The 55,969-nt window shown below is 53.0% G+C and carries 50 protein-coding genes and 1 pseudogene; 5 read left to right on the top strand and 46 right to left on the bottom strand.

Annotated elements, in window-relative coordinates:
- Positions 1 to 713: 713 nt before the first annotated feature.
- From ON16_RS00790 to ON16_RS00675, 24 genes are all read right to left on the bottom strand, one after another.
- Positions 714 to 1,193 (bottom strand): COG2426 family protein, encoded by a 480-nt coding sequence (locus tag ON16_RS00790; RefSeq protein WP_040658617.1) that lies wholly within the window; start codon positions 1,191 to 1,193, stop codon positions 714 to 716.
- Complete coding sequence (gene rfbB, locus ON16_RS00785) at positions 1,190 to 2,254, bottom strand: dTDP-glucose 4,6-dehydratase (protein WP_040658615.1); 1,065 nt, start codon at positions 2,252 to 2,254, stop codon at positions 1,190 to 1,192. Before rfbB ends, ON16_RS00790 begins: the two co-directional genes overlap by 4 nt.
- A complete protein-coding gene (gene rfbA / locus ON16_RS00780) occupies positions 2,251 to 3,132 on the bottom strand; it encodes a glucose-1-phosphate thymidylyltransferase RfbA (RefSeq protein ID WP_040658613.1) in 882 nt (293 codons plus the stop codon). Before rfbA ends, rfbB begins: the two co-directional genes overlap by 4 nt.
- A complete protein-coding gene (locus ON16_RS00775; protein ID WP_051131445.1) occupies positions 3,129 to 3,533 on the bottom strand; it encodes a GtrA family protein in 405 nt (134 codons plus the stop codon). Before ON16_RS00775 ends, rfbA begins: the two co-directional genes overlap by 4 nt.
- Positions 3,523 to 4,704, bottom strand: coding sequence for a UDP-galactopyranose mutase (gene glf, locus ON16_RS00770; protein WP_040658611.1), 1,182 nt, complete (start codon positions 4,702 to 4,704; stop codon positions 3,523 to 3,525). Before glf ends, ON16_RS00775 begins: the two co-directional genes overlap by 11 nt.
- 1 nt (position 4,705) lies before the next feature.
- Positions 4,706 to 5,632 (bottom strand): NAD-dependent epimerase/dehydratase family protein, encoded by a 927-nt coding sequence (locus tag ON16_RS00765; RefSeq protein WP_040658609.1) that lies wholly within the window; start codon positions 5,630 to 5,632, stop codon positions 4,706 to 4,708.
- 2 nt (positions 5,633 to 5,634) lie between these two features.
- On the bottom strand, positions 5,635 to 6,195 hold the full coding sequence (rfbC, locus tag ON16_RS00760; RefSeq protein WP_040658607.1) for a dTDP-4-dehydrorhamnose 3,5-epimerase: 561 nt from the start codon (positions 6,193 to 6,195) through the stop codon (positions 5,635 to 5,637).
- Positions 6,196 to 6,233: 38 nt separating this feature from the next.
- On the bottom strand, positions 6,234 to 7,193 hold the full coding sequence (locus tag ON16_RS00755; protein WP_040658605.1) for a glycosyltransferase family 2 protein: 960 nt from the start codon (positions 7,191 to 7,193) through the stop codon (positions 6,234 to 6,236).
- 25 nt (positions 7,194 to 7,218) lie between these two features.
- Positions 7,219 to 8,187, bottom strand: a complete 969-nt coding sequence (locus ON16_RS00750; RefSeq protein WP_040658603.1) for a Gfo/Idh/MocA family protein — start codon at positions 8,185 to 8,187, stop codon at positions 7,219 to 7,221.
- A gap of 1 nt (position 8,188) precedes the next feature.
- Entirely contained in the window at positions 8,189 to 9,556 is a 1,368-nt protein-coding gene (locus tag ON16_RS00745; RefSeq protein WP_040658601.1) for an NDP-hexose 2,3-dehydratase family protein, read from the bottom strand.
- A 24-nt stretch (positions 9,557 to 9,580) separates the two neighbouring features.
- Positions 9,581 to 11,368, bottom strand: a complete 1,788-nt coding sequence (locus ON16_RS00740) for a hypothetical protein (RefSeq protein ID WP_040658600.1) — start codon at positions 11,366 to 11,368, stop codon at positions 9,581 to 9,583.
- A 23-nt stretch (positions 11,369 to 11,391) separates the two neighbouring features.
- Positions 11,392 to 12,210, bottom strand: a complete 819-nt coding sequence (locus ON16_RS00735) for a glycosyltransferase family 2 protein (RefSeq protein WP_040658598.1) — start codon at positions 12,208 to 12,210, stop codon at positions 11,392 to 11,394.
- Between the two features lie 3 nt (positions 12,211 to 12,213).
- On the bottom strand, positions 12,214 to 13,362 hold the full coding sequence (locus ON16_RS00730; RefSeq protein ID WP_040658596.1) for a glycosyltransferase family 9 protein: 1,149 nt from the start codon (positions 13,360 to 13,362) through the stop codon (positions 12,214 to 12,216).
- A complete protein-coding gene (locus ON16_RS00725; protein WP_040658595.1) occupies positions 13,359 to 14,957 on the bottom strand; it encodes a glycosyltransferase family 9 protein in 1,599 nt (532 codons plus the stop codon). Before ON16_RS00725 ends, ON16_RS00730 begins: the two co-directional genes overlap by 4 nt.
- 62 nt (positions 14,958 to 15,019) lie before the next feature.
- Positions 15,020 to 15,472, bottom strand: coding sequence for a hypothetical protein (locus ON16_RS00720; RefSeq protein ID WP_040658593.1), 453 nt, complete (start codon positions 15,470 to 15,472; stop codon positions 15,020 to 15,022).
- A 1-nt stretch (position 15,473) separates the two neighbouring features.
- Positions 15,474 to 16,277 carry a hypothetical protein gene (locus ON16_RS00715; RefSeq protein WP_040658591.1) on the bottom strand — a complete coding sequence of 268 codons (804 nt, stop codon included), beginning with the start codon at positions 16,275 to 16,277 and terminating at the stop codon, positions 15,474 to 15,476.
- A gap of 12 nt (positions 16,278 to 16,289) precedes the next feature.
- Positions 16,290 to 16,949 carry a hypothetical protein gene (locus ON16_RS00710; RefSeq protein WP_040658590.1) on the bottom strand — a complete coding sequence of 220 codons (660 nt, stop codon included), beginning with the start codon at positions 16,947 to 16,949 and terminating at the stop codon, positions 16,290 to 16,292.
- Positions 16,946 to 17,176: a hypothetical protein gene (locus ON16_RS00705; protein ID WP_040658589.1), complete on the bottom strand. Its 231-nt coding sequence runs from the start codon at positions 17,174 to 17,176 to the stop codon at positions 16,946 to 16,948. Before ON16_RS00705 ends, ON16_RS00710 begins: the two co-directional genes overlap by 4 nt.
- A 41-nt stretch (positions 17,177 to 17,217) precedes the next feature.
- Positions 17,218 to 18,186, bottom strand: coding sequence for an ADP-glyceromanno-heptose 6-epimerase (gene rfaD, locus ON16_RS00700; RefSeq protein WP_040658588.1), 969 nt, complete (start codon positions 18,184 to 18,186; stop codon positions 17,218 to 17,220).
- Between the two features lie 64 nt (positions 18,187 to 18,250).
- Positions 18,251 to 18,982 (bottom strand): ABC transporter ATP-binding protein, encoded by a 732-nt coding sequence (locus ON16_RS00695; protein ID WP_040658587.1) that lies wholly within the window; start codon positions 18,980 to 18,982, stop codon positions 18,251 to 18,253.
- 12 nt (positions 18,983 to 18,994) lie between these two features.
- Complete coding sequence (locus ON16_RS00690) at positions 18,995 to 19,771, bottom strand: ABC transporter permease (protein ID WP_040658585.1); 777 nt, start codon at positions 19,769 to 19,771, stop codon at positions 18,995 to 18,997.
- Positions 19,768 to 20,334 (bottom strand): D-glycero-alpha-D-manno-heptose-1,7-bisphosphate 7-phosphatase, encoded by a 567-nt coding sequence (locus tag ON16_RS00685; protein WP_040658584.1) that lies wholly within the window; start codon positions 20,332 to 20,334, stop codon positions 19,768 to 19,770. The genes ON16_RS00690 and ON16_RS00685 overlap by 4 nt, the downstream gene beginning before the upstream one ends.
- On the bottom strand, positions 20,331 to 21,806 hold the full coding sequence (gene rfaE2 / locus ON16_RS00680) for a D-glycero-beta-D-manno-heptose 1-phosphate adenylyltransferase (protein WP_051131444.1): 1,476 nt from the start codon (positions 21,804 to 21,806) through the stop codon (positions 20,331 to 20,333). Before rfaE2 ends, ON16_RS00685 begins: the two co-directional genes overlap by 4 nt.
- Positions 21,807 to 21,819: 13 nt before the next feature.
- Positions 21,820 to 22,479: a D-sedoheptulose-7-phosphate isomerase gene (locus ON16_RS00675; RefSeq protein WP_040658582.1), complete on the bottom strand. Its 660-nt coding sequence runs from the start codon at positions 22,477 to 22,479 to the stop codon at positions 21,820 to 21,822.
- A gap of 652 nt (positions 22,480 to 23,131) precedes the next feature.
- Here ON16_RS00675 and ON16_RS00670 point away from each other — a divergent pair.
- Complete coding sequence (locus ON16_RS00670; RefSeq protein WP_040658580.1) at positions 23,132 to 24,250, top strand: amidoligase family protein; 1,119 nt, start codon at positions 23,132 to 23,134, stop codon at positions 24,248 to 24,250.
- 50 nt (positions 24,251 to 24,300) lie between these two features.
- Here the strand turns inward: ON16_RS00670 and ON16_RS00665 are convergent, their stop codons facing one another.
- Positions 24,301 to 25,656, bottom strand: a complete 1,356-nt coding sequence (locus ON16_RS00665; RefSeq protein WP_158441596.1) for a GGDEF domain-containing protein — start codon at positions 25,654 to 25,656, stop codon at positions 24,301 to 24,303.
- Positions 25,657 to 26,283: 627 nt separating this feature from the next.
- Positions 26,284 to 27,207, bottom strand: coding sequence for a LysR family transcriptional regulator (locus ON16_RS00660; RefSeq protein WP_040658577.1), 924 nt, complete (start codon positions 27,205 to 27,207; stop codon positions 26,284 to 26,286).
- 327 nt (positions 27,208 to 27,534) lie between these two features.
- Here ON16_RS00660 and glsA point away from each other — a divergent pair, with 327 nt between their 5' ends.
- Positions 27,535 to 28,464, top strand: a complete 930-nt coding sequence (gene glsA / locus ON16_RS00655; RefSeq protein WP_439645728.1) for a glutaminase A — start codon at positions 27,535 to 27,537, stop codon at positions 28,462 to 28,464.
- 171 nt (positions 28,465 to 28,635) lie between these two features.
- A complete protein-coding gene (locus ON16_RS00650; protein ID WP_040658572.1) occupies positions 28,636 to 30,042 on the top strand; it encodes an alanine/glycine:cation symporter family protein in 1,407 nt (468 codons plus the stop codon).
- Between the two features lie 592 nt (positions 30,043 to 30,634).
- Here the strand turns inward: ON16_RS00650 and megL are convergent.
- The 8 genes from megL to ON16_RS00610 form a co-directional block, all read right to left on the bottom strand.
- The gene (gene megL, locus ON16_RS00645; RefSeq protein ID WP_040659769.1) at positions 30,635 to 31,834 is read right to left on the bottom strand and encodes a methionine gamma-lyase; all 1,200 of its coding nucleotides are present in this window, start codon (positions 31,832 to 31,834) and stop codon (positions 30,635 to 30,637) included.
- A 33-nt stretch (positions 31,835 to 31,867) separates the two neighbouring features.
- Positions 31,868 to 33,058: an iron-containing alcohol dehydrogenase gene (locus ON16_RS00640; protein ID WP_040658570.1), complete on the bottom strand. Its 1,191-nt coding sequence runs from the start codon at positions 33,056 to 33,058 to the stop codon at positions 31,868 to 31,870.
- 12 nt (positions 33,059 to 33,070) lie between these two features.
- The gene (locus tag ON16_RS00635; protein ID WP_040658569.1) at positions 33,071 to 33,736 is read right to left on the bottom strand and encodes an L-fuculose-phosphate aldolase; all 666 of its coding nucleotides are present in this window, start codon (positions 33,734 to 33,736) and stop codon (positions 33,071 to 33,073) included.
- 35 nt (positions 33,737 to 33,771) lie between these two features.
- Positions 33,772 to 35,211 (bottom strand): FGGY-family carbohydrate kinase, encoded by a 1,440-nt coding sequence (locus ON16_RS00630; protein ID WP_040658567.1) that lies wholly within the window; start codon positions 35,209 to 35,211, stop codon positions 33,772 to 33,774.
- A 22-nt stretch (positions 35,212 to 35,233) separates the two neighbouring features.
- On the bottom strand, positions 35,234 to 36,223 hold the full coding sequence (locus ON16_RS00625; RefSeq protein ID WP_040658566.1) for a 2-hydroxyacid dehydrogenase: 990 nt from the start codon (positions 36,221 to 36,223) through the stop codon (positions 35,234 to 35,236).
- 22 nt (positions 36,224 to 36,245) lie between these two features.
- A complete protein-coding gene (locus ON16_RS00620) occupies positions 36,246 to 37,298 on the bottom strand; it encodes an S-methyl-5-thioribose-1-phosphate isomerase (protein WP_040658564.1) in 1,053 nt (350 codons plus the stop codon).
- A 13-nt stretch (positions 37,299 to 37,311) separates the two neighbouring features.
- Positions 37,312 to 38,529, bottom strand: coding sequence for an S-methyl-5-thioribose kinase (gene mtnK / locus ON16_RS00615; RefSeq protein WP_040658562.1), 1,218 nt, complete (start codon positions 38,527 to 38,529; stop codon positions 37,312 to 37,314).
- A 131-nt stretch (positions 38,530 to 38,660) separates the two neighbouring features.
- On the bottom strand, positions 38,661 to 40,007 hold the full coding sequence (locus tag ON16_RS00610; protein ID WP_040659768.1) for a Na+/H+ antiporter NhaC family protein: 1,347 nt from the start codon (positions 40,005 to 40,007) through the stop codon (positions 38,661 to 38,663).
- A gap of 347 nt (positions 40,008 to 40,354) precedes the next feature.
- On the opposite strand from ON16_RS00610, the gene ON16_RS00605 reads away from it, so the two are divergent.
- Positions 40,355 to 41,149 (top strand): DeoR/GlpR family DNA-binding transcription regulator, encoded by a 795-nt coding sequence (locus ON16_RS00605; RefSeq protein ID WP_040658560.1) that lies wholly within the window; start codon positions 40,355 to 40,357, stop codon positions 41,147 to 41,149.
- A 658-nt stretch (positions 41,150 to 41,807) separates the two neighbouring features.
- On the opposite strand, the gene ON16_RS00600 is transcribed toward ON16_RS00605, so the two are convergent.
- The 12 genes and pseudogenes from ON16_RS00600 to ON16_RS00545 all read right to left on the bottom strand — a co-directional run bounded on the left by ON16_RS00600 (position 41,808) and on the right by ON16_RS00545 (position 55,116).
- Entirely contained in the window at positions 41,808 to 42,962 is a 1,155-nt protein-coding gene (locus ON16_RS00600) for an ABC transporter ATP-binding protein (RefSeq protein WP_040658559.1), read from the bottom strand.
- Between the two features lie 17 nt (positions 42,963 to 42,979).
- Positions 42,980 to 43,816 carry a carbohydrate ABC transporter permease gene (locus ON16_RS00595; RefSeq protein ID WP_040658558.1) on the bottom strand — a complete coding sequence of 279 codons (837 nt, stop codon included), beginning with the start codon at positions 43,814 to 43,816 and terminating at the stop codon, positions 42,980 to 42,982.
- Positions 43,806 to 44,678, bottom strand: coding sequence for a carbohydrate ABC transporter permease (locus tag ON16_RS00590; RefSeq protein ID WP_369384154.1), 873 nt, complete (start codon positions 44,676 to 44,678; stop codon positions 43,806 to 43,808). Before ON16_RS00590 ends, ON16_RS00595 begins: the two co-directional genes overlap by 11 nt.
- A 226-nt stretch (positions 44,679 to 44,904) precedes the next feature.
- Positions 44,905 to 46,233, bottom strand: a complete 1,329-nt coding sequence (locus tag ON16_RS00585) for an ABC transporter substrate-binding protein (RefSeq protein WP_051131443.1) — start codon at positions 46,231 to 46,233, stop codon at positions 44,905 to 44,907.
- Between the two features lie 38 nt (positions 46,234 to 46,271).
- Positions 46,272 to 47,066, bottom strand: a complete 795-nt coding sequence (locus ON16_RS00580; RefSeq protein WP_040658557.1) for a metallophosphoesterase family protein — start codon at positions 47,064 to 47,066, stop codon at positions 46,272 to 46,274.
- 755 nt (positions 47,067 to 47,821) lie between these two features.
- Positions 47,822 to 48,196: a desulfoferrodoxin family protein gene (locus ON16_RS00575; protein WP_040658555.1), complete on the bottom strand. Its 375-nt coding sequence runs from the start codon at positions 48,194 to 48,196 to the stop codon at positions 47,822 to 47,824.
- Between the two features lie 437 nt (positions 48,197 to 48,633).
- Entirely contained in the window at positions 48,634 to 49,842 is a 1,209-nt protein-coding gene (nspC, locus tag ON16_RS00570) for a carboxynorspermidine decarboxylase (protein WP_040658553.1), read from the bottom strand.
- Positions 49,842 to 51,101, bottom strand: coding sequence for a saccharopine dehydrogenase family protein (locus ON16_RS00565; RefSeq protein ID WP_040658551.1), 1,260 nt, complete (start codon positions 51,099 to 51,101; stop codon positions 49,842 to 49,844). The genes nspC and ON16_RS00565 overlap by 1 nt, the downstream gene beginning before the upstream one ends.
- A gap of 102 nt (positions 51,102 to 51,203) precedes the next feature.
- Positions 51,204 to 51,932, bottom strand: a pseudogene (locus tag ON16_RS00560) (aspartate kinase); the annotation flags it as partial.
- A 12-nt stretch (positions 51,933 to 51,944) separates the two neighbouring features.
- Positions 51,945 to 52,808 (bottom strand): agmatinase, encoded by an 864-nt coding sequence (gene speB, locus ON16_RS00555; RefSeq protein ID WP_202949442.1) that lies wholly within the window; start codon positions 52,806 to 52,808, stop codon positions 51,945 to 51,947.
- Positions 52,805 to 53,665, bottom strand: a complete 861-nt coding sequence (gene speE, locus ON16_RS00550; protein ID WP_040658549.1) for a polyamine aminopropyltransferase — start codon at positions 53,663 to 53,665, stop codon at positions 52,805 to 52,807. The genes speB and speE overlap by 4 nt, the downstream gene beginning before the upstream one ends.
- Positions 53,665 to 55,116, bottom strand: coding sequence for an aminotransferase class I/II-fold pyridoxal phosphate-dependent enzyme (locus tag ON16_RS00545; RefSeq protein ID WP_243441736.1), 1,452 nt, complete (start codon positions 55,114 to 55,116; stop codon positions 53,665 to 53,667). The genes speE and ON16_RS00545 overlap by 1 nt, the downstream gene beginning before the upstream one ends.
- Positions 55,117 to 55,805: 689 nt before the next feature.
- Between ON16_RS00545 and scfA the strand changes: the two genes are divergently transcribed.
- On the top strand, positions 55,806 to 55,952 hold the full coding sequence (scfA, locus tag ON16_RS00540) for a six-cysteine ranthipeptide SCIFF (RefSeq protein ID WP_040658547.1): 147 nt from the start codon (positions 55,806 to 55,808) through the stop codon (positions 55,950 to 55,952).
- Positions 55,953 to 55,969: the final 17 nt, after the last annotated feature.

Below are 55,969 nucleotides of genomic sequence, written 5' to 3'. Positions count from 1 at the left end.
GTAAGCAGGCGGGATTTGTCAACAGGTCCTATATTATACGTTATCTTTTCCTGCTGCTTTGCATACGAGAACCCTTCTCAAAATAAAAAACAGGAATCACGTCATCGGAATTTTCCCTAAAATGACATGATCCCTGTTCTATTTTTGAGAAAGTAACTAATTTGCAGCTTCTAATAGTTAAATTTTACTGAATTTTTTACTTTTTATTCGGCGTCACGGGAACAGCAATCGTCGCGCTAGCATCGACCATGGAGTTGTTGCCCATGCCCGGCCAGCGCTTTTATGGTTTTTACAGGTTCAAAATATTGCTTATTTTCCTTGTTTTCAGGCAGTTTTTTGCACAAATTGTTCTCAAATAACTCCTGCAGTTCCAGAGGATTTCTCTGCCGCGGTAAACAAAATGGAGACAAATGGCTACACACCCTCGAGCAAATCATGCTGGCAATTTGTGCCGGATTTTGGCTCGGGGTATGCAGAGCATCAATCCCAAGGCAATGCCGCTAGCGTACCGCCGCGCAAAAACAGACTCATTCCACAAAGTGCCCACTGTTGATCAGCAGGAACTCGCTGGTCTCATAATTCCTCAATGGGCTCGTCAAATGCAGCACGAAAGAAGAATATCTAGGTCACAGAGAAGCAGCATGTTGAGGGGAAAATAGGCTTGAGAGAGTTGGAACACCGCCTGACGCTTCGCAACACTAAGTGACTCAAAATTATAAAATATGAATAATACCAGTTGTCACAGCGGTCATAATTCCCGCTGCAATGCAAACACCTAAAAAGATAGATGGAATGGCGTTTTTTAGCCGCATATCCAAAAGCGCTGCTACCAGTGCTCCCGTCCATGCGCCTGTTCCCGGCAACGGAATCGCCACTAAAATGCAAAGGCCAATTGCGCTGTATTTATGTACAATTCGGCCTTTTAGATGGGCCTTTTTTTCCAGCCTGGCAATCTTTTCATCCCACCAGCTACTGCGTTTACGAAGCCACGCAAAAATGTGACGAATATACACGATAATGAATGGAACAGGCACCATATTTCCAAGGATGGCCGCCATCAGTGCCAACGGATAATCCAGCCCCTGTGCAATCCCGTAGGGTAGCCCACCACGGAGCTCGATAATGGGAGCCATAGAGATAAGAAAGGTGCACAAAAATTTTCCTACCGATGTGGCTGTAAAGCTAAAAATCATAGGATGGTTTTCGCCCTTTCATACATCTCTCGGTAATAATTCTGATAGCCCCCAGTTGTAATATGCTCCATCCAGTCTTTGTGCTCTAAATACCACTGAATGGTTTCAGCCATACCCATCTCGAAAGTATAGGCAGGCTTCCAGCCCAATTCGGTGGTAATTTTTGTGTTGTCGATGGCGTATCTGCGGTCGTGGCCGGGACGATCCTGCACGTACTGAATGAGTTCCTCCCCCTTGCCCAAGGTCTTGATAATCAACTTCACAATTTCAATATTTGCCTTTTCATTGTTGCCGCCAATGTTATATACCTCCCCTACCTTACCCTTGTGGAGGACGGTATCAATTGCGCTGCAATGGTCGGAAACATGGAGCCAGTCACGAATTTGCATTCCGTCTCCGTAGACTGGCAAGGGCTTGTCGCAGTTGCAGTTGTTGATCATCAGTGGAATGAGCTTCTCGGGGAATTGATAGGGGCCATAGTTGTTGGAGCAGCGAGTGATATTTACCGGCAGACCAAAGGTCTCATGATAGGCACGGACAAACAAGTCCGCACTGGTTTTGGAGGCGGAATAGGGGCTGTTGGGCGAAAGGGGGGTGATTTCGGTGAACATCCCGGTCTTTCCCAGAGCACCGTACACCTCATCGGTGGAGACCTGTAAATACTTGACACCCTCACGATAGTCCCGGCAATGCTTATTGTCCGGCTCAAGACTCCAGTGGCGTTTTGCCGCCTCCAACAGCACCTGCGTGCCGCGGACGTTGGTATTCAGAAAGATTTCCGGGTGGGTAATGCTGCGATCCACATGGCTCTCGGCGGCAAAGTTTACCACCGTGTCAAAATCATACTCGGCAAACAGCTTGGACACCAAGGCTTCATCGCAGATGTCGCCCTTGATGAAAATGTGGTTGGGGTTGCCCTCCACGCCGCTGAGATTTTCCATATTCCCGGCGTAAGTAAGGGCATCCAGATTCACCAGCTTGTAGTTGTGGTGCACCAGCATATAGTGGACAAAGTTGCTGCCGATAAAGCCGGCGCCTCCGGTAACCAACAGATTTTTCATTGCTTCTCCTCCGCAATCCGCAGGATGTATTTGCCATAGTCCGTTTTCAGCATGGGCTCCGCCAGAGAGAGCAGCTGCGCCTTCCCAATGAAGCCCTTCCGGTAAGCAATTTCCTCGATGCAGGAGACGTACATCCCCGTTCGTTTTTGCACGATGGAAACGAAGTCGGCAGCCTCCAGCAGATTTTCGTGGGTACCGGTATCCAGCCAAGCCATGCCGCGGCCAAACAGCTGGACCTTCAGCTTGCTTCTTCGGAGGTACTCGTTGTTGACGGCCGTGATCTCTAGCTCTCCCCGGGCGGAGGGCTGCACGTTTTTGGCGATCTCCACCACGCTGTTGTCATAGAAATAGAGGCCCGGAACGGCATAGCTGGACTTGGGCTGCTCCGGTTTTTCCTCCAGAGACAGTACGTTCCAGTCCTTGTCAAATTCCACCACGCCAAAGGACTTTGGATTCGACACCTGATAGCCGAAAATGACTGCGCCCCCCGCGGAAGAGATGCGCTCCCGGGCATTTTGAAGCATCTCTGAAAAGCCTCTGGCGTAGAAGATATTGTCTCCCAAGACCAGCGCCACCTGCTCGTTCCCGATAAACGCTTCGCCAATCAAAAACGCCTCGGCCAGACCGTTGGGCTGCTCCTGCACTGCGTAGGCGAACGTTAAACCATAGTCCGAGCCATCGCCCAGCAATTCCTGAAACATGGGCAAATCCCGGGGTGTAGAAATGATAAGGATCTCCTGAATCCCCGCCAGCATCAGCGTGGAGAGCGGATAATAGATCATGGGCTTGTCGTAAATGGGCAGCATCTGCTTGGAAACGCTTCGCGTGATGGGGTACAGCCGTGTGCCGGAGCCGCCCGCCAGAATGATACCTTTCATCTCTCTATCTCCTTTTTATAGATGAAGAATTTGCTGAAGATATAGTTTAAAACGATGACCAGTACATTGACCGCACATTTTGCCGCCAGTTTATTTATACCAAAAGCCAACAAGAGCCACATGCCGCCATTGTCAATGAAAATGGTGCCGATGCGCATGCTCCAAAACTGTAAAAAATTGCGTTTGGTGAACTTGGCCTTGAAAACAAATTTGGTATTTGTCATGTAGGCAAACTGTACCGCCAGAAAAAAGGCAAGGGTGTTGGCGGCCAGTTCATTTTTTAAAAGCCCGTCAAACGCCAAAAAGAGCACCGTGTTTACCACCACGGTCAATGCGCCGAAGAAGAGATAGTCCACCGTTTCCCGGTGCTTTTTGACGAGGTCCAGCAGCTTACGCATCATGCTCTAAATAGTCCCTCACTTTTTCAAAATACGCAAGCGCGTGTTCAATGCAAATGTCCATGTTGTAATACTTGAACTCTGCCAAGCGCCCGCACAGGAAAATGTTTTGGTACTCGTGCACTGCGGAGAGATACCGCTGGTACAGCACGTCGCTCTCCGCCGTATTCACCGGATAATAGCGGATGTTCCCCACGGTTGCGTCCTTGTCAAACGTCAACGGATACTCCGTTGCCACCACTGTGCCTTGCACGGCTGCGTCATCCTGCATGATCTGGCGGTATTCCGTGCTTCTGGTATAGCCCTCTGCCTGGGGATAAGAAATAATTTCGCAAGGCTGGACCCGCTTTTTGTCGGGGTGATATTCATACCGGATGTCCAAAGAGCGATAAGGCAATGCACCGAAGCGATAACCAAGCAGCTCGTCAATGGCACCGGTAAAAATCAAGCAAGAGACCGAAACGCCATCGTAGCATACGGTCTTAGAAGTCTCGTCCAGTGTAATGTGGGACATCGCGTCTGTGTTGAGCCGCAGCTCAATGTTGGGATGATCCAGCATTTGGTCAAAAATTTCGTGAAACCCGTTGACGGGAAGATACTGAAAATCCTTGTTCAAATACCGCTCATCATAGTTCATGGCCATGGGTACGCGGTCCAGCACGTATTTGTCGATCTTTTCCGGCGGTAAGCCCCACATTTTAGAAGTATAGGTCCGATAGGCCTTCTCAAACAGCAGTCCGCCGTATTCCCGTACCTGCGGGTCCGGGTGGTCTACCAGCTCTAAAATTGGCACACGATCCCGACCGGCGAAGCTTTCCCGCATCTTTGCAAGGAGGGGCTCCGCTTTTTCCGGACCCAACAACTCCTGCATTGTCTGAAAATTAAAGGGCAGGCGGACATAGTTGCCGTCAATGAAGCTCAACAGCTTGGCGCAGTGGGGAAAAAGCGGGGCATATTGCATTAAAAATTGGATGGTGCTGAAGTGGTTGGTATTGAGGAAATGCGGACCGTATTTCTGCACCAGGATACCGTGTTCATCCACCTCGTCATAGGCATTTCCGCCGATATGAGAGCGGCTTTCCACCACCAAAACCTTGCGGTCCAGTTCCTGCGCAATGCGGCGGGCCAGAATGCTGCCGGAAAAGCCGCTTCCGATTACGATGATGTCGCGCATGTTAGTTTTTCTCCGTTTCTTTTAGCCATCGGGCGGTTTTGAGAATGCTCTCTTTGAAATCAGCGTGGCACTCAAAGCCAGTGTCGCGGAAGAGTGCATCGAGGTCGATGAGGGAGTAGTCCAATTCGGGTGCATCGGGATACGCTCCAAAATTCAAATCACTTTTAGGCGCAACCGTATCACGTATTGTTTCCATAAGCTCTCGAAATGTTCTTAGAGACCTGTGTCCGACATAGTATGATTTTAAAGGATGCCCCGCGCTGGCCATCGCAATAAAAGCATCCACAACATCGTCGATATAGACCAAATCATATAAATTGTTTCCCATAATTAACTGTGGTATGATACCGGAATTCAACTGCTTCATGACAACATTCGGCAAGCTGCTTGCATAATTTTGCTCACCATAAGGCATTGCAATCAATCCTGAAATAAAATCAATACCAGAGTGAACCGCTATCGTCTTTCCAATGATCTCCGTTGCGAGTTTTCCAGCAGAATAGATGCAAGTAAAACGTGGGGCTACAAATCCATTATTTAAATAGCCAAGAGACTCCAACTCGTTTACGGTACTGGCAAAAATAAACTTTTTCACCTTGAGGTGCGCGGCGATCTCGACAGAAGTACAGGTGTATTTTGCATTGTCCAACTGCAAGTTGTAGTCTCGTAACTTTTCGCTGCCAAAGCCGCCTTGGAATGCGAAGTGAAACCACACATCAACGGGTTCATGAATTTTTTCAAGTAGAAGCGAATACTGTTCAAAAGCAGCTTGAATGCATATAAATTGAGGATTCTCCATTAAGTCTGATACGCTCTCAATCTTCGTGCAGACACCAAACACCTGAATGCCCTGGCCTAACAACTTCTTTGCGACAGCCTTTCCGATAAAGCCGCTGACACCAGTGACAATGGCAGTCTTAATTTCCATTCCTAATTTTCTCCTACAGTAAGATTTACATCGCTGTTACACAGGAACGGGGCGGATTCGTCATTGGGGGACAAGACGGGGGCTTCTATACCCCAGGGAATACCGATCTCCGGATCGTTCCAGCGAATGGCGCGCACTAACTCTCTGTCGTAGTAATCATCAAATTTATAGAGGACAACAGTATTTGGCTGGCGGGTTATATAAGCGTGGCCATATCCGCTGGGTAAATAGAGCTGTTTGCGGTTTTCGTAGGAAAGTACCTGAGTAATCCACTGCTTATAAGTTGGTGAATTCTTGCGCAAATCCACAATGAAATCCAACACCTCTCCTTGGAGAACGCGCACCAACTTCGCCTGCGGATGAGGATTGTTTTGAAAATGAATACCGCGAACAGTGTTTTCTTTTTCGTTGTTGCAAATGTAGTCAACAATAAAACGATCGTTGATCCCATACTCTCGCAATGTTCTGTCGTTGTATGCCTCTGCACTATAACCCCGGTTGTCATCAAAATAGGTTGGAATAATAAGTTTTACTCCAGGCAGCTCTAAATTTGTTACCTGCACGGGGATTCCTCCTGTCTTTTGTGTGATGATAGCATTGATTATTGTAAATCTCCTGTTTGTGTGCTTTCAAAATTGATCTTCTCCCCCACCACGACCCGGGGCCGTCGCATACTGCGGGTATTGATGCTCAATATATACTCGCCCAAAATGCCTACAAAGAAGAGCTGGACCGCGCCAATAAAGAACACGCCAATTAAAATGGACGCCGTGCCGTACGGATAGGCATTCCAGTTTAGCAGCTTGGTAATCAGCACGAATATTGCCAGACAAACACTGAAAATCCCCAAAATTGCGCCGATGAAGGTTGCGATTCGCATCAGAACCTTGGTGTAAGAGGTAATTCCAAGCATGGCAACGTCATAATACTTGAAAAAGTTAAAGCCGGACTTCCCCCGCAGACTGGCAGCCTGCTCATATTGGATAACGCTGAGATTCATACCAAACTCGGACACAATGCCTTTTAGGTATGGAATGGGATCGTCGATCTGCCGCATCACATCAATGAAGGCCCGATCATACAGGCCAAAGCCGTTAAAGTGCTGGATTTGCCTGGAATCCGACATTTTTTCAATAATTTTATAATACACAGAGCGGCAAAAATACATGAGCGGGTTTTCTCTGCTGGATGTCTTCTGCCCTACCACCACCTTGTGGCCGGCTTCCCACTCCGCCACAAACTTCGGCAGCATCTCCGGTGGGTCCTGCAAATCGCCAAAGAGCATGAAGGTAGCATCCCCGTTGCCATAGGTCAGCGTTTCAAATACATTCCGGGTAAATCCAAAGTTCCGCGCGTTGAACACGCCCTTTACCCGCTTATCCTCCTCGCAGAGCTTGCGCACCTCGTCCTGGGTGTGATCCGGCGAGCAATCGTCCACAAAGATAATCTCGTACTCATATTGAGGAAGCTGCTCCCGAAACACCTTTGTCAAGCGCTCATACATCTGCCGGACGCTCTTTTCCTCCGCCCAACACGGAATTGTCACACTGATTTTTTTCATTCCCGCTCGTTTCCTCTCGTTTCTCTTATCCTCGGCCAAGTGCCGCCAGATGCTGTGTCAAAACCGCTTCCCGTTCAATCGCAGCCAGTTGCTCTGCCCGAAGTTCAGGCGACTTAATTGCCTGCTCAAAGACCTGGATGGAGTTTAAGAAGCTGTCGTCTGTCGGGAGAGTGAATTGCTCCACACCCTGGGCTGTGCGCAGGGTGATCACCGGGGCGAAGCCTGCTGGAGCGGTAAAGACGCGGTCTGCCGTCAGACAGCCCTCGCTCCCCCACAGCTCCAGCTCGCATTTATAGCTGTTATCCATGCCAAAGGAAATTTGCGCCACCTGACCAGACTCATTTTCCAAGGTAGCGCTGCCGTAGAGATCCACGTCATACCCCGCGGGCTGATTCAGCCGCGCGGCCGTCACACGGGCGGTCTCTCCCAGCAGCCGGGCCGCCAGCCGCACCGGATAGCCCCCGCAGTCCAGCAGCGCGCCGCCGCCCAGCGCTTTGCTATAGCGAAAATCGGTCTGCGCGCGCTTGGGAAAGCCAAAGGCTGCGCGGATGAGTCGAAGCTCTCCGATTTCCCCGTCCGCTACCAGCTTTTCAATGGCGTCAAGCTGGGCGTGATACAAAAACATATAGTTCTCGTGTACGGCAAGGCGCTTTTCTTCCGCAAGTTTCAAAAGCTCCTGTGTGTCCGCCGCATCGGTGGTAAACGGCTTTTCCATGAGGAGGTGCTTCCCTGCTTCCAGCGCCTTTTTCCCCCACTCATAATGCAATGCCGGGGGGAGAGGCAGATACACTGCGGCAATGCTATCCTCCGCCAGCAGGGCCTCATAGCCTTCATAAATTACGCCGCCGTAAGCATCTGCAAAGGGCTTTCCCTTTTCAGGCGTGCGGGAGGCAACGCCCGCATATTCAAAGGCCGGACACTGCGCCAGCGCCGGGAGGAACCGCCGGAATGCGATTTCCGAGGTGCCTAAAATGCCGATTCGAATTTTTTCCATCTCACGCCTCCAGTACGGACAGCAGATTACGCAGCTGAATATTGACCGTATTGTTGATTTGAATCAGGTGGTTGAGGGTTTTAAAATCCACAAGGAAGCAATCCGGCGGCAGCGTACCCATCTCCTCTCGGGAGACCCGGATGAGTACATTGCGGTTTTGCTCGTGATAGAATCGCCCGCCCTCCTCGGAGAGCAGCACATCAAAGAGTACGTCTGCCTTCCGTGACAGCTTGTCTGCAAACAGCCGGCTGACGGCATCGTCAGCCAGGGCTTCCCCTGCCTCGCACTGTACAGTAGGCCCAAGCTCGATGCTGTCAAAGCAGCCCGGCTCCGCATGGGGGCGCACCACAAATTTTAACACGCCGTCTACCTCGCACAGAAGGAGGCCGAAGGTTGCGATCCCCACCGCCTCAAAAAGAGGCTGGGTCCAGCGCTTGACCTCCCGCCCCTCAATGGCGATGTCACAAAACACCACCTTAAAGGGCCAAGGTCGGTCACAGACGAATTCGCCGTGGTGCATCCGCCAGTGCTGTAAGTCCATCAGGGGGGTAAACTGATACTGGGTCTCATCAAACATCTTGTAGTTGTTGATGCAGCGATAAAGCTCGGGAAGGTGGTTCCTGCCGTCTCCGTAAAATATCGAACGGAACAGCGCTTTGTCGGTGAATTGTGCTTCCAGCGCCGCCAGGGTCGGCGCATCCGGCGTCATCTGGCAGAAGGGGATGCAGGAGAGTACCGTTCTGGTGTCCATGTTCACCAGATTGTCATAGCGCATCAGCGCTTTTATTTGCCCCAGGGTCATCCAGCGGTGGGAAGGCAGAACCTCCACCTCCTCCTCCACACAGACAATGATATTTCGGTTGCGCTTTTTCCAAAAGCGGGAGGATTGCTCGGACTGGATTTGATCCACCAATATCTCATGCTGCTCGGCATTGAGAAAATAGTCCAGATAAGGAGGCTTGGTTCCGCCGTGGCGCTGGGTAAAGTTGCTTTTGGTGGCCTGTATGGTGGGAGAGATCTGAACACAATTTACATTGCCCGGTTCTATTTTTGCTTGCATCAAAAAGTATAACACATTGTCGAATTCTTTGCAAAGGATACCAAGATAGCCGATCTCATTTTGAAGCAGGACGGGCTGTTCCCAGTCCTCCCCGGTCTTTTTCAGGCCCGCGATGGAAAAGAAGCTGCCGCTGGGATTGTGAATGGTGCCGGTGGCTTCGTCATAGCGCCAGAGTGTCTCCTGCTCATAGGGGATTTTGCGAATGTCCACCTGAACCGCCTGGTTGCGCTGATTGATCCAGGAGAGGATATGGTCGAACGTATCAAGCGGTTGGCCAATATTCCCCCATGAGTTGAATAAGCTCAGCATGGTTTTTCCTCTCTTTTTATTTTTCTATCGAAGCAGTACGTTAAAAAAGCTGTAAAGGCTGCCGCTGGTTGCACCGCCTGCCAAGACAGTCAGCAACAGATATACAACGCACAGAGCGGGCAATGTGTGTTTTCCGTATTTTTGCAAAACGCTTCCCCACACTGCATCTGTCGCAGCTTGAACGTTTTTGGGGTCGATACTCCAGAGTGTGACAAATGAAAAATATACGCCCACGCCATACATAACAAAGAGTCGTCCCCAATCACACATGGCAATCATATTGATCCCCAGCGCGCCAACCGTGCAGGGAAACAGCAAAACAATCAATCGGCCAAACAAATCCTTCTGCCGTGACCAGTACGCCTTGATCCAACACACGGTAAGGACAATAATCGGAAGCAAAACGATTCCAGTTAAAAACATTGCGGGGATTTCCTTTGCTGATAAAAGGGTTCCCCATCCATCTTTAATGACTGAGGCAGAGTTGACATAGTAGTTTACTTGTAACGGGAAATCCCACGCAAGGCCAGCTACATCTAAAGCCTGAATATATGCCCATGCTTGCTCAAAGTTGGTTTGCGTTTTACTAATAAAGCTGAGGTAGCCCCCCACGCCTACGCTGACAACAGATGTTGTGATTAGGCAGATCAAGTCCTTTTTCTGTTGGGATACATACCACTTGTAAAGCAGTAAAATGAAAAGGAATGGCGTAAATGCGGAAAGATACATTTCATGTATTAGGATCGCAATCATCGATAACAGCGGGATAGCGATCAAGCCGCGCCCCTTTATCACTGCAATGCAGGACAGTAAAAAGCAGATAATCAGCATTTGATCAAATCGTGCAAAGAAATGATAGCCAAAAAACGACAGGAAGGAAAACGGCAGACACAAAAACAGCCAAAAGCTCTTTTCGAGTTTCCCGCGATAGGCGAGATTGTGCTTGTTATACACAAAATAAAGCTCCACGCCCATCATCAGGACAATTGTCAAAAGTCCGAACAACACATACGTGTTTAAATCCAAATCAATGTGGAATAGCTGCAATATCGTGCCTACAAAAGAGCGTCGCACAATCCCTAGATTTTGCCAGCTAAACAGATGCTGTACACTCACGTGTGGATTAATGGTACGTATACCATCCCAATTTGCCAGCAGCATGCCACCAAAAGCCAGCGCACTGGCAAAGACCAATGGATACTTTCGAAACAAAAGTGGTAGCTTTGGAAGCGCCATCATTAAAAAGAAGGCCAGCACAAAAAGAAATGCAAAACAGCTGGGCAGTTTTTCAAAATCCAGGACTTTATAGGCCACAACCAATCTTCCGTTTGGAATTTCCACGTGATCCTTCTGCAAAGCCAGCTCGGGATGCGGCTGAACTGTGTTGGTGGTAATTAGAAAGGCCAGCTTATTGGATTCACTGAGGTTTTCTGCTTCCAGTGTCAAAAGGGCTGTGCCGGAATATCCCATATCCTCCACACTGATTTTCAGGGCTGTCCAAGCATGGTTCGACAATTCAGCAAGAGGGATGAAACCCGTGCGGGTCGCCTCTTCTGTTTGCAGCGTATAACGGACGCCGCAATCAGGCTCAGGCGCTTGATACGTCGGAAGGACAGAAACATGTATGTTTGGCGTATGATTCAGCCACAACTCTTGCGCATAGACCTGTCCATCCAAAAAAGAATCTGTGTACTCCTCTTCTGAGGCTGTTCGCACCGTCTGCATCTGTATGTCCATTGTCAAATACGCCATACACCCCAAAAGTGCAAAAACTATAGAAATCAAGATATTCCGAAAAATAGTGCGTTTCATTTTTTCCTCCAACCCTCTATCAACTATATACAAGAAGTCCCGCTTTCGTTCTTTTGCCACATCTTCTGAAGTCTGTTCCGCAGCTTCACCGGCAGCAAGCCCACAAGCAGCGGCTTTACCACGTAGGGCAAGCTCCGCAGCAGCATTTTGTTTGCCCGAAAGCCTGCGGCGCGAACCACCGCCTCATTGACTCGATAGCGGTATTTCCGCTTACACAGATTGCCGCTCCCCTCGTAATAAAAGAACAGCTTCTCCTGCAAATTCGCGCCGTGATGCCCCATGGCATAGAGCCGCAGCCACAAATCGTAGTCCTCGCAGCGCACGCGGCTCTCCCCCTCGTCGTATCCCCGTGCGGCCTCCAGCGCTTCCCGTCGGAACAGTACCGTGGGATGGATAAAGCAGGCGTTCCACCGCAGGTCCTTCACGCTGGGAAAGGCAGGATAGCAAAACTCGCCGTACACGCCGGTTTCGTCAAACTTTTCGGCGCAGCAGCCAACAAAGGACACGTCCTCATGGGTTTGTAAAAACGCCACCTGTCGCTCCAGCCGCTCCGGCGCAGAAACGTCGTCCGCGTCCATCCGGGCAATATACGCCCCCGTAGCTGCCGCCAAACAGCGGTTTAGCGTGGGCGCGAGGCCGCGGTTATGCTCATTTTCCAGCAGCACCAGCCGCGGCCCGTACTTCTGCTGACAGGCGCACAGAACCGCGCTGCTGTCATCGGTTGAGCCGTCGTCGCACACAATGCACTCAAAGTCCTGAAAGGTCTGCTGAAAAATGGAGGAAATGGCGCGCTCCACCGTGTCGGCGCCGTTATACACGCCCATTAAAACAGATACCTTCATTGTTTACCCCTTCTCCCCTTCCGTCATACAGGCCAGCGCCGCTTCCAGAACCGCCTCCTGCCGCACCGCCGCGACGCAGGGGGCACAAGCGCCGCCGGAGCAGAGCGGCTTGCTCTGCCCGCAGGGGACGCACGGCGGCAGTGCCTCCGCCAAGACCGACCGACAATCCGGCGGCAGAGTCGGATTCGGATAAAAACGCCCATATTCCCAGCCACCGCAGACAATGACCGTGGGGACGCCGTGGGCAATGGACAAATGCGCGCTGCCGGAGTCGTTGGTCAGCGACAGGCAGCAGCCGTTCAGCCTCTGCGCCAGCTCTGCCAGCGTAGTTTGTCCGGAAAAATCCTGGGCAATTTCCGGCAAAAGAGCTGCCAGCGCTGCGCACAGGGAACGCTCCCCCGCAGTGCCGAAAATCAAGATCCGGCAGCCCGTCTTCCGGGCCAACTGTTGAGCCACCCAGGCAAAGCGCTCCGGCGGCCAGCATTTGAAAATGCCGCCGCCAGCACCCGGGAAAATCGCCACATAGGGAGGCTCCGTCTTCTGCCGGGTCCTGTTTTCCTTACGGAATACAAAGGGTGCCAGCGGCCCGCTCGCCAGTCCTAGTGGCTCCAAATACTGGGCGTATCGCCCCAGCTCGTTTTGCACCGTCACGGGAACCAGCTCCACCTGACGATCCACCCTCTTTTTCAGCCCGAGGTGCGCGCAGCCCGCAACCGTATCCGGCAAAACCCGCCGCTGGGCAGGAATCGCCAGTGCATACAGGTCGGAGAGGATGTGCCGTTGCACCGGAGCAACCACCACCAGCTCCACCGAAAGCCTGCCCAGCCGCCGCAGGTTGGCGATGCGGCTTCGGAAAGCATGGGGCAGCGCGATGACCGCCTCAAAAAGTCCGGTTTCTGCGGCAAACTCCGCAATCCCCGTACCCTCCCGGCAAATCAGGGTGAGGCGTAGTCCCTCCGCGCTCATTTGCTGTGCAGCAGGGCAAAAGGTGATCAAGTCGCCCAACGCCGCAAGGCAGACCACCGCCACCTCGCGGGGCGGGGAGGACTTTTCTGTGGTTTGCTTTCGTGGAAACGGGAAAACCGTCAGCAAGCTACCATAGATCAGTGTTCCTATCATCTGTTTGAACCGTTGCTTGAAGCTGCTGTTCATATGCTCTCCGCGCCGTACCAGACGATCTGTCCATCGACTGCCGCCAGCCGGGCGCATTCCTTCTGGGCAAAGTCACGCAGCTCTGCCCCGATTCCCGCAGCACGGCAAAGCACGCAATCGAAAGAACCGGTGGCCGCCGCCGTGTTGAATGCGTCGCCGTACTCCACCCGAATGCCCTGCTTTTTTAACACGCTGCGCATTTGACAAATTTCAGAGTCCAAGTGGAGTGGGAGATAGACGCTGACAATGCAGCCCTTTTTCCGCAATGCCTGCGCTGCGGCAGATGTTTCAGTACCCAGCGGAGCGAGTAAGCAGACCCGCTGGCCTGCCCGTACGTCCTGCACCGCAGCACGCAGCGTCATTTGAACGGGTTCCAGGCCTTGTGTGGGTAGTGATTTCTTCAGGATCTTTTCCGCCCGCTCCAAAAGCATTTGGGGCGTAATTGCCGCCATGCACGCCGCCCGTTGCAGACCCCGGGGACAGACCTTGCTCCACTGTCCGATGACGGACATGCACTCCCCACACACCGGCGAAACGATGTTCTCATTGCGCGGATAGCCGTAATAATAGGACGGCGTGGGGCCAAAGCTCACCACACAGGGGGTGGAAAGTTGGGACGCCAAATGGACCAGACCGCCCTCACAGTCCACGTGCAGGAGGGAGTTCTTGAGCAAGATTGCCGTTTCCTCCAGCCTGCAGTCAAAGGCATACCGATCCGCTCCATCAAGCTCCAGACTATTTTTCACGCCGGTCTGCACCACCAGAAGGTCTGGGTTCGCTACCTTGAATGCCGCGATAAATTCCGTCAGGGTGGACACCGGCAGCAGCTTTGTCTGCGCGGTGCCTCCCATGTTTTTATCCGCGCCAAAGTTCACGGTGATGTAGCGCCGTCCCGTCAGGGCATGCCGTTCCAGCACCGGCAGCCACCGCATATCCAGCAGGATGTTTGAATACATTCCGCCCATGTCCACCGCGCCGCCGCAGGAGAGCAGCGACCACTTGGTATCCCCAGCAAATTTTGCCCGGCGGAGAATTACACTCTCGCGCTGGTGCTGATCGGAAATGTGGAGTTCATTTCTAAGCAGAGCTTCTTCAATCTTGCAGGCTGTATGGTAAAAATCCGGTGCCTTTGCGCGGATTGCCCCTAAATTTATGTGTTTCAATGTTGCGCCGTGGTCTACATGGAGGGCAAGGTCATAGTGCGCCGTCGATGAGACAAACAAATTGTTGTAAATGTCATGTACAATGGTTACATTCTGTCTGCCGCCATAGATAAATTCGCCAAACTCAATGCGGTCCAAAAAGAGATCCAAGTCGCAGTCGCAAACCGCGCTCAGCTCATCCACCAGCCGTAGATAAACAATATAATCCCCTAATGCTCCGCCAAGATAGATTGAAATTCGCAGTCGGGAGAGGTCCGGAAGCATGCCTTCTACCTGCTGCTCCTGAAACCGCTCGTTAAAGTAGCACTGATGGCACAGATTGTCATATTCTCCGCCAATCTCCTTGTTGACAACATTCTGGAGAATTTCAGCTTTTTTTAATACATAGAGGCTTGCCTTGAGTTTGCTGAGTAGCTTTTTTAAAAAACCCATCTCTTTTCTCCCACCATACGCTTTGTTCTTATTTGCCGGGTGCCACGGTCCTGCTGTGTGGCTTAGTTCAGGCCCTTCAATTTAATTCGCACATTTCCTGTTTTTTTCCATTTTTCAGCTATGTCATTTTCTTTGCCTTCGATGGATTTTGCACGAACAATCAATTCATCGGTTCTTCCCTCGATGGATATCGCGCGATTTGTGACGCCGTCTATCTTGTTCTCGATAGACACCGCGCGATTTGTGACGCCGTCTATCTTGTTCTCAATAGACACCGCGCGGTCTGTGATGCCGTCTATCTTGTTCTCAATAGACACCGCGCGGTCTGTGATGCCGTCTATCTTGTTTTCAGCATGAATGATTCTTTCCTTCAGCTCCGAGAAGGCCGCCGCATTGGCATCCTGCATCAGCAACAGCGTATCCATTAATTCCTTCTGCTGCTGCTGAACCGTTTGAAGCTGCTCGTTGCATTCGCGGAGTTGACGAAAGGCCTGACGAATTTTTTCAGTAAACATACTACACTTCTCTCTCCACCACCGCTGCCACACCGCTATATCCGGTATCCTTCAGCAGTGAATGGATATCAATCTCAATTTCATTTCCTTTGACTGTAAAGGACGGCTCTCCTGCCAGACGGAGGCTCTCCTGCTTCGATTGCTCCGCCTCGCTATACATTCCGCCTCTGAAAAAGAGACGCCGGACAGGAACCTGATAGTCGCCGCCATACAGCATATACAAAATACCTGCCCGGTGTCCCCCGTCTCGAATCAGGTTGGAATGGTTGAACAGCAGTATGCGCTCCTCCGAATCAGGGTATCCTTGCGTTTTGATCTTCTGCAAATTATACGCCAGTCGTTCCGCATTGGTTTGACACCGAACATCGTGCGCATTGTAATAATTGACCTGCTCCCGACGATCGTTCTCGTGAGTATTGCCCCGCAGCGCCGCAACAATTCTAGATCGCTCAAGGCCGCAGCAAACAGATTGACCGGTTTCGTCCGCAGATTCAACCAGTAACTCCTTTAGTGCAATCCGATCCTCCTCAATCCTTACCAAATCCGGCAGCATTCGAGCCAGACCCACTAAATTGACCTTGTCAAATTGATTGCAGGAAAAGCCCGCAACAGGCACAAGCGCTTCAATGACCTGCTCCATGCTTCCTGCCAACGCTACAAACTCTTTAATTGTCAAATCAAGTCGAAAATCTCTATAATGGATATGGATGGCCTCTCCTATATTGTCTTCAATTTCAAACCGATAAGGAAAATCCTCCACGGTATCAGCCAGAGATGCAAGCTTTATGACACCAGGATTACTCATGGGGTCCTCCTATCAATATTCGTCAAACGCAAGGTAATCCGAAAAGATTTCATAATATCTCTTTTCCCGCATCAACGCCAGAAGGCGCGGCGTGTACGCAAAAAACACCGTCTGCAGCTTTCGAATCACTGCCTCCTCTTGAAACAGCGCCTCGCGCTTTTCAATTTCCGCAATGTATTCTTTTTTAAAAGTGTGCTTATCAAATACGCATCGAATCAATAGATATGCGGCGAGATTCTCCTCGTCCATACACCACCATTGATTTTTCTTGTCAAACACCCGATTGCGCCAGATAGAGTCATTGACAAAAGTATCAATGGGAATCCACATCTTCGGGCTCAGACTCTTGCAGGCCAGCTTTTCAAAAGCATCGATGTAAAAATGCTGTGCCGTCTCCTGTTGGCTCCAAAACTGATACTCCCTAAGCTTGTAGCCAAAGCTCCATCCAGCCTGTACCCCCAGTGGAGGCGGCACACGTTGAAAGTCCATTTCCTGCATGACGCGCACAAAGGCAGGGTCGCTATCCGGATGGACCAGAATGTCGATATCCTTTCCATCTTTCAACCGATCCGGCAGCTCCGCTCCAATATTTTTAATCAATACATATTGAATGTTTGCGGCGTTCAACCCGGAAAAAAATTCATCGATCAGAGTTCGCTCAATATACATCATTCTTGCCCGCCATACCGCTTGTTTTTTAAGAGCTCCAACTGCCGTTTTGCCAGCAAAACGCTTGTGGCAAGCTGTAAAAATTCCGTTTCCGGCATTGCCAGACGTAGCTTCTGATTCTGGATATGGATCTCCCTGTACCCGCTGGAATCGGTGCCGTGGTTCAATTCCACATCCAGCACCGTCTCTCCAAGTTTAATCTGTGTCAGAACCTTGATCTTTTCGCCCATATGCATCTCCTATATCTGTCTTTTGCCAGCCCATGATTGAATCAATAAATCAAAAAGTCCTTTGCCAGATAGTTCTGCACGTAGTCCTTCACGCCGTCCTCCAGCGAGTAAAAAGGCTCGCGATAGCCCTCTGCAGCCAGCTTGTCCATGGTGGCCTCGGTAAAATACTGATATTTGGGCCGCAGGCTCTCCGGCATTTCTACAAACTCAATATTCGGCTCCTGCTCCAGCGCACGGAACACGGCGCAGCCCAGATCGTGGAATGTCCGTGCCTTGCCGGTACCCAGATTAAACAAACCGCTGACCTGCGGGTTTTCCATCATGAAGCGAATCACCTTGCAAATATCCTTGACATATACAAAGTCCCGGGTTTGGCCGCCATCTTCATAGCCCTGCCGATAGGATTTGAACAGCTTAATCTTTCCGGTCTCCTGTACAGAGCAGAATCCATGCAAGATCACGCTAGCCATGCTCCCCTTAAAGTATTCATTGGGGCCGTAAACATTAAAGAACTTGAACCCTACATGCTGGGGCGGCGCACACGTCTGCTTTTGCGCCCACAGGTCAAACATCTGCTTGGAATAGCCATAGCCGTTCAGGGGCATCAGACGGCGGATATCGTCCCTGTCGTCAAAGCCGAACTCGCCGCCGCCATAGGTCGCGGCGCTGCTGGCATAGATAAATCCGGCATGATTCTGCGCGCAAAAGTTCCAGAGCGTTTTCGTGTAGTTAAAGTTGTTCCGATTGAGATAGTCAAAATCCAGCTCTGTGGTGGAACTGCACGCGCCCATGTGGATCACATACTGCACATCGCCTGCCAGTTTAGCCAGCTCCGCCAGAAAATCCGAACGGTTATAGTATTGCAGATACTTCTTGTTGCGCAGATTTCTCCATTTCTCGGTGCTGGCAATGTTGTCAACAATGATGATGTCCTCTCGGCCCATATCGTTCAGCATACGAACAATACAGCTCCCAATAAAGCCTGCGCCGCCTGTTACGATAATACTCATAGTTTCTCACCTTTCCATTTGTCACAGCGCGGGCAGCCCTCCGCCCGGAGGCTGCCGCCTGCATTTATGCCTGTAAATAAGCGTCGCAGACCTCGTCGGCCGACCCCAGCATCCGCGCCCTTCCGTGATCCAGCCATAGCGCTCTGCGGCACAGCTGTTTCACTTTTTCCTCGGAATGCGAAACGAACAGCAGAGTGGCCCCGCGAGAGAGCATCTCGCTCATCTTGTTTTCGCATTTAACTTGAAAATCGTGGTCGCCCACCGCGAGAATTTCATCCACGATCAAAATTTCAGGTGTAATAATAGTCGCGATGGAAAAACCCAGCCGGGCGGCCATGCCGGTGGAAAAATTTTTAACAGGCACATCCACAAAATCCCACAGCTCTGCAAAATCAATGATCTCGTCATATTTTTCCCGCATGAACTTCTTGTCGTACCCCAGCACTGCGCCGTTTAAAAACACGTTCTCACGCGCAGTCAAATCCTGGTCAAATCCCGCGCCCAACTCAATCAGAGGCGCGATGCTGCCGTTCACGGTCACTGACCCCGCCGTGGGCCGAATAATACCAGAGATCACCTTCAGCAGTGTGCTTTTACCGCTGCCGTTCTTCCCAATGATTGCCAGCGAGTCTCCCTTTTCCAGCGTAAAGGATATATCTCGCAAGGCGCAAAATTTCTCATAGTTCAGTTGGCGCTTAATTTTGCGAATCACATATTCCTTGAGATTATCTACATTCTCCTTGGCGAGATTAAACTGCATCGTCACGCCATCGACTGAGAGGGCTGTACTTTCCATCGGTTCACTTCCTTATAGATACAGGATAAACTGATCCTGATTTTTCTTAAACGTCAGCATCCCAACACACAATGCAATGATGGAAAACCCCATACACACTAGATTCGCTTTTAAACTTGGCACAGTTCTATACATCACCACGCAGCGGAACATCTCAAGAATATGGAAAATCGGATTAAAGCTGACGATCTGTCTGGCTGCGTCCGGCAAAATCGTGATTGGGTAGAAAATCGGAGTCAAGTACATCAGCGCAGTAAGCACTACGCCGTACAGATGCACAATATCCCGGAACCGCACCGCCAGCGCGGACAAAAAAAGGCCCACGCCGGTGGAAATCAGCAACAAATACAGCAACGGTAGCGGCAACAGCAGAATTGCCCAGCTAATTGAGGTTTTGGTGAGGGCCAATACCACCACCAGCGCGATCAGGGAGAGCACAAAATTGACGAAGGCGGCGCCAGCCTTGGAGACGGGCAAAATATATTTCGGGAAATACACCTTTTTGATCAACGCAGAATTGCTGATGACCGAGGACATGGCTGTATTGGTTGCCTCGGAAAACGCGTTAAAAATAAGCTGCCCTGTGAGAAAATAGACAGGGAAATTAGGAATGTCGTTTCGAAAAACGGTTGAAAACACCACCGTCAGGATCATCATCATCATCAGTGGATTTAAAACGCTCCACAGATAGCCCAGCATTGAGCGTCGGTATTTTGTCTTGATGTCCTTGCTGACCAGCTGAGACAAAAGGCCCCTGTATTGGATAAATTTTTTTAAATATGCGCTCATGGGTTCTCCCTATCTTTTCTCAAAATATCTGCTGCCGCCTCGGTCAACCCAGCAACCGCCACGTAGTCTCCAGCATCTGCCTCGGTGCCGTGGCCCGTGCGTACCAGATAGCTTTCCCGTGCGCCGAAATTTCTGCCAAAGCTGACGTCGGCAGGCTTGTCCCCAATCATATAGCTTGCGGACAGATCCAAATTCCAGTCTTTTGCCGCTGCCAGTGCCATGCCCGGCTTGGGCTTGCGGCAGACGCAGGAAACCGCATATTCCGGCACGATCCCCTGCTCATGGTGCGGGCAGACATACACCGCGTCCAGGCGAACGCCTTCCCGCTCCAGCAGCTTCTCCACCCGCCCGTTGACCCGTGCCACATCGTCCATGGTGAAAAAGCCTCGCGCCACTCCCGACTGGTTTGTAACCATCACCAGCAGGAAGCCTGCGTCGGACAGCTGTTTCAACGCCTGCGGAACGCCCTCCAGTAGCGCAACCCCCGCTGGGTCGCCCAAATAGTTCCGCTCCACAATCAGGGTTCCGTCCCTATCGAGAAACACTGCTTTTCGTCGGCTCATATGCTCTCTCCATAGGCGCGCAACACCTGTTCAATGATCTGCGTGGTGGACAGTCCCTGCTCCAGCTCAATAAATTCCACGCGGCCGCCGTGTGCGCGAACGAACTCGCCCCCGGCCACGCTCTTGCCCTCCCAGTCCTTGCCCTTGACCATCACATCGGGACAGAGCTGCTCGATAAGCGTTTGGGGCGTGTCCTCGTCAAACAGCACCAGATAATCCACCATATCCAGCGCCTCCAGCAGCGCCAGCCGGGCCTGCTGCCCCACGATGGGCCGCCGGGGACCCTTAATCCGGCGAATGGAGTCGTCGCTGTTGACGCCTACGATCAGCACATCGCCAAACGCCTTCGCTTGACGGAATGAGGAAATGTGTCCGGCGTGCACCAAATCAAAGCAGCCGTTGGTGAACACCACCCGTTTGCCTGCTTCATGCAGCTGCTTCACCACGGTGCGCAGTGCATCCGCAGTCCGTATTTTGCAGCGCTCGTGCCCCATGTCCTCCAGCACGGCGCAAATCTCTTCGCGGGTGGCGGTTGCTGCACCGGTCTTGGACACCACGATGGACGCCGCCACGTTGGCCAGCTTGCAACACAGCTCTAGCGGGAAGCCTGCGCCATAGCACAGGGTAAAGGCAGCAATCACAGTATCCCCCGCGCCAGTCACGTCAATGACCTCCTTGGAGACCACCGGAAAATCCTGCTTTTGCGCCGCGCCCTTACGCTGCAGGGACATGCCCTTTTCCGAGCGGGTCGTGAGCATATATTCGATGTTGTTTTGCCGGCAGAGCGTCTCCGCCGCCTGATAGATAGCGTCCTCCGTCTCCAGACGATCCGCGCCCACCGCCTCGATCAGTTCCTTGAGGTTGGGCGTACAGACCGTTGCCCCGGCATATTTGGAATAGTCTGTGCCCTTAGGGTCCACCGTTACGCCGATCCCCCGGCTGGTTGCTTCGTTAATCAAAAAAGCCGTCATCTCCGAGGTGAGCGCTCCTTTTCCGTAGTCCGACAACAGCACCATATCTATGCCTGAAAACAACGAATCCGCTTGCAGACGTAGGGCTTCGACCCACTCAGATGAAACCGGACGGATATCCTCTTCGTCAAAGCGAAGCAACTGCTGGTTTTGCGCCAGCACCCGCGTTTTGACGCTGGTACACACCTGCGGCGTCTGCCGGGCGTAGGTCAGATCCGCCCCCAGTTGCGCCAGTTCTCCTATAAGCATCGCGCCGTTGGCATCGTCCCCCACCTCCAGCACGACACGGAGCTTTGCACCCAACGCCGCCAGATTGCGCACCACGTTGCCGGCGCCGCCCAGCCGGAAAAAGGTTTTTTTGATGTGCACCACCGGCACCGGCGCCTCCGGCGATATCCGCGTACTGGTGCCGCTGAGATACTGGTCGATCATAAAGTCGCCTGCCACCAGCACCGTCAGGCGGTCAAACTGGGCAAGCCGTTCTTCAATTCGTATGGTCATTTCCTGTTCTCACTCACTTTTCTTCAAAAAAATCTGCTTCCAACATGGCGCACATGGCGTGGTAAATGGGGAGATGGTATTCCTGAATGGCAAAGGTCTGGGAACTAGGAACGCAGATGCACACATCGCAAAGCGCCTTTGCCTTACCGCCCCCTTCCCCCGTCAGGACCACGGTGAAGATCCCCTTGGCCTTGGCAGCCATGAGCGCATATAAAATATTTTGAGAATTGCCCGAGGTGGTGATACCCAAAAACACATCGTCCTTACTTCCGTACCCATTCAACATTTGAGCAAATCCAACCGCGGCATCCACATCGTTAGAAAAGGCAGAGGACAGCGCCGGCATAGACGTTAGAGGGATGGCAGCAAGTGCCCCCTCCATCTTATCCGCCAACGACTGCCCGTCCGCCCCAAATAGTCTATGAAGTTCTGTTTCAAAAGAAGGGTCGATCCTGCGGTTGAATAGAAACGACTTCATCAGCTCTCCCACAATATGCTCGCTATCGGCAGCGCTGCCGCCATTGCCCGCGACCAGCAGCTTTCCGCCCCTGCGATAGCTTTCCGCCATGTGGTCATATGCACCCTGAATATCACGGCGACACACATTAAGCACAGGGTAACGGAGAAATAAATTGTCAAATATTTCTTCGGTAGAATACTCTTTCTTTTTCATAAAAGCTCTCTTTCTCAAATAATAAACTCCGGCCTGTAAAGCCCTGCAGACAAAAATATCAGGTAATCCGAAATCGAATGTATAGAACAGCTCACATGAATTGAACTTATTTATCACGACCAAATAGCATACAATTGTAAATACATAAATTGATTTTATTATACAACAAGTCCCTTTCAATGTAAAGCAGCTGATCATAAACCCCAAATCACAGCAACTGACTATGGTTTTATCTGATAATCTATTCTTCACCCCATCAAATATCTCTTATACACCTTCTCGCTTTTGTTGAATTGATTCTCAGCCGTTGCCCCGCCTGCCAACCACAATGTTTTGGTAGTATAATTTAAATCTCCACATCTCCAGCAAGAGGATACGCAGATAGGGCTCCACAGCAGAAGAAAAAGCAATACACCCTTCATCCACCATGGTCAGCGGCGATTTTGTAAGGTTGGCGAGTCGGATGTAGCACTTATCCGCCCTCCACGCATTCGTAAAATTGCAGCGTTTCCTCCCCTCTCCTCAGCACCCATCCACCCTCAACTTGCCCGCGCTGGAATCCGAATTGCCTGCTCTTCGAGATATATTATAAATGCAGAGGCCCCGGGATAGCTTCCCAAGGCCTCATTTTGTAATTATGGAGGAAGTTGAAATGATGGAGACCTCTACCTGTGACCACTGCGGCGCGGAATTTTCCATTGGAGAGCAGACTCTTTTCGACGAACAAATGCTGTGCGAGACCTGCCTTGCAGAGCTGACCGCCGTCTGCGACCGCTGTGGGGAGCGGATCTGGTTCGACGACAGCGAGGGCGATTCCAACACCACGCTCTGTCAGGACTGCTACGACGAGTACTACCACCGCTGCTCTGACTGCGGCCGCCTGATTCACAACGACCATACGTACTACGTGGACGACAGCGACGTTCCCTACTGCTGCAATTGCATCGACAGCCACCGCAGGGGAATCCAGTCCTACTACAAGCCCACTCCCATTTTCTACGGCGAAGGTACCCGCTATCTGGGCGTGGAGCTGGAGATTGACAACGGCGGGGAACAGGACTCCGTGGCAAAAAAACTGATGGACATTGGAAACCGAGACGCGGAGCACATTTACATCAAGCACGACGGCTCCCTGAACGAGGGAATGGAAATCGTGACCCACCCCATGACGCTGGACTATCACAAGGCACAGATGCCCCGGGCCGCCGTAATGGAGGCGGCATTGGCAGAGGGCTATTCCAGCCACCGCGCGGAGACTTGTGGTCTGCACGTCCACGTCAACCGCAACAGCTTTGGCAAAACCGAGGAGGCACAGGAAGCCGCCATCGCCCGCATCCTCTTCTTCGTAGAAAACCACCGGAACGAGTTACTACGGTTTTCTCGCCGCACCAAGCGGCAGTTGGAGAAAGGGGCGGCTCGCTATGGACGGAAGGACAGTCCCAAGGAGGTTCCGGACAGCGCGAAAACTTCCTGTGCCGAGCGCTACGCCTGCGTCAATCTCACCAATGACTGCACCATTGCGTTTCGCATCTTTCGCGGAACCCTGAAATACAACCCACTGATCGCCACGCTGGAGCTCGTTGACGAGCTTTGCAGCGCGGCGATTCCCTATTCCGACGAGGAGATGTCGGAGTTGATTTGGACGGAGTTTGTATCCCATTTGTTGCCCCAGCGGTATCCGGAACTAATTCAATATTTGAAGGAACGGCGGCTGTACGTCAATGAGCCGCTCTCCGCGGCGGAAGAGTATCAGCTTCAAATAAACGACTGATGTGCATGATTTCAATCCGTCCGCACCCCACAGCAGCCATTCCCGCCCTTCTAATCCATGTCAAGCAGGCGGCTTTCCACCGCATTTTGCGCCGCATATTCGCCACTGTAAATCATATATCCGTTTCTGCCGTTGCTTTTTACATGGTAGAGCGCGGCATCGGCGTGGGCATACAACTGGGTAAAATTGTTCCCATGCTCGGGACTAAGCGCGATGCCGATACTTGTGCTCACCCGGCACTCAGAGTCGTTTGCAGAACAGACCTTCGCCACGGCTCCGCAAATTTCCTTCGCCTTGGTTTCCACATTGGTTTTTCCCTGAACGCCCTGCATCAGCACAAAGAATTCATCTCCGCCAAGGCGGCCTACAACGTCGGCCTCGCGAAATGATTTGCGGAGAACGTCCGCTATGCTCTTCAAGATAGAATCCCCCTGCTGATGCCCAAGCGTATCGTTGACCCGCTTAAAATTGTCAATATCCAGAATCAAAAGCGCCCGTTTTGCGGCTTCACTCTCCGATTGAAGAATACTGCCGATCAGCTTTTCCGCAAAGGCACGGTTCGCAAGGCCGGTCAGCGGATCGGTTTCCGCCTGCCGGCGGAGCATCTTTTCATTTTTCTTTGCACTGATGATGGTGATTGTCAAAAAAGCGGTCAGCAAGGCAATCACACCCGCGATATAGAGCCAGACCAAACCCGCATGCTCCCGAAAAAAGTCAGGCAGACTCTGCACATTCGTGCTACTACCGACCCATTTTTTCTGTAAGCGGCTGATCTCGCCGCCGTCGGACAAGCTCACCAGCTCGGAGTTGATTCTGTCCAGCAGTTCCGGCTCATCCTCCCGCACACCGAAGCAAAAATAGTTCTGCATGATAACAACGCCCGTGCTTTTGATATCGTTGACCTGCAGCCTTTTCAGAATTTGTGAACCCACAGAATAGTTGGACACCGCATAGTCGTTTTCACCAGACTCCACCGACTCGAACACCTCTGTATACGTTGCATAGGCGGTGCAGTAGGGATCCAGCATATAGGATTTCAGAAGCGCCTTTGCGCCATTGCTCTCAATCACGGCAATCTTTTTCCCATACAGCTCGCCCACCGACTCGATGCTTTCCTTTCCGAATACGGTCATGGTATCGCTGGTCAGCGGAATGGTCATCAACATTCCGGCCCCCGAATCGTCCGCAATGACATCTGCCCCCATTACAACATCTGCCTGCCCGGTTTTCACGGCGTTGATCGCATCGTCCCAGGTCGTCAGCCGAAGGTCGAGGTTCACTCTCATGTTGTTTGCGATCTCGCTGATCAACTCCACATCGTGCCCCGTTGGCGAGCCGTCGTCTCCAAGATAGGAATAGGGCGCATAGTCTACATCCGCGACTACATGGATTGTTTCTCGATACATATTTCTCGGGAATATCTCCACCTCGGGTGTTTCTTTTGTGCTCTCCCCGCTCAGATAAACCGGCGAAAGGAAAAACGAGGTGCTGATTAAAATAAAAAAAATCACCAGCAGGAGAAGATTTTTCTTTTGGTTCATACTACCCTCGTTTTTCTCAGCGCGTTTACCTTATCCCGCGCCAGTCGATATCTGGATGGTTTAATAGAACATGTCCGGCTTCGCAGGCTTGGGAATGGCCCCGTTCATCCCGACATTTCCGCGCATCTCCCGGCTTTTCCGCGTCAATTGAGTCGTCTAATTTTTTGGTTATGGGAATTTTTTCTTTGAGCAGAGTCCCGATTCCCGGCAAAATATCATGCACCGCAGCCAAAAGACTTCTTTGGTTCTATGATATTTCTTTTGATAAATTATGTCAATAAATATATGAAAACAACACAATCAAAGCAAGAAAGAAACGTATTAAATTGTGTAAAATGCAACGCTTTCTCTCAGATAAGCTAAGCGGCAGATGTGGTCTAAAATCCGAATGATCTCCATTGCGCATGGTCCTTGGTAGACGCAACGACAAAAGCAGCCGCCCCGGCAGTAAAATTCCTGCGCGGAGACGGCTGCATACAATTCAGGAGCGCATTAAAGCGCCCGATAGCGTGCGGTGACATTTTCCACAAATTCTTTTTCTGCATCGGACAAAGCGGCGTCCCGCCGCGTGACAAGGCCGAACTCCAACTGTTCTTTGCAGTGTTTGATGGGAATCGAGGCGCATTGGTACAAAGAGTCCTGCGTAGAAAACCCCTGAATGCCGATGGTATAAAAATTACTCACCGCGATCAGATGCATCAGGGCCGCGCGGCCGTATACGTAGATGATCCGGGAGGAGTTGTTCAGATCCGTTTGATGATCCTCCGTGGAAATGTTATAGATGAAATCCTCATACTGACCAATATAGCGCACAAAGCCGTAATCCCGCAGATTCTTGAGCGTAACAGGCCTTTTTTGGCGCAGAAGCTCATGATTTTTCGAGATAACGATATGGGGCGGCATGGTAGCCAGCGGCGTCAGAATCAGTCCCTTGTCCGCCAGCAAATTGTGGAGCCGCTGCGATTCATGGCTGGCAAAATGAATACATCCCACATCGGAAATGCGTTCCTCCACATCGGAGACTACATCCAGCGTTGCTCCTTCATTAAGCAGATAAGTGAACCGGGGAAGATGCTGGCGCCCAATGCAGACCTCATTGAAGCTCTCCATCGTGTGTGTAAATTTGGTCATGGAAATAAGCAGACGGTCGCCCTCCGGTTCCGTGCGGCAGGAAACCTGCTTTAAGGTTTCCATTTCCTTGAGGATCACCTTGGCATGCTCCAGAAAATTCTGCCCCTCATGGGTCAGGGTGACGCCTTGCTTTGTGCGCTGAAACAGAGGTACGCCCACATCGGCCTCCATATCCCGGATAATGTGGCTGAGATGCGGCTGAGAAATATACAGCTCCTGTGCGGCCTTGTTGATCGACCCGTAATGGGCCACCGTACAGAAAAATTCCAGATGCTTGATATCCATTGCGCACACTCTCTTTCCTAAAACACAATCCCGGGAAAATGCCTTCGATATGTGGACAGCAGGCATGTTGCATAATAACCGATTTTTATTATATCGCATTTCAACGTCTTGTGGGGCAGAGAAGCAATATGCAAAATAAACAAAATTTATAGATAAAAAAGGGTGAATTTGTTATATACGTTGTTTGATAACCCTATCGGAGATCCCTATTATCTTTTTAAGAAAAAGTATGTTAAGATATTATCAAAATCAAGCGATCTGCCAACGGCAAATGGCGCGGGTAGACCGGAACGGAGTTGAACGGAGATTATGGCGCGCAATGTGCTGATTGAGCGTACCCTGAACGATGCGATGGATTACGCAAGAACCTTTCTGCATACAGGAAAGGTTGCCACATATATACCCGAGCTGGCCAAGGGAGACTCAGAGCAGCTGGGTGCCTGCCTCATCACAACGGACGGCGAAGTGTATCGCTCTGGCGATTGGCAGCAGGAATTTACGATTCAAAGCATTTCCAAGACAATCACGCTGATTATGGCCTTGCAGGTGGCGGGGTACGAAAAAGTATTCAGCAAGGTGGGCGTGGAGCCGACCGGAGACGCCTTCAACTCTCTGGTGCGGCTGGAGACGAAGACTGCCCACCCACTCAACCCCATGATCAACGCAGGAGCAATCGCCACCGCCAGCTGCTGTATGGACGTGAAGGATCCCTTTGGAGAGTTTCTGGAGCTGACACGGCGGCTCTGCCGCCGGGACACGATCCATCTAAATGAAGCGGTGTTTCAGTCGGAGAAAAAGGCGGGTATGCGAAATCGCTCCATGGCATATTTGATGGAAGACGACAATATTTTGGAGTATGACGCGGAAGATGTGGTCGATCTTTATTTCCGGATGTGCTCTTTAAGCGTCAACGCGGAGGATCTGGCCAACTATGCGTTGGTGTTGGCCCACAATGGGGTGGACCCCCGCAGCGGCGAGCATCTGTTAGACGATTGGATCGTTCGCATCGTCAAGACGCTGATGGTGACCTGCGGTATGTACGATGCCTCCGGCGAGTTTGCCATGAAGGTGGGGATTCCCGCCAAGAGCGGCGTGGGCGGCGGTATTATGGGCACTGTGGAGCGGAAAATGGGACTGGCGGTGTTTAATCCCGCATTGGATCCAAAGGGAAATAGTGTGGGAGCCTATCGCGTGATGGAATATCTTTCTCATTATTTGGGGCTTCACTATTTTTCCGGCTCCAATTCTATGATATAACTAAAGAAACTGCGCGGCGGCAGCTGCAAGATACCGCTGCGTAAGATTTGGCAATGGCAAGGGGAGGGATGCTTTGTCGATGGGTTCGTTTGCCCGCACACTTTCATGAGTGAATGCGGCAAAACGTTAAAGTTTCCGGTTGAATAAAAAAGGGAAGAGAGAGTAAAAAACATGGTAATGACGATTTTAGATGGACTGGACAGCTTTTTGTACTACCCGGTGCTGATTGTTCTCCTGCTGGCGGCCGGCCTGTACTTCTCTGTCCGCACGGGCTTTGTGCAGCTTCGCATGTTCCCGGAGACGATCCGCGTGGTCATGGAAAAGCCCTCCAACGAGGGCAAGATCTCCTCATTCCAGGCGCTGATGGTTTCCACAGCCTCCCGCGTGGGCACCGGCAACATCGTGGGCGTGTCCACCGCGGTATGTTTGGGCGGCTATGGCGCGGTGTTCTGGATGTGGCTGATCGCCATTATCGGCGGCGCCTCCGCGTTTGTGGAAAGCACGCTGGCTCAAATCTACAAGCGCCGCGACAAGAACGGCGACAGCTACGGCGGCCCCGCCTACTACATCGAAACAGCTCTGCACAACCGGGGTCTGGCGGTGCTGTTTGCCGTGTGCCTGATCTTTACCTATGCGGTAGGCTTCAACATGCTGGCGTCCTATAACCTGCAATCCACTTTCGCGGTGTACAGCTTCTATGATCCCGCTATCTCCCCTTGGATCATCGGCGCGGTCCTCGCTGTTTTGGTAGGTTGGTGCATTCTGGGCGGCGGCCGCCGCGTGGTTGCGGCCACCACGGCCATCGTTCCCGTGATGGGCATTTTGTACATTGTGGTTTCCCTAGTTGTGCTGGTTTCCCATGCAAGCCTCATTCCTGCCGTGTTCAGTGAGATTTTCCGCGACGCCTTCAATTTTCAGGCGATTTTCTCCGGCATTGCCGGTTCCTGCATGATGTACGGCATCAAGCGCGGCCTGTACTCCAACGAGGCGGGCGTCGGCTCCGCCCCCAACGCGGCAGCTGCGGCAGACGTCTCTCACCCTGTGAAGCAGGGACTGGTGCAGGTGCTCTCCGTGTTCATCGACACGATCCTCATTTGCAGCGCTACCGCGCTGATGTGCCTGTGCTCCGGCGTGGAGCCCACTGCCGAAATTGCCGGCGCGCCCTATGTGCAGAAGTCCGTGGAAACCATTATGGGCGGCTTTGGCCCCGTGTTCGTCACGGTGGCTATGGTGCTCTTTGCGTTCACCACGCTGCTGGGCAACCTGTTCTATGTGGATAACTGCCTGACCTTTATCCATCGCAAAACTCCCAGCAAGCGCTTTATGCTCGGCTTCCGTCTGCTGTGCGCGGTGGTGATTCTGGTGGGCGCGGCGCTGCCGATGGCCGCCGCGTGGGACATCGCGGATATTATGATGGCGGTCATGTGCATGATTAACCTCCCTGCGTGCGTGGTTCTGAGCAACGTGGTGGTGAAAGCCTGCCGCGATTATTGCGAGCAGAAGAAGGCAGGCCAAAACCCGGTCTTCCACGCCGCCGATATCGGCATGGATGCGGACCAGCTGGATTACTGGAAGTAAGCGCTGCTCCAACTGAAAATTTTCCGTTTTGTAAAAAAGCCGTGTCTTTCTCCGGACAACCCGGGGAAAGACGCGGCTTTTGTCCTCACAATTCGTCCATGCTTTGGCGTGGCTGCAAGCGTGCTTTTGTGTCTCATGCAGAAGAATCCTCCGTCCGCCTTTCTCGGGCCTTTATATCGCGGCTATGCGGACATTTCAGCGGAGTCTCCATATAATACATCCCTCGGAGGCAATAAAAACACTTGATACACAGGTTTCGGTATACGCGGATAGGGATAAAATCAGCGCCGCCCTTCGCGCGTGGAAATCCAAAGAATCAACAAAGCATCGGCGGAAAGATCGTCTGGCGCACTTATTTTTCTTCTTGTCCCCATTTACGGCTCAAACCCGGCTTGCTCTCAACTTGCAAGCCGGGTTTGTTTACGCTCAGAGGGGCGGGATAAAATCCCGCCCCTCGTTCGTATTGGAAAAATTCTATATAGTTGAGCAGCCGCAAAACAAGTCCTCTTTTTGCGCTTTTTATACGGAAATGAGATTCATTTTGAGCGCGTATGCTCATCGGATGTCTCAGGTTCTGCGGCCTCCCTGCATTTTAGGAGACGAGGGTATCAAGAACCCTCTTGAGGTCGGCGATGATATCGTCGGGGTCTTCCAATCCAACGGAGATGCGGACCAGCCCCTCGGAGATCCCAGCGGCCGCCAGCTCCTCCGGCGTATATGTGGAGTGGGTCATGGTTGCGGCGTGCTCCACCAGCGTCTCGGCGTCACCCAGAGACACCGCAATGGTACACAGCTGCAGCTTGTTGAGGGCATTGGCGACCTCCTCCCGGCTGGCCTTAAGCTCGATGGACAGCATGCCGCCAAAATCCTTCATCTGCTTCTTGGCAACCTCGTAGCCCTCAAAATCAGGAAGACCGGGATAGTAGACCTTGTCCACCGCGGGGTGACTGTGCAAAAATTTCGCTACCTTGCGGGCGTTGGCGCAGTGGCGCTCCATGCGGATATCCAGCGTTTTAAGACCGCGGGCAATCAAAAACGCGTCAAACGGACTCATTACCGCCCCGGTCATGTCCTTCAGACCAACGGTTCTGCACTGACCGATGAACTCCACCGTGCCGACGATGAAGCCCGCAATCACGTCGCCATGGCCGTTGATGTACTTGGTGGCGCTGTGAACCACCACATCCGCGCCCAGCTCCAGCGGGCGCTGCAAATAGGGCGAGCAGAAGGTATTGTCCACCATGACGCGGATGGCGGGATTGTACTGGTGGGCAGCCTCGGCAATGGCCTGAATGTCCAAAATCTTCAGCGTCGGGTTGCAGGGCGTCTCAAAATAGACGACCTTGGTCTTGGGCGTGAGATGCTTCTTGAGATTCTCAATGTCCACCATGTCGATAAACTTCGTATCCACGCCGAACTTGGTCATTCCATGGCAGAGCAAGGAGAACGTGCAGCCGTACAGCGTGTCGCTGGCCAAAATCTCATCGCCCGCAACCACACTCGTCCACAATGCGGCGGAGATGGCGCCCATGCCGGAGGCGGCGGCCAGCGCGGCTTCGCCGTTTTCCAAGGATGCCAGCTTTTCCTCCGCCTGCGTCAGGGAGGGATTGGAAAGGCGGGAATAGATGTAGCCCGGCTCCTCACCGGCAAAGCGGGCGCCGCCCTGCTGGACGGTTTCAAATTCAAACGTGGACGTCTGATAGATCGGTGTACACAGAGCGCCGGATGCGTCTTTGATTTTCCCAACATGAATCTGGCGGGTCGCAAAACCCAGCTTTTGTTCGTTTTCCATCATTCGATTCCCTTCTAATGTCCGCCGAAGCGGTTATTTGCTTCCTTTTTTCCGGCCTGCCGCCAGCTCGTAAATGTCATAATGTGCCTGCTTGTCCAGCGCCACAAAGCCGCCCGTCTTCCCGTCGCCAATGCGATTCATCTCCACCAATTCCGGAATGCTCTCTGGGTCTGCGCCGATCTCCGCAAAGGTGAGCGGCATCCCGATGGATTTGAGGAAAATTTTGAACGCCTCGATGCCTTCCAACGCGGTGTTCAGCGGATTTTCATAATCCATCTGGCAGCCGAAGATGCGGGTCGCCATCTGCGCAAAGCGGGCAGGATCATGGTGGCGGGCGCAGTAGGTCATCCAAGCGGGCATGACGACCGCAAGGCCCGCGCCGTGCGCGCAGTCGTACTTGGCAGAGAGCACATGCTCCAGATGGTGGCTGTTCCAATCCTGCTGGCGGCCAACGCCCAGCACGTCGTTGTGGCAGACCATGCCGGCCCACATGATGTTGGCGCGGGCTTCATAGTTGCGGGGGTCGGCCATCACGCGTCTGCTCTCATGAAGCATGGTCAGCACCACACCCTCCAGCAGACGGTCGGTGATTTCCACATCCTTTGTGTTGGTGAAATACCGCTCAAATACGTGGGCAATGATGTCCGTCACACCGCAGGCCGTCTGAAAGGGCGGCAAACTCTCTGTCAGAGCGGGATTCAGCACGGAGAACTTCGGCCGCAGACAATTCGCCTCCGCCGCGTTCTTCTCCAGCGTCTTTTCATTGGTAATCACGGAATCGGGAGAACCCTCGGAGCCGGAGGCCGCAATCGTCAGCACGGTGCCGACAGGCAGGGCGTTTTCGGGGGTCTTTCCGGTAAAGAACTCCCAAAAGTTGCCTTCGTAGACAGCGCCCATGGCGATGGCCTTGGCGGTGTCGATCACGCTGCCGCCGCCCACCGCCAGCAGAAAATCAACCTTCTGTCTCCGGCACAGCTCGATCCCTTCATAGACAAGGCCGTCTCGGGGATTGGGGCGCACGCCCCCCAACTCCTCCACGCACACGCCTGCCTCTTCCAGCGAATCCTTCACCCGATCCAGAAGGCCCGACCGCTTTGCGGACTGTCCGCCGTAAACCACCAGACAGCGGCTGCCGCCAAACTTCTTCACATAGGCGCCCACTTCCTTTTCCCGTTCCTTGCCGAAGATAAAGTAGGTGGGGCTGTAAAAATCAAATGAATTCACACAAAACGCTCCTTAATATCCGGTTTTCTTTCCCGGCGTCTGGCCGTAGGTCTTGAATTTTTCCAGCACCTTGTCCATCTCCTCCTTGTCGAGGACATTGGGCGTACCGATGCACATGGCGCGGTATTGCAGCTCGGCAATATACTCCATGTTGCAGGCGAGAGAATAGGCACTCTGGATGCTGCCGCCGCAGACCACCAGACCGTGGTTACCCAGCAAAACGGCGTTGCTGTCTCCGCAGACCTTGATGGCAGCCTCCGCCAGTTCCACAGTACCGAACGTCTGATAGGGTGCGCAGGGCACGGTGTCCGTATTCGCGTCGCCAATCACATAGTGGACCGCGCGGACGGGCTGACCCAGAACGGCAAAGGTCGTGCAGTACACGGAATGGGTGTGGACCACAGAGCGCGCCTCCGGCTTGTTCTTGTAAAAAATGGTGTGCAGCGCCCATTCGCTGGAGGGCTTGCGCGCGCCGTCTACCACATGGGCGTCCAGATCGGTGATGACCACATCCTCCGGCTGGGTGGAAAAATAGTCCATACCGGAAGGGCTGATGGCCATGAGCCCCTTCTCGGCATTATAGATACTGATATTTCCGCTGGTGCCGGTACTCAAACGCGCCGCGCTCATCTTTTTTCCGTACTCGACAACCAGTTCTCTTTCTTCCTGCATGATCATGGGGATTTCCTCCTGCTTGTTCTTAATATCATAAATTATGCTTGGTTTGCCTTGTTTCGATTCTCCAGCCACTCCGGGTAATACCGATGGATCAGCTGATCCTTACGGGGACGGTAAACGATTTGCCGCTGCTCTGTCAAAACATTCGCTTCTCCCAGACATTCGTTGCAGACCTGCGCCAGACCCTGCACGGTGGCCTGATCGAAGCCGAGGCGCAGATGCAGCTCACAGCCGGTCAAGTCACTGAGCATTTGGCACAGCGTCCGGGACTGGAAGCCCCCGCCGCAGCCCAATACATGGTCTGAGCGGTTGCCTGTCAGCGTGCGGAGATTGGCAGACTGCTCATAGATGGAGCAGGCGATGTCGCCCAGCACCGACCAGAGAAAATCGGTTCGATCCACCGCTGCGTCCAGCGGGGAGCGCATGAAAAACCCGCCGCGGCGCAAGGCTCTGCGCTCATAGAACAGCAGGGAGGAGAAGGAGGCGGTGCAATGGAAGGCCGTCTTCTTGGAATAAGCCTCCTCCAGCGCGTCATAACTCAAGTCCCCCGCCAGCATGGAGCGGATACGTTGATAATTCAGCCCGGTAACGCCGGGGTTCATCTCGATCTGATAGGTCTGCCCGCCCAGATTCGCGTCCGTCCAGACGCGCTGACGGGGGTCATAGAATTTCTCCTTCATCAGCGTGACCGCCGGGGAGGTGGTGCCGGAGACGACGGCGATGTCCCCCACGCCGATGCCCGTCTGGCGAAGGGCGATCTGCGTGTCGGCGCCGCCGACCACAAAAACCGCGTCCTCCGTCATGCCCAGCAGTCTGCGGTACTCCGTCAGCACCGGGCCCACCGCCGTCCCGGCGGGGCACAGCTCCGGCAGGATCGCCATGTCGATGCCGTAGCAACCGCACACCTTTTCCGACCACACGCGCGCTCCAATATCATACAGCTGCGTTTCGCAGGCCTGAGACGGCTCGATCACGACGCGTCCGGTAAAGATCTGCCCAATCCACTCGCTGAGGCTGGTGATTTTGTGGATTCGCGCATACTGCTGGGGATAGAGCTTTCGGAAGCCCAGCAGCTTTGCCGCGTCAAAGTCCTCTGTCACCCATTTGCCGGAAATGCGGTAAATCTCCTCCTGATCGGGTATCTCGGTCATATAGGCTCTGCCCCGATTGTCGATGTTGGGCAGCCCGTAAAACGCCTTGCCTTCCCGATCCAGCAGCACAATGCTCTGCCTTGCCCCCGCCGAGGAAATGGCGCTGACACGGATTTCGGGGTGCACACCGCAAAGCTCCCGGCATCCGCGAAGAATGGTTTCCGCCCACTCCTCGGGCAGGAAATACTGCGCATCCTCGTACCGCTCGTCCCGGTAGTAGGGATTTGTGAACGAGCGCATATCCAAGATGGTTCCATCCGAGGAGACAATCGCCACACGAGAGTTTCCGGTTCCCATGTCCACCGCCAGATAATATCTGCTCATGATGCTCCTCCGTATCCAGCGGTCATTGTTTCAATACGTCTCGGTTGTAAACGACCGTCTCCAACTGCTCCCCGGCCATCCACTTGCGGATACCGTCCACCAGAATGTCGGACTGGTGATCCGTCACCTCGTAGGTAGCTCCGCAGATGTGGGGCGTGAGCAGCACATTGGGCAATCTTCCAATGGACACATCCTCCGGCGTGGGCGGCTCGCTGTCCAGCACGTCCAGAATCGCGCCGCGAATCCTCTGCTCCTCCAAAACGCCGCGAAGTGCTTTGTAATCCACCAGCGCGGAGCGGGCCGCGTTGACAAACAGCGCGTCCTTTTTCATAGACCGCAGCAGCGGCTCGGTAATCATGCCGCGGGTGGTGTCCAGCACCGGCAGATGCAGCGTCACAATGTCGCTTTCGGAGAATATCTCCTCCAGCGTGCGCTTGTGATAATGGCCCTGATCGCCGGGGATGAACGGATCGTAAAAAGAGATGTCGCACTCAAAGCCGTCGAGAATTTTGGCAACGACCCGGCTGATGCGGCCAAACCCCACAAACCCGATCTTTTTTCCTTGCAGCTCGTTGCCCATCCAGAGATAATAAGGTGTTGTCCCGGCAACCCACTTGCCATCCTCCACCCATTGCACGGAGGGGAGAATCTTGCGGTAAAACGCCAGAATCAGTCCGACCACCATCTCGGCGACCGCCTGCGTGTTGCGGCCCGGCGTGCACAGGATCGGCACGCTGGCGGCGGTGCAGGCGTCCACTTGGATGTTGGCGGGGGTTCCGCGGCAGTCCCCGATGAACTGCAGTCGGTCATAGCCCTTGAGAACCTTTTCCGTCACGCGGTCCAGCTCCGTAATCAGCGCATCGGGCTGTTCCTTTAAAAGATGCTCCAGCATTTCGTCCTCATAGTAGCGCTCGCCGGTTACGGTCCACGGCTCGTAGATCACCGTGTCGAACAGCTTGCGCAATTCTTCCAGACACTTGTCGGAAAACGGCGCTCTTACATACAATTTCATGTTTCAGACTTCCTTTGCCAGATTAATAAAACGCCTTGACCTGCCGGTCAAAGTAGTGATTGAGCACATAGGGCGCGTAGACGCCCTGATCGGTGACGACGCCGGAGATAAGGTGGGGCGGAACCACATCAAAGGATGGGTATATCGCCTTGACCTCCGGCACGGTATTGGGAATTCCCCGATAGCTCAAAACCTGCGCGGGGTCCCGCATCTCGATCACGATGTCCTGCCTGCTCATCTTGTCCTGATCGGGAATCCCCGTGACGAAATACGGAACCCCAAAGTACTTGGCCAGAATGGCAATCTGGAACGTGCCGATCTTGTTGGCGATATGTCCGTCCCGGGCGATGGTGTCCGCCGCGGAGGTAAAGAGGTCGATGCCCTCATGCTGCATGGCATAGGCCACCATATTGTCGGTGATGACGGTGGTATCGAACCCCATCTGGGCAAAGCAGCTGGAGGTCAGCCGCGCGCCCTGCAAATACGGCCGGGTCTCCGCGCAGAAAACGCGGAAGGTCTTATTCTGCTTCCTAGCGGCGCGCATCACCGTTCCGATGATCGTCTCGCCGAAGCACTGGGTCAGAATTGTGCCGCCGGACGGAATCAAATCCGCCAGATAGTCGCCCACGGTCTGCATAGTGGAATAGCGGCGGTTCAGGGATTCCACCGTGGCCTCCACAATTTTATCAATGGGGTCTTCCCCATTTTCCAGCGCCTGCGCGGCAACGTCCGCGCAGTGGTTTGTAATGATGCCGTAGCGGTTTGCAGTCGTGGGTCGGGCGTGAGCCAGATCATAGGCTGCCTGCTTCAAAAAGGCCGCCTGCTCCGCCTTGCCCTTGTCACGGCACTCGTAGGCAGCCAGCGCCATGCCCATGCCCACCGCGGTATAGGGCCCAGCGCTCTGGGTCACCATGTCCGCAATGGCCCGCACCACCTCGTGGTAGGTGACGCACTCCACAAAGCGGACCTCGGTGGGATAAATGCGCCGATCCAAAATCCGTACCCTGCCGTTTTCGTACCATGCCACATGTTCGTATTGCAGCAAAAACGGCATGTTATCATCACAGCGATGCATGATGAACACCTCCTTATGCCAGAATCAGGCGAAACTGCTCGGTCAGCTCCGCGCCGGCGTGGAAAACCGCCCGGTTTTTAATCAGGGCGATGCCCTGTTTGATGAGCGCCCGCTCCATGGGAATCCGGACGACGGGATCGGTGACGCTTGTCACCTCCATCACCTTGGAATCCCCCACAACCCGGCGGATGATCTCCGTTCCGGCATAGCCGACGGCATCTGCCATGACGCTGTCAAGATACTGCTTTTGAAAGCTGGCGATGCGGTAGAACGGGAAGCTCACCAGCTCGTCGTACTTGGCCTCCAGCTTTTGGCGGGTCTTGTCGTACAGCTCGGCAATGGTGGTTTCCAGCGCTGCCAGCGCTTTCTTTTCCCCGGGCATGGTAAACGCCTTGTTCGCCCACGAGAAAAAGAGATTGCCGATCATATTGCCGATATCATAGCCCATCGGGCCATAAAACGCAAACTCCGGGTCAATGACCTTCACGCCTGTTTCATTGGCAAAGATGGAGCCGGTGTGCAGATCGCCGTGAATCAAAGCCTGCGCATTGTTCATGAAATTGTTGCGGAGCAGGGCAACCTCGGCCTTCAAGTTCTCATCCGCAAAAAGGAACTCATGGACAAAGGCCTCGTTGCCGGGAGTGATGATGTTTTTGTTGCGGGGATTATAGTAAGGTTCGTAGTAGGGCTCCGTCAAAACCAGATCCTCTGTGATGTCGCACAGCTCCGGATTGATAAAGAACTTGACCTGCTTTTTCTTCTCCTGCCGGTCCATGACAAGGTCGGTAGTGGGCAGCAGCACATCGGCTAAAAAGGTGGAGAGGTTTTCGCTCAGATGGGAATAGACGTGATTTTCCATCAGCTCCTTGCGGAGATTGCCATAGGCGGAGATATCCTCCATGGACAGCGCCGCCATGGTTTCGTCATAGTAAAAGACCTCCGGGATGTAGTCGGGCGCCAACCTGCCCTCCAGCATCAAAATCTGAGCCTCAATCTTGTTGCGGTAGATGTCCAGCGGACGCCCGGAGGAACGAAGCAGCTTGTCCGCCTGCTTGACGATGACCGATCTCCCGTCCTTTTCCGTCCAGACCCGGAACACATAGTTGATATTTCCATCGCCGATCTCAACGCACCGAATGTCATCGCCCGGCTGAAAATAATGCAGGACGTCAACGGTATAGCGCTTGACATCATCCACCTTCATTAAGAAAAACTGATCAAACTCAGACATGTGATACATCCTTCCTCTTCTATTACGGTGGAAAGGATAGGGGTCGATTCGATCCCAAATCCCCCTATCCTCTCCGCGCCGGATCAGAAATTATGATCTGCTCTTAGAGCGCTTTGTCTATTCATTTTATATCACTTTGCCGCTTTTTCCGCATCTTTTTTGACGCTGTTGGACGAAAGCCCCTTGGGCCAGCCGATCAGAATAAAGAAAATGCCGAAAACGAACATCAGGATGCTGTACCAGCAAAACGGCACGATGGACAGCGTGGAAACCCCGGCCAGACCTGCGGCGGCCAAAATCTGTCCCGCCCACGGGCACACACCGTTTCCGGCGGAAGAGAACAGGTCCAGAATGCTGGCGGTACGCACGCGGGAAACGCCAAACTCATCGGAGATATCCTTGGCAATGGGGCCGGCGGTGATGATGGAGATGGTGTTGTTGGTGGTCGCCAAATCCAGCAAGGTAACCAGCGCCGCAATGGACAGCTCCGCGCCGCGGCTGCTCTTGACCCGCTTGGTCAGCTTGTTCAGCAGCCAGTCGATACCGCCCAGATAGCTCATCAGCGCCACCAGACCGCCCACCATAACGGCAATTGCGGCGGTATCCTCCATGCACTTGATGCCATCGCCGACGGTGGAGAGCGCCGTGACCAGTGTGAAGCTGCCCTGCGCAACTCCGATCACAAGACCCGCCACAATGGCGGCGCCCATGGCCAGAATCACATGCACGCCCATGAGCGACAGCACGATGACCAGCACATAGGGAATCAGCTGCATCAGATCCCATGTCAAGGTGCTCTTATCCAGCGCCGCGGCGCTGGATTGGAAGATGCACAAAACAAAGGTCACAAGCACAGCGGGCAGAACCATCAGGAAGTTGGCCTTGAACTTATCCTTCATCTGCACCTCCTGCGTCCGGGTGGCGGCAATCGTCGTATCGGAGATGAAAGAGAGGTTGTCGCCAAACATGGCCCCGGAAACGACAATTCCACAGACCAGCGGCAGACTCATACCGGTCTTTGTGGCAATGTCGATGCCGATGGGCATCAGGGCGGTGACCGTGCCCATGGAGGTACCCATGGAAAAGCTCAGTACACAGCCGATCAGGAACAGGCCGGGCAGAACCATGTTTGCCGGCAGCAGCTTCAAGCCCAGATTGGAAGCAGAAGCGACCGCACCCATACCACCGGCCACGCAGTAGAAAATACCAGCCTCCAGGAAAATGAAAAACATCAGGATCAGCGTGTCGTCGCCGCCGCCTTTGCAAAAACTCGTGACCATGTCGTCAAATTTCAGGCCGTCAGCCTTGCGTTTTTTGCGGCAGAAAATGAATGCAAAAATAATTGCAATGAGAATACCAACGTTCAGAGGCATCGTTCCGGCGTCGCCGGTAATCGCGGTGGAAATGATGTACAGCGCGACAAAAATGATCAGAGGCAGAAGACCGATAAAGTTTCCCTTCTTATTTCCGTTGTCCATGATTTTCCCCTTTCGTTTTGCGTTTTCAACAATCCGACGTCTGCAAGGCGGGCCGATTGGATATGCGCAGTGGTGCTTCTCCTTTGTTGTGGTTTTTTGACAGCCAAAGCGAGCGACCATCGCCCTCCTTTCACCTCGCTCTTCCATAGCAAAATAATACAACAAAAATTAACACAAATCAACATATCATTTTACAATTTGCACATTTTCTTTCAACGTGCATGAATTGTTATGGGTAAAATTTTGCAATATCAACATATTGTTGTTGATATTTGTTGATATCAAGCACAATTATCTTGCAATTTCCAAAAATATCTACTATACTTGTGAGAACTGGAGGAATGTCTGTGCTGAAAATTGATCGTCAGACCGCCATTGAGCAGGAACTGACAAAGAACGGAAGCGTGTTGATTCCAAATTTGAGTAAGCAGCTGCAATGCAGTGAAGAGACCATCCGCCGCGATCTAAAAGAGCTGGAATCCATTGGCAAACTGACCCGGACACACGGCGGCGCCTATCTGATGGACAAATACGACAAGAGCTATCCGACCAAACTTCGCAAGGTGTATTACCCGGATTTGAAATCCCGGCTGGCTCGTCAGGCGCTGCGTTATGTGCGGGAAAACGACGTGATTATGCTGGACTCCAGCACCACCTGTCTTACGCTGGCGGAGCTGCTGCTGAGCAAAAAACTCAACATTACAATTATTACGAACTCTCTTTTAATCTGCGACCTGTGCAACGATCAGGTTTCCAATATCAATTTGATCTGTTTGGGAGGTTCGTTCCGCAGCAGGACTTCTTCTTTTGTCGGGTATCACACCACGGACACGCTCTCCGGTTACTTTGCAGACCGCTCCTTTATCAGCTGTCCAAAGGTCACGCTGGGGCAGGGCATGTCGGACAATCACCTCGACGAATCAAAGGTCCGGGCCAATATGCTGCTCCACTCGCAGCAGAAGATTCTTCTGCTGGACCACACCAAGTTCGACGCCAGCGCCAACCTTCTGTTTGGCGACTTGAAATCCGTTGACGTCATCATCACCGATGAGTGTCTGCCAACCCAGTGGACAGAGTTCTGCCGGGAAAATCAAATTCTTCTCGATTATGCGCTTAATGCCGACGGCGACACATCCATTTGACGCAGGATTCCGCTTGAAATTTACCATCTCCAAACTGCAATCGGCTGCCTCCGGGAAACATATCACCTTAAAATGCGGTTCGTTCTCTCGTCAGCCGGGAAGCTGTTCGCCCTTGTGAAAAATTGCGAACAGGCACATCACCACGGATCGCGCCGTAGAGAAAATCAAACGCAGCTATGAACTGCAAATCTATCTGCTGCCGGGATTTCAGCGTTCTCCGCCGATGTATCTCCCATAAATAAAGGAAAGCTCCCACGGCAAACGCAGAGATGCGTTCACCGTGGGAGCTATTTTCTGGTTTAGTGCAGCGCGACACATTTCCCCGCAATGAAAGAGTCCCCGCGAGGTGGTTTGATCGCGGCGTTCAAGCCCCGTCAATTCCCACCACAACTAGCAAAGAGGACTGGTTCCATACTGCGGAACCAGTCCTCTTTTGTCAGAAGTATTTCCACCGGAGCCAATGGCAGCAGCAAGCGGCTTGCCCTATCAGGTTCCTCTTGCGCTGGCGAATCACTCTTTTGGTTTTTAAGTCCCAAGCAAAAACTGTCTGCCATCCCCTTGTTGCAGCGTTTAATTTGAGCAGGTTGGGCCACTCCTATCTGCTTTTGGGCTGTCCTGCATCTGAGCAGGCCGCCTGCACCCCCTCTGTCTCAGAAAATCAGGCAGGAACACTGTCGTGCCGTTCCAGAATCAAAGGCTGCAGCACTTGGTCATCCGAAACCTCCTCGGGATATCCCAAAGACTTTTCCGTACTGCGGCTGAACAGATGGATGTGGTCGCTATCCAGATAAAACGATACCGTTTCACCCGCTCCACAGGGTGGACAGTCACAAATGCAGACGACCTCCGTATCGCCGACCGCCACGTAAACACCGCGCTTGCTTCCGTAATCTTCAATATAGCGGATTTGCCCGCACAACGCGTTTTCGCAAACGCCTGCCTGCAGACGAATATGCTCTGGGCGAATGCCAAGATAGACCGCTTCTTCGCCGTTTCTGGCAATCAGCCGACTCCAGCAGTCGGGGAGGGATGTCTTCTGCCCCAGAATATACAGCGCCCGTCCGTCCCACTGCGCATCCAGAATGTTGGTGGCGGGAGAGCCGATGAATCGCGCAGTAAACACGTTTGCCGGTCTGTTATAAATGCGGTAGGGCGTATCAACCATCTGCAGATCTCCCTGGTTTATCAGAGCAATCCGCTGTCCAACCGTCATAGCCTCCACCTGATCGTGCGTCACATAAATGAATGTCTGATGGTACAGCTCGTGGATTTTGACCAATTCCTTGCGGGCCTGACCGCGCAGCTGCGCATCCAGATTGGAGAGCGGTTCATCCAGCAGCAGATAAGGGGACTGCTTTACAAGTGCCCGGGCCAAGGCAACGCGCTGGCGCTGGCCGCCGGACAGTTCTCGGGGCTTGCGCTTCACATACGGCTTCAGATTGAGAATTTCCAGCGCCGTCTCCAGCCGCCGCTGCATTTCCTCCCGGTTCATTTTGTGGACGCGTAGTGCGTAAACGATATTTTCCTCCACGCTCATATGGGGGTAAAGCGCATAGTTCTGAAAAACCATAGCGATATTCCGTTCGCCGGATGGAATTTCGTTGACCCGCCTGCCGCCTATCCGGAGTTCGCCGCCTGTCACTTCTTCCAACCCGGCGATCATGCGCAGTGTCGTGGATTTGCCGCAGCCGGATGGCCCGAGAAGAATCAGGCGTTCGCCTGCCGGAATGGTCAGATTCAGATCGGGTATGACGGTGTTGTTCTGATATGATTTTTCTACGTGATCAAATTTAATGGTGTATTTATCTACCATAGATAATCCTTTCTCGATTAGCCCTTAATTCCGGAAGAGGCAAAGGTACTCATGATATAGCGCTGGAAGATCAGGTACAATACTACCGGAATCAGCATCGAAATGACGGCCATTGCCATAATGGAGGTAAACTCTGTGCCGGCCTCCGAACTGCTGAACAGCTGCATTGCCAAGGAGAGCGTATAATGCTCCTTTTTCCGCAGAATCAGGGTTGGCCAGACATACTCATTCCAGGAGTTGATGAAAAAGATAATGCCGGTGGCGACAATGGACGGCCTGCAAATGGGCAGAATAATGTCCCTTAAAGAACGCATCCGCCCAATGTTATCCATCTCCGCAATTTCCAACAGAGATTTTGGGATGGACCGCATTGTCTGCCGCAGCAAGAAAATACCACTGGCGTCTGCCAGCTGGGGCAGGGCAATGCCCACAATATTATCAAACAGGCTCAGTTTGGAAATGGTGATGTAGTTTGGAATCATCGTCACAGTAAACGGAATAAAGATCGTACTGATCATGACAAAGTAAAGTACCGTCTTTCCCCGAAAGCGCATAAAGGCAAAAGCATATGCCGCCAGAATGCTGGTTAGCAACTTGAACACCGTGACCAGAACGGCGACCGCTACCGTATTCAGGGTAATTTGTAAAATAGGGAGCTGCTGCGCAATCTTGCGGTAGTTTTCCAGCGTAAATCCGCTGGTCAGCAGGTTGGAGTTTCCGAAAATGCTCTGCAGCGGCTTGAAGGAATAGAGCAGCGCAAAGACAATGGGCACAATTGCGGCTGCCGCCAGAAGTATGAGAGGGATGTACCATCCGAACTGACGGCTCGTTGCGGGCCGATGTTTAGTTTTCATAGTACACGCCCTTTTCCACATACTTAAACTCAAGAAACAGCAGAAATGCGAACAGAATCATTATGAGAATTGCATAGGCAGAGGCCGTTCCAGTTTTAAAGAAGCCAAACGCTTGATCGTATACGGCGTAAACCAGATTGGTGCTGGCATTATCCGGCCCGCCCCGTGTCACCATGTTGATGGGAGTGAAGACCTGCTGCATTCCCGTGACGATGGATAGAATCAACACATAGATTCCCGTGGAGCTGCTCATGGGAACCACAATGTTCCAGAAAATCCGCCAGGTCGGGATTTTGTCGACCCGGGCGGCCTCCACAACCTCCAGCGGGACGCTGGAAACACCAGCCAGCACTACAATAAAGTTATAGCCAAAGATTTTCCAGCTGGTAATGACGGAGATTACAACAATAACCAGTCCCTGCGTATTACTCCAGATGGGAACAGACAGCCCCAGAGCCTTTGCCAGAGATGCAGCCGGCCCGGAGAGCGGATTTAGCAGCCAGACGAAAATCATGGTTCCGACAACCAAGGAAATGACACTGGGCAGGAAAATTGCGCTCTTAAAAAAGCTCTTCCCCTTTTTTACAACGAAAGATAACACAAAGGAGAAAATATACGGAGCAACAAAATTCATGACCAGCAGGAGAACGATGTACAGGAGCGTGTTTCCCATGATTTTTCCAAAACTCTGGTCGGTAAAAATGGAGATGTAATTTGCAAGCCCCACAAATTTTTTGACTGGTCTGGTCATATTCCAGTCAAAGAAACTGAGATAGACGGTGTATGCCAGCGGATAGAACATAAACACCGTGAAGATAGCGGCAGCCGGCGCCAGCAGCAAATAGGCCCGAAGCTCTCGCACCCTCAGGCGGAATCCCTGCTCAAGACGCCTCGGCTGTCCAAGGGGGCCCCTTTTCAAGCCGCTGTACCCAGACGTCTTTTGTAGTTTCGTTGAATGATCCAATGTACTCTCCTACTACAATAAATTTGGACAGGAAAGCCGGGCAGCCAGTCCGGCTTCCTTTCTGTCTTTTGTCAGTGTCCCTGCGTTTCCGCTGAGACATTGACGCCTTTGTCTTGTGTTCCAATTACCCTTCAATCAGGCTTTGAACCTTTGTCTGGCACTCATCCATGGCGGTGTTGACGTCTTTCGTTCCGCCCAAAATCTGATCCCGCATATCAATCAGCGCCCGCTGCGCCTCCAGCGCCGAGCCGGGCCATGCCGTCCACTGGACTGCGTTTGACCGCTGATTCATGGCTGCCTGCATGAGGGGGTTCCTCCCCAAATAATCCTTCAGAATCTGAGAGTTTTCCGCACCCTTGGTGGCCGGGACATAGCCGGTGCCGGCCACCCACTTTGCAGAGTTGTCATCGTTGCAGAGGAACTTGATAAATTCCCACGCGGCCTTCTGCTCCTCGGTGTCCTGAGCGGTAATTGCCAGATAGCAGCCACCGGCGGGCACCGCGCGCTGTTCGCCGGAAAATTCAGGGAATGTAGTGGAGCGAACATCAAAGTTGGCCGAGTTGATGATATTGGTGGCCTTGGCGATAGAGGAAATGCACATTGCAACTTCCCCGTCGTTAAATGCCTTTAAGCCATCGTCGTTGGATGTCAGGTGAACAGCGGACCCGTCGGTCAAAACCATGTCGGCATAGGACTGCATGGCCGCCTTCCCCTTGTCAGACGCGAACGTGGCGGTGGGGGCGCCGCCCTCATAGGTCAGCATGGAAGCGCCGCCGGATTCCAGAATGGCCTGCAGCACCCAAGTATCCCCCTCTTGCAGATAGGCACCGAACTTACCGGTCTGTTCCTTGACGGCCTTCGCAAATGCCACGAACTCATCCCAGCTCTGAGGGCCGTTCTCGGAGAGCCCGACCGCTTTTAGCAGATCTGCATTGTAGTAGAGAACCGGGTTGGAAACGGAATACGGCACACCGGCCAGAATCCCATCATTGTTCTTAGCCAGATTCAGGATACTGTCCTCAAAGGTGCTGCTGAGAAAGTTGGAATCTTCGGGGTAGTAGCTGCTGACAATTTCATTTGGGCTGACATAGGCAAAGTTGGCGGGGAAATACTCGATATTGGACCAAGACACCTGCACGATGGCGGGGGCGTTTCCGGCGGCGGTATCCGCCTGCAGATTTTTCAGCAGCTCGTCGTAACCGTTGTTGTAGCGGCCCTCCACCTCAATGCGGTCCTGACTGGCATTGAACCCGTCGATAAATTCCTGTACGGCGGCGCCGCCCTGATTTTCGCCGTTGATGTGCCAGTACTGGATCTTGACTTTTTCACCGCTGCCAGTTGCCGCCGCAGAGCCTGAACCGGAGGATACGGCGGGGTTGCCGCATCCGGCCAAAGCGCCCACCAGCAGAGCGGAGGACAGCAGCAGGGTCAAAATTTTCTTTTTGATGTTCACGTTTAATCTCCTTGTCCTAATTTTTCAATCTTTTTTCCTTAAAATGCAAATTTACAAATTTGCGGATGTACAGGAAACATCTGATGCTGGTGGACAATGATCTCCCGATTTTCAAGCCAGCAGGTGTTGTAACCGCGGGTGTGCGTATAGATAACGTCGGTATCACTGACTGTTTCCACGCCAAATGCGCAGGACTCGGCGGTGATCTGGCGAATGCCGCAAATCGTGCGATCCTCTGCATAGTGGGCGTGCCCACAGAGATAGGCGATTACATCGCTTTTTTCCAGAATATCGCCAAGCCGTGCGTCATAGTCCGTATGAAACCATGCCTGTCGACTTTGGAGGGGGTGATGCCCCAGCAGAATCGTACCGTTTTCCGAAGCGTGAGACAGTTCCTGTTCCAGCCAGTCAATCTGCTCGGAGGAAATGTCGCCGCAGCCATTTCGCTCGACTGCAGTGTCTATAACCAAAAAGCGATATCCGTTTTGTTCATTCTTGTAATAGTAGCGCCCCGTCCGGTCTTCATTCAAATAGCCCCGGTAAAAGCTCTGTTTCAGATCGTGATTGCCTAAAACGGGCAAAACAGGAATTCCGTCACAATACCGGTCAATCAGCATTTTTAAAAACCTATAATCCTCTGCGGAGCCCTCATGCACCAAATCGCCGGTCAGTACCAAAATATCTGGTTTTGCCTCCGCAATTTCCCTCAGCGCAACCTGCACGTAATTGGCAGGAAGTTCCGTCTGCAGCAGAGGAAGCCGGTCAAACATCGAATTTCGATAATCTTTCAAAACGTGCAGGTCAGATACCTGCGCAATGCGTAATTGTTCCATAAATTCTCCTTTCTTTGTTTGTTCAGCAACTTTGTCCTCTGTTGAGAACAACTACATTTTACTGAGGCCACATAAAATCTGTTATCGAGTTTTTGTTAAAGATTTGGAGACGGCACCAACAAGTCGAATCTTTGGATTTTTTTATAAATAAGCAGAATTGTACCAGCTGATTTTAGATCAACATGCTGCTTGACAAGGGCGTCACTCCTGTCTGAAACCCTATATTGCGCGTGCGTTTTTAAAAAATTTTTTTACATTTTGAACGGTGAATCTATGTGAATTTAAAATTTGAACATATATAAAGAAGGCCGTCGAAGAGGTTGGTTGCTGTACTCTTGGAGAATTGAGTGATAAAATACAAGCCCACAACGTTTCCGTTGTGGGCTTGAAAGGCGGAGTGGGCGCCAGTCGCTATTCGGCTGCTTTTCATAAAAAACGCCTGCCGCTCCTTCTGAGTTCAGAACCGGAGCGGCAAGCGGCGGATGCCTGCGCTGTTTGGCAGGAAAAGAAACTGTCCGTTTGAATCATGGTTCTTGAAGGAAACACGCTAATCTTCTGACGGGGCCACAAGGTCCGATCAGGAGATTCCGGCTTTTTTCTTAACACCATCTCTCCCCATGAAGCACACCATATATCTGCTTATCTGTGCATAATAACGACGATGCACGAATCGAGTCTTTGCTGCATCAGGTCTGCTTCTCTCAACCCGTGGTAATTCAAACGGGCCGCTCCCAATGGGGAGCGGCCCGTAGTTTTTATGCTTTCCAGAGTCCGTGGAGGTTGCAGTAGGCGTAAACCGCCTCCACCTCGTCGCCCTCGCAGAGCGCAAAACAGACCTTAGGAGCCTGACCGGGCTCAAGAGTTTTGCGCTGACTGCCAAACTTGGTCTGAATGGAAACCCATTCAATGAAGTGTTCCGCAAGCATGGGGTGTTCCACCGAGCCCACGGTAACGTACACCTTGTCGCCCTTAACCTCGTAAACAGGAACGTGCTTTTCCACGGCGGCGTCGGTGGTGTTGGCTTTCAGCTCCGTCATCTTCTGGCCGCAGCACACGACCGGGACACCCGAGCTCTTCACCATGGAGATGATATTGCCGCAATGCTCACAAATAAAAAACTGCTGCTCCATTTTCTTTTTACCTCCTGATTTTTAATTTTATTTTATTGCCTCAAGCACAGGGCCTAGCCCTGTGCCGGAAACCGCTTCAAATTGCCCGGCGCTGCATAGGGCAGACTCAAGGGAATGGTACATTCCATAGCGGTCGACTGTCCCGCCATGTTTTGCAGAAGGCTTGGCACAACGTCCGCTGCGGTTTTTCTCACCATTTTAACAGCAAAACAAACTACGCTTAAGAAAATTGTACAGTGAAATGGAAAAGTTATCAAGGGGTAAATTAAACAATTGGTTCAAGCCCGTGTTAGGAAAATGCCCAATGGTTTACTGGAGGCTAAGCAGCGCGGCTGAAATGGCACCATACAACAGCGGCAAAATAATCGTCGGTATACGCTGCTTTCTTTCCGCCGACAGCTTGGTATATTTGCTTTCGTCCCAAGCAGTCTTTCCGCTTATATCCCCTTTCCCAAGCGCCGCTTAAAATCCTCATAGCCAAATTGGGTCAGCCGGACAAGCTGTTTTTCCTTGTCCAGCTTCCAAATATCCGGCAGGGGCATACCGTTGAACGTGTTGTTTTTGCAGGTTGTATAAATGGCCATATCGCCGAACAGCACCATGTCGCCCCCTTTGAGCCGCCGCGGGAAAGAATAGTCTCCGATCACATCCCCCGCAAGGCAGGTAGGCCCCGCCAAGCGGTACGGATACCCCCGGGCGGGATCGGCATCCGCGCAATAAACCGGCGGCTGGTAGGGCATCTCCAGCACATCCGGCATATGGCACGCGGCGCTGGCATCCAGAATCGCGATTGGAACGGCTCCGTTTTCGATAACGTCCAACACACGGCTGACCAGATAGCCTGCGTTTAAGGCAACGGCCTCTCCCGGCTCCAGATAGACCTCCACGCCCCAAGTATTTTGGGCGTAGGCAATCGTTTTTTCCAGACACGCCAAATCATATCCCACTTTGGTGATATGGTGTCCGCCCCCCATATTCAGCCACTTCATGCGGGGCAGAAATTCCCCGAAACGCTTCTCCACGGCTTCCAGAGTACGCGCAAGATCGTCCGCGTTTTGCTCGCAAAGCGTGTGAAAGTGAAGTCCGTCCAAAAAGCCGACCAGCTCCTCGGTCATTTCCCTGTCCCAAAGCTCCCTTGTGGTTCCCAGCCGGCTTCCCGGCGCGCAGGGGTCATAGATGCCGTGTCCCTCCTGCGTGGAGCACTCCGGATTGATCCGCAGACCAACGCTCTTTCCCCTCTGCTTTGCCTTCGTTCCAAACCGTCTCAGCTGACCAGGGGAATTGAATACAATGTGGTCGGCGTAGTCCAGCAGCTCCTCAAAGCTGTCCTCCCGATAGGCGGCGCAGAATACATGAACCTCTCTGCCGCCCATCTCCTCCTTTCCCAGTCTCGCCTCGTACAGTCCGCTGGCCTCCGTTCCCGCAAGACAGCCGTCCAGAAGCGGGTAAAAGTCGAAGTTGGAAAACGCCTTTTGCGCCAAAAGCACCTTGCAGCCGGTGCGTTTTGCCAGCTCCGCAAGGCAGGTGCCGTTGCGCTCCAGCTGCTTTTCATCAATGACATAGCAGGGCGTGGGCAGGGCGGAGAACAACACGTCCGGGTCCTGCCCTGCCAGTCCTGAAAAAACCTGCGCCGTGGTGATTTCCATCAGTCCACCGGCACCGGGCTTTGGCTTTCGCTGCGGGGCAGTCCATATTGATCCAGCGCGGCAAGGAAGGGGTCCGGGTCAAATTCCTCCACCGTGTGCACGCCCGCCTGATTCCACTTTCCGGTCAGCAGCATCAGCGCGCCGCACATGGCGGGCACTCCGGTGGTGTAGCTGATCGCCTGACTGCCCACCTCCTTGTAGCACGCCTGATGGTCGCAGACATTGTAGATATAATAGGACTTTTCCCTGCCGTCCTTTTTCCCCGTAAAAATGCAGCCGATATTTGTTTTTCCGTGGGTGCGGGGCCCCAGGCTGGCGGGGTCCGGCAGCAGCACTTTGAGGAACTTGATCGGCACGATCTGCTGGCCGTTAAATTCAACGGGCGTGGTGGAGAGCATCCCCACATTCTCCAGGCACTTCATATGGGTCAGATAGCTCTGACCGAAGGTCATGAAAAAGCGGATGCGCTTTACCTCCGGAATATTTTCCGCCAGAGACTCGATCTCCTCGTGATGCAGCAAATACATGTCCTTTTGACCAACGGCGTCAAACTTGTACTCCCGCTTGATGCTCATTGCCGGAATCTCCACCCAATGTCCGTCTTCCCAATAGCTTCCGGGGGCGGAAACCTCCCGCAGATTGACCTCGGGATTGAAGTTGGTGGCAAACGCATAGCCGTGATCTCCCCCGTTGCAGTCGAGAATGTCGATGGTGTCGATGGTGTCAAACTCGTGCTTTTTCGCGTGGGCGCAATACGCCTGCGTCACGCCGGGGTCAAATCCGCACCCGAGGAGCGCCACCAATCCGGCCCTCTCGAATTTCTCCCGATATGCCCACTGCCAGCTGTAATCAAAATAGGCAGAGAAGCCCTTTTCTTTGCAGCGCTTTTCAAAAATAGCCCGCCACTGCGGATCGTCCGTGTCCTCCGGCTCATAGTTAGCCGTATCCATATAGTTGACGCCGCAGGCAAGGCACGCGTCCATAATGGTGAGATCCTGATACGGCAGGGCAATGTTCATCACCAGATTGGGCTGGTAGCGGTTGATCAGGTCGATCACCTGCTGCACATCGTCCGCATCCACCTGCGCCGTCGTAATCCGGGTGGCGGTTTTCCCCTCCAGCTCGGCCGCCAGCCGGTCGCAGTTCGCCTTGGTTCTGCTGGCAATGCAAAGGTCTGTAAAAACCTCGCTGACCTGACAGCACTTTTTAATTGCCACGGACGCAACGCCGCCGCATCCAATCACCAATACCTTGTTCATCTGTGTTCTCCTTTCAAAATAAGCGGAGATGCCTCCGCATGTTCCTTTCAGGCAATTCCGCAGCCGCCGGGCGATCGCTTAACCGGCAGTCCCAATCGCGGGGATTTGACGCACCAGCGTACCCGGCCCTCCGGTAAAGCTGGACCGGACCTCCAGCACGATTCCATAGCGTTTCGCCAAGGCCACCGAGCGGTCATGAAGCACCTGCGCCCCGCCGGAGGCCATCTCCAGCATCTTATCGTAGCTGATCTCCTCCAGCTTTTGCGCTGTCGGCTCGATTCTGGGGTCGGCGGTATAAACGCCGTCCACATCCGTAAAAATCTGGCAGGCATCCGCTTTCAGCGCCGCGGCCAGAGCCACCGCCGTGGTATCGGAGCCGCCGCGCCCCAGCGTGGTAATCTCGTCATAGCGGTCGATTCCCTGAAAGCCCGCCACAAAAACGATTCTGCGCTTATCCAGCTCCCGCCGGAGCGCGCCGCCCGCCACTTTTCGAATCCGCGCACAACCGTGATCCTCGCTGGTTCGGATACCGGCCTGCCAGCCGGTGAGGCTCACAGAGGGATATCCCATCCGCTCCATGCACATGGAGGCCAGCGCCACCGTGACCTGCTCCCCGGTGGACAGCAGCATATCCATCTCCCGCTTGGAGGGGTGGGGATTCATCTCACTCGCTTTGGCGATCAGATCATCTGTGGTATCCCCCTGCGCGGAGAGGACGACCACCACGTTGTTGCCCGCATCATACGTTCTTGCAATGATGCTGCAAATATTTTGAATCTTTTGGGCATCGGCTACCGAACTGCCGCCGAATTTCTGTACAATCAACGCCATTGATCGTGCTCCTTATCCTTGATTTTCCGAGAGGCAGAGCAGCAGCTCCCGCAGTACCTTGCAGGCTGTCGCGGTTGAGACGCCGCTTGGGTCCAGCATCGGCGCGAGTTCATTGAGATCCGCCCCGACGACATTTGTCCGGCCTGCCAGACGGATCGCGTTCAGCAGCTCCATAAAGGTCACCCCGCCGGCCTCCGGAGTCCCCGTGCCGGGGAACACCGACGGGTCAAGACAGTCCAAATCAACGGTCAAATAGACCGGCGCGTCCAACACGCGCAATTGCTCGACCACTTCCTCCAGACCGCCGAAGCCGAAGGGGTGCAGATCCGTGTGTTCCTTTGCGAACTGAAATTCCGCCCGGTCGCCGCTTCGAATGCAGAATTGATGGATTCGTCCATCTCCCAAAAGATCGTGGCAGCGGCGGATCACACAGGCATGGCTCAACTTAGCGCCCAGATAGTCGCCCCGCAAGTCCGCGTGGGCGTCAAAATGGATGATGTGGAGCTTTGGATATTTTCGACTCGCGGCACGAACAGCCCCCAGCGTGACCAGATGCTCCCCTCCCAAAAGCAGAGGGCGCTTCCCATCCCGCAGAATTTCAGCCGTCCGCTGTTCGATGTCGCCGAGGGCAGACTCCGCGCTTCCAAAGCAAAGCTCCAAATCTCCGCTGTCGAAAACGCGGCAGTCGGACAAATCCCGATCCTGATACGGACTGTATGTCTCCAGCCCAAAGCTCTCATGCCGCATGGCGGAAGAACCAAATCTGGCCCCCGGCCGATAGCTGGTGGTGGAATCAAAAGGCGCGCCGAACAAAACGATTTCGGCGTCCTCATACGGGCAATCGCAGCCAAGAAACGTTTCAACATTAGGTTTCATGATTTCTCCTCCACCTCCAAAAGCAGTTTTTCTAAAAACGCGGGCAGGCAAAAAGCCCCCTCGTGAAGACGGGTCGTATAGTACTGCGTGTCCAAATGCAGCGCCCGCCACCGCTTTGCGTTGAGATCGTCCACAGGATGATACTTTTTGCTGGCAAAGCCAAAGAGCCAGTAGCCAGCGGCATAGGTTGGGATATGCGCCTGATAGACCCGACTGATGGGAAAAGTGCTGACAATCCGCTTGTGGCTGCGCTGCATGGCCTCCGCGTCGTGGCGATAGAAGGGGCTGCCCTGCTGGTTTACCATAATCCCGTCCTCCCGCAGCGCATTGCAACAGCTCCCGTAAAATTCTCTTGTGAAATAGGACTCGGACGGCCCAAACGGATCGGTGGAATCCACGATAATCAGGTCGTACTGCGCCTTGCGGCGGCGGATGAATCGCAAGGCGTTGTCAAAGTAGATATGCACCCGCTCATCATCCAGCCGACTGGCGTTTTCCGGCAGATAGAGCCGACACGCCTCCACCACCTGATCGTCCATCTCCACCAGATCAATGGATCGAATCGTGTCGTAGCGGGCCAGCTCCCGAACCACGCCGCCGTCTCCCGCGCCGATCACCAGCACATCCTGAATGTCGGGGTGAACCGCCATGGGTACGTGGGTGACCATCTCGTCGTAGATAAACTCATCCCGCTCCGTCAGCATCACGTTTCCGTCAAGCGCCAAAACCCGTCCAAACTCCGGCGTGTCGTAAATATCGATCTGCTGATACTCGCTTTTGTGGGAGTACAGATGCCGATTGACCCGGATGCTGTGCTTGACATCCGGCGTGTGAAATTCGCTAAACCAGAGTTCCATCAATCTTCCTCCTGTAAGATATTGATGTTCTCAATATCGGGGTCTTCGGGGCCGGTCATGGAACACCCCTTCGCTTTTGCGTATTGGATATATTGGAGCACCTCGGACGTGATGCGCTCTCCGGGGGCAACAATAGGAATTCCCGGCGGATAGCACATGACAAACTCACTGCAGATGCACCCGGTGCTCTCCTCCAGCGGAACGCTTTTTTTCGAGGCGTAAAACGCATCCTGCGGACTCATAACGACTTCGGGCGCAATGTATTCCTGATTCATCAGTCCGCCGCTGTCCGTCTGATAGCGCCTGCGGATCTCCGCCAGCGCGCTGACCAGCCGCTCCACCTCCTGCGGGCGGTCCCCGATGGAGAGATAGGCGAGGATGTTGCCGATATCGCCAAATTCAATTTGGATATCATACTCATCGCGCAGAAGGTCGTACACCTCGATCCCGGCCAGTCCGATATCGCGGGTGTGGACGCTGAGTTTGGTGGGGTCAAAGTCAAACACGGAGTCGCCGTTTACGCACTCCCTCCCAAACGCATAGTACCCGCCGACGGCGTTGATCTCCTCTCTGGCATACTCCGCCATCGCCGTCACCTGCTGAAACACGGTCTTGCCGCGCAGGGCCAGATTGCGGCGGCTGATGTCAAGGCTGGCCATCAAAAGATAGCTTCCGGAGGTGGTCTGGGTCAGGTTGATGATCTTGCGGACGTGTCCCTCCTGAATCCCCGGCCCGATCAGCAGCAGGCTCGACTGTGTCAGGCTGCCGCCGCTTTTGTGCATGGAGACAGACGCCATATCCGCTCCCGCCGCCATGGCGGAAACGGGCATTTCCTCTCCAAAGTAAAAATGCGTGCCGTGGGCTTCGTCCGCCAAACAGTACATCCCGGCCTCGTGAGCCATGTTCACAATCGTCCTGAGGTCGCTGCAAATTCCATAGTAGGTCGGGTTATTCACCAAAACCGCCACCGCGTCCGGGTTTTCCCGAATCGCCCTGGCCACCTGCTCCCGTTTCATCCCCAGAGAGATTCCCAAGCGCTGGTCCACCTCCGGATTCACATAGACCGGGATCGCTCCGCACAGGACCAGCGCGTTAATGACGCTTCGATGCACATTTCGCGGCAGGATGATCTTATCGCCGCGCTTGCAGGTGGACAGCACCATGCTCTGCACTGAGCTTGTGGTTCCGCCCACCATCAAAAAGGCGTGGGCGGCGCCAAATGCGTCCGCCGCCAGTGCTTCCGCTTCCCGGATCACAGAAACCGGGTGGCAGAGATTATCCAGCGGCTTCATGCTGTTCACGTCAATGCTGATGCATCGCTCGCCCAGAAATTCCGTCAGCTCCGGGTTTCCCCTTCCCCGCTTGTGTCCCGGAACGTCGAACGGCACCACCCGCATCTGGCGGAATGTCTGCAAAGCCTCGTAAATAGGCGCACGATTCTGATTTAACATTGTTTTCTTCTCCATATCGCACCTCGTAAAAACAAAAAAACACAAGCTGTTATTACACAGCTTGTGTTTGAAACCTGTTCTCACAGCTCCATTGTATTTTTCCAGAAAAATCCTGCGGCACCTCCGGGACAATCTCCCACAAGGCCACAAAATCAAAATCCGAAAAGAATGGGGCGGATATTCAGAGGGTACTTTAGAGTCTATATAGCAATCATACTTTTACTACTCTTTATTGACCGTTTCACAAGTCTGCGCAATCACGCATTTTGGTTATGAAGTAACCAACTTATAAAATTTGAGATTTTAACTCAATCAATAAGAGGCGGAAAACCACCAATCGGCAGTGGACCCGGCTGTCCGTATGGCCTCAACTCCCGAGGGAGTGGTCCCAGTATTCGCTAAATGAACTCTTTACTCCTCATTTTTATAAGATGGGCATAAATATGACATGTTTTCGGCAATTTGTCAATAGATTTATGAATAAAATTTTTTTCGCGGTTTTACGCCCGGAGCAAGGCTCGTCAATTCGGCAAATATTTTTCTGCACGGATCGGTTTAAAATGGCAGTTGCTTTCCCTGCGTTTTCTTGACAATTCAGCCGAAATGTGATATAAATTTTAAGCTAAATATTAAGTGAACAGTCTGTGGCGTCACCGGTAAAAGCCCAGGCAGAAATGGAGATTTGTATCATGGAAAGAATCAAAACGCTCGAAACCCGTAATCTCTGCGAAAGCGCCAAGCACGGCGGCTGCGGCGAATGCCAGACTTCTTGCCAGTCCGCCTGCAAGACCAGCTGCGGCATTGCCAACCAGAAGTGTGAAAACGCTGGTAAGTAAGAAAAACTGATAAAAAA

It is taken from the genome of Oscillibacter ruminantium GH1 (assembly GCF_000307265.1).
Lineage (GTDB): Bacteria > Bacillota > Clostridia > Oscillospirales > Oscillospiraceae > Oscillibacter > Oscillibacter ruminantium.
Note: the sequence above shows the minus strand (reverse complement) of the source record. Positions and strands in the feature narration are given on the sequence as shown.

Bases quoted from the DNA above. Each gene is read 5' to 3' on its own strand.
- ON16_RS00665 (WP_158441596.1), bottom strand. From the start codon at position 25,656: ATGTATCGAGAAACAATCCATGTAGTCGCGGATGTAGACTATGCGCCC.
- ON16_RS00735 (WP_040658598.1), bottom strand. From the start codon at position 12,210: ATGAAGGTATCTGTTTTAATGGGCGTGTATAACGGCGCCGACACGGTG.
- ON16_RS00720 (WP_040658593.1), bottom strand. From the start codon at position 15,472: ATGTTTACTGAAAAAATTCGTCAGGCCTTTCGTCAACTCCGCGAATGC.
- ON16_RS00630 (WP_040658567.1), bottom strand. From the start codon at position 35,211: ATGAGCAGATATTATCTGGCGGTGGACATGGGAACCGGAAACTCTCGT.
- ON16_RS00610 (WP_040659768.1), bottom strand. From the start codon at position 40,007: ATGGACAACGGAAATAAGAAGGGAAACTTTATCGGTCTTCTGCCTCTG.
- ON16_RS00595 (WP_040658558.1), bottom strand. From the start codon at position 43,816: ATGAAAACTAAACATCGGCCCGCAACGAGCCGTCAGTTCGGATGGTAC.
- ON16_RS00625 (WP_040658566.1), bottom strand. From the start codon at position 36,223: ATGAAATTGTATGTAAGAGCGCCGTTTTCCGACAAGTGTCTGGAAGAA.
- rfbB (WP_040658615.1), bottom strand. From the start codon at position 2,254: ATGAAAAATCTGTTGGTTACCGGAGGCGCCGGCTTTATCGGCAGCAAC.
- ON16_RS00580 (WP_040658557.1), bottom strand. From the start codon at position 47,066: ATGGAACAATTACGCATTGCGCAGGTATCTGACCTGCACGTTTTGAAA.
- ON16_RS00775 (WP_051131445.1), bottom strand. From the start codon at position 3,533: ATGATGCGTAAGCTGCTGGACCTCGTCAAAAAGCACCGGGAAACGGTG.
- ON16_RS00675 (WP_040658582.1), bottom strand. From the start codon at position 22,479: ATGAAAAAGAAAGAGTATTCTACCGAAGAAATATTTGACAATTTATTT.
- glf (WP_040658611.1), bottom strand. From the start codon at position 4,704: ATGCGCGACATCATCGTAATCGGAAGCGGCTTTTCCGGCAGCATTCTG.
- ON16_RS00750 (WP_040658603.1), bottom strand. From the start codon at position 8,187: ATGGAAAAAATTCGAATCGGCATTTTAGGCACCTCGGAAATCGCATTC.
- ON16_RS00575 (WP_040658555.1), bottom strand. From the start codon at position 48,196: ATGGAGCAGCAGTTTTTTATTTGTGAGCATTGCGGCAATATCATCTCC.
- speE (WP_040658549.1), bottom strand. From the start codon at position 53,665: ATGGAACTCTGGTTTAGCGAATTTCACACGCCGGATGTCAAGCACAGC.
- ON16_RS00705 (WP_040658589.1), bottom strand. From the start codon at position 17,176: ATGGGCGAAAAGATCAAGGTTCTGACACAGATTAAACTTGGAGAGACG.
- ON16_RS00715 (WP_040658591.1), bottom strand. From the start codon at position 16,277: ATGAGTAATCCTGGTGTCATAAAGCTTGCATCTCTGGCTGATACCGTG.
- ON16_RS00740 (WP_040658600.1), bottom strand. From the start codon at position 11,368: ATGAAACGCACTATTTTTCGGAATATCTTGATTTCTATAGTTTTTGCA.
- ON16_RS00790 (WP_040658617.1), bottom strand. From the start codon at position 1,193: ATGATTTTTAGCTTTACAGCCACATCGGTAGGAAAATTTTTGTGCACC.
- rfbA (WP_040658613.1), bottom strand. From the start codon at position 3,132: ATGAAAGGTATCATTCTGGCGGGCGGCTCCGGCACACGGCTGTACCCC.
- mtnK (WP_040658562.1), bottom strand. From the start codon at position 38,529: ATGTCTGAGTTTGATCAGTTTTTCTTAATGAAGGTGGATGATGTCAAG.
- ON16_RS00690 (WP_040658585.1), bottom strand. From the start codon at position 19,771: ATGAGCGCATATTTAAAAAAATTTATCCAATACAGGGGCCTTTTGTCT.
- ON16_RS00755 (WP_040658605.1), bottom strand. From the start codon at position 7,193: ATGAAAAAAATCAGTGTGACAATTCCGTGTTGGGCGGAGGAAAAGAGC.
- ON16_RS00620 (WP_040658564.1), bottom strand. From the start codon at position 37,298: ATGCATCGCTGTGATGATAACATGCCGTTTTTGCTGCAATACGAACAT.
- megL (WP_040659769.1), bottom strand. From the start codon at position 31,834: ATGGAAAACGAACAAAAGCTGGGTTTTGCGACCCGCCAGATTCATGTT.
- ON16_RS00545 (WP_243441736.1), bottom strand. From the start codon at position 55,116: ATGTTAAATCAGAATCGTGCGCCTATTTACGAGGCTTTGCAGACATTC.
- ON16_RS00670 (WP_040658580.1), top strand. From the start codon at position 23,132: ATGATGGAGACCTCTACCTGTGACCACTGCGGCGCGGAATTTTCCATT.
- ON16_RS00695 (WP_040658587.1), bottom strand. From the start codon at position 18,982: ATGGAAAGTACAGCCCTCTCAGTCGATGGCGTGACGATGCAGTTTAAT.
- ON16_RS00660 (WP_040658577.1), bottom strand. From the start codon at position 27,207: ATGGATATCAAGCATCTGGAATTTTTCTGTACGGTGGCCCATTACGGG.
- ON16_RS00685 (WP_040658584.1), bottom strand. From the start codon at position 20,334: ATGAGCCGACGAAAAGCAGTGTTTCTCGATAGGGACGGAACCCTGATT.
- rfaE2 (WP_051131444.1), bottom strand. From the start codon at position 21,806: ATGACCATACGAATTGAAGAACGGCTTGCCCAGTTTGACCGCCTGACG.
- ON16_RS00635 (WP_040658569.1), bottom strand. From the start codon at position 33,736: ATGATCATGCAGGAAGAAAGAGAACTGGTTGTCGAGTACGGAAAAAAG.
- rfaD (WP_040658588.1), bottom strand. From the start codon at position 18,186: ATGAGTATTATCGTAACAGGCGGCGCAGGCTTTATTGGGAGCTGTATT.
- ON16_RS00650 (WP_040658572.1), top strand. From the start codon at position 28,636: ATGGTAATGACGATTTTAGATGGACTGGACAGCTTTTTGTACTACCCG.
- ON16_RS00765 (WP_040658609.1), bottom strand. From the start codon at position 5,632: ATGGAAATTAAGACTGCCATTGTCACTGGTGTCAGCGGCTTTATCGGA.
- ON16_RS00730 (WP_040658596.1), bottom strand. From the start codon at position 13,362: ATGAACAGCAGCTTCAAGCAACGGTTCAAACAGATGATAGGAACACTG.
- ON16_RS00710 (WP_040658590.1), bottom strand. From the start codon at position 16,949: ATGATGTATATTGAGCGAACTCTGATCGATGAATTTTTTTCCGGGTTG.
- scfA (WP_040658547.1), top strand. From the start codon at position 55,806: ATGGAAAGAATCAAAACGCTCGAAACCCGTAATCTCTGCGAAAGCGCC.
- ON16_RS00745 (WP_040658601.1), bottom strand. From the start codon at position 9,556: ATGCTGAGCTTATTCAACTCATGGGGGAATATTGGCCAACCGCTTGAT.
- ON16_RS00600 (WP_040658559.1), bottom strand. From the start codon at position 42,962: ATGGTAGATAAATACACCATTAAATTTGATCACGTAGAAAAATCATAT.
- ON16_RS00565 (WP_040658551.1), bottom strand. From the start codon at position 51,101: ATGAACAAGGTATTGGTGATTGGATGCGGCGGCGTTGCGTCCGTGGCA.
- ON16_RS00725 (WP_040658595.1), bottom strand. From the start codon at position 14,957: ATGGGTTTTTTAAAAAAGCTACTCAGCAAACTCAAGGCAAGCCTCTAT.
- speB (WP_202949442.1), bottom strand. From the start codon at position 52,808: ATGAAACCTAATGTTGAAACGTTTCTTGGCTGCGATTGCCCGTATGAG.
- nspC (WP_040658553.1), bottom strand. From the start codon at position 49,842: ATGGAAATCACCACGGCGCAGGTTTTTTCAGGACTGGCAGGGCAGGAC.